Source organism: Streptomyces sp. NPDC001770 (genome assembly GCF_053596135.1).
The window spans coordinates 1-56,787 of record NZ_JBSFFN010000039.1 but is presented as its reverse complement, the minus strand read 5'-3'; the positions used below and the strand labels follow the sequence as shown (position 1 = coordinate 56,787).

Here is a 56,787-nt window from a genome sequence, read left to right as displayed (position 1 = left end):
GTGGAGCAGTTTGGAGTGCTCGCCACCCTGTCAAGGTGGAGGCCGCGGGTTCAAATCCCGTCAGGACCGCAGTGGTCGAAAGCCCGGATCATCCCGATCCGGGCTTTCGCGCGTTCCGGGGCACTCCAGCCCGGGATTCGGCGCCCCGGCCCGGGCCGGCGCTCCCGGCCGGGCGCCACTCCGGCGCGTGGACCGGTTTCCGCGGCGCCGCAGGGACGGAACGAACGGGTCCGGAACGAACGGGGCATGCCGTTCCCTTCTCCGGTCGAAGTCACCCCGCCGCGGCCCGGGGCCCGCGCGGCCTCCCGCCGGCCACCGCACCGGTTCACCCCCGCGCATGCCCCCGACGGACCGACGGCGGCCCCCAGCGGGCCCTCCGGGGCCCCGGGGCGCCGGAGGGCACCCGGAGGCGCTACGGGCGGAGCTCGGGCCCCGATCGGCCGCGCTCCGGCCTCCGGAGGCCGCCGGGCCCGTGAGAGCACCCTCCGGGGGCCGCACGGGCACCCCGCCCGCACCGGCGGGTCCGCGCGGCGGCCTCCGCGGTGCCCTCTGGAGCCCTGGGGGAGGGCGCGGGGGCCACCCCGGCGAGGGACGAAAGTCCCCGAGGCCCGTGACCATCGGCGAAGTTTCCCGGCTCCCCGCAGTGGCACGCTGGACGTTGGCAAGCGGCAGGGAGTGTGACGGGAGTCACCAGACCAGTTTTTGGACAGGGTGGCTTTACCCTCCCCATACAACGACCGAATTTAATATGTGCAATTGCACCTCTCCTGAGGGCTCCTATGGAATCCATCCCTCCGGTTTCTCCCGACCCGTACGGGTAGCTCCCCCGCCTCCGGACAGACTCCTTCACCGGGTCGCACAGAGAACCCCACACCTGCCCACACCCCCCACCCGCACCGACCCGAAGAGCGGCGTGGCAGGCTGTACGGAGAAACCCGGGGAACGACCGGAGGGGTGCCCCGAGAGCGCCCCGACGAGGCGCCCGGCGCCCGCCGGACAGGGACGGCGGACCGTACCGGCCGCACCCGCCGGCTGCACGTTCCGGGCCCACACGCCGGTCGGCGATGCCGGCCGCACATGCCTCCCACCCGTGCCACCAGGGCATTCACCGGGGCCCATCAAGGTGTTCGGGCACAAAAAAAGATCGCGCTGGACCCGGCGGAGTCCAGCGCGATCTTCACGACGCACCTGCATCGCACAGGTATGGCGCCCGTTGGGGCGGGCGCCCGTCGTATGGAGCTATGGGTGAGCGGCTGCGGTTGGGGGGCCGTCAGCTGCCCGGTCGTGCTGCGGCGACAGGGGTTTTTCAGGCCTCGCTGCGCTGCTGCGGAATACCCGCAAGCAGTGCGCGGACCTCTGCCTCGCGGTATCGGCGATGTCCACCGAGCGTGCGGATGGACGTGAGCTTGCCAGCCTTGGCCCAACGGGTGACCGTCTTCGGGTCCACGCGGAACATCGTGGCAACCTCAGCCGGGGTCAGCAGCGGCTCGGCATCAGGGGTGCGAGCGGTCATGAGCGGCCTCCTCGGGAGAACCGAACCATCTCGGTTCTTTCCTCTAAATTCTGCACCTTGGCCCACGTTGCCCGAAATGGCGGACGGGGGCCGAGTCGGTTATAGGACGAACGGCTTGTCCTCGGCACTACAACTACACCATCCGTCCAGCCACGTCGGCCAAACCGATGGAATTGCCCTCCCAGGTGTTCATCAGCGACGGAAGCCGATGGACCATGCCATAGCGGACAGTCACGCGTCAGTAACGATCAGTCACAGGGCGATCAGGAGTCACTAGACCCCCCATAGCGTGCAATGCAGAGCAATCCGCCCATAGTTGGACGGACAGAGCCCTCCCCGGACTCCTTGTCCTATTTTGGCACGAGGGGTGGGGATGGACGCAAGGGCGCCCTTAGTGCCGTCCGTCACGCTTGCGGCCATTGGGCCGGTTCAGGACGTAAGACCTAGGCCCCAGGACGTAGCCCCCTGTCCCACCGGTCACGCGCGCCACAGGGGTCGCATCCCACGGGCCGTCAGCCGGGCTCCGGAGCCCGCCCGGCCCCCGCTGGATCACGTCCCGCCCCGGCGCCCCTCGACCCGCCCCGTGGGTTCGCGTGCGTGCTCGCACATCTCCTCGGCGATCATCGGCTTCCTCAACTCCCTTCCCGGTCACGGCCGCCCATCCGGGCCGGCCTTCCTGGCGAAGGAGGCGGTTGGCGCGCCTTGGCACGATTCCATCCGATTGGCCTGCTTGCGACCGCCTCGGCATGATGTTGCCCCGGTTCGGACCTTTCATGCCACCGTGGTCCGATTCGCATCCATTGGTGGTGTGGTGCGCCGACACATGTTGACGCGGGACAGCCCTTTCCGCGTTCACTTCACGAAGCCGCGAGCCCCCGGAGCCCCTGGACGGCGGCCCCCAGGACGGCGGGCGCCCCCGTCGGCGAGCTACCCCTCGCGGGCCCGCTCGCCGGTCAGTTGGCGGACCGGAGGTCGCGCACCGCCCCCCAGCGTTCCGCGAGCCGCCCGTACGCCACCGAGGCGCGGTCGTTGTCGCCCGCGCGCAGCGCCGCGAGGCCCTCGGCCACGTCCGCCGCCGACCGGTCCTCGGCGAGCCGGGCCGCCGGCACCGCGTGGACGAGTCCCCCGTAGTCCAGTTCGACCAGGGACCGGGGGTGGAACTCCTCCAGCCAGCGGCCCACGTCCACCAGCCCGTCCGCCAACGGGCCGTCGTCCACGGTCTCGCGCAGGGTCCGCAGCCCGCGCGCCAGTCTGCGCCGCGCCTGCACCATGGGCGTCCGGTACCGCAGCGAGGCCGGCCCGCCCGCACCGTCCGGCGCCGCGTACTCCCGCTCCTCGTCGGTGAAGAGCACGAACCAGCGCACCGGTACGTGCCACACCGCCGTTCTGATCCAGGGCCGCGCGTCCGGGTTCCGGCGCTGCCACCGCTCGTGGTCGGCGGTCTGCTGGTCCCGGACCACCGGAGGCAGCACCGCGTCCAGCACATTGGCCGGAAACAGACCCCCGAGCTCCTCCAGGGCCAGCCATCCGCGCAGCCGGGTCCGCCACGGGCAGACGCAGACCACGCCGTCGATCTCCGCGACGAAGGCGTCCGCACTCTCGTGGGGGCTCACCCCGACCGGCGGCGTGGGCACCAAGTCGGCGAGCGAGCGGCGCAGTTCGTCCTGTGCCGTGGGGAACTCGGTACGTTGCGCGTAACGCGTCCAGTGCGCGCGCTCGGCCTCCGGGAAGGCGGCGAGGGGCTCGTACACCCGCAGATAGGACGTGTAAGGGACGAGCACTGAAGACACCACCGACATGAAGCTGATCGTGTCACGCCCGTACTCCCTCAGGGGGTGATCCCCGGGAGAGAGGCGATCCGCGCGGGAGCAGCGCCTACGCTCTGGAACGGACGGGCCGGTCCGCCGGTCCGCCGGGGGCTTCCCACCCGCAGAAGTCCCCTTCCGCCGCTTCGTACTTGGGAGTCACCACCGTGACCGATGTGACCGGCGCACCCGTCGACGTGCTGCGCACCCTGTTCCACTCGGACCAGGGGGGACACGAGCAGCTCGTCGTCTGCCAGGACCGGGCCAGCGGCCTCAAGGCCGTCATCGCCCTCCACTCCACCGCCCTGGGCCCCGCCCTCGGCGGCACCCGCTTCCACCCGTACGCGACCGAGGCGGAGGCCGTCGCCGACGCACTGAACCTCGCGCGCGGGATGTCGTACAAGAACGCCATGGCCGGGCTGGACCACGGGGGCGGCAAGGCCGTCGTCATCGGCGATCCGGACCTTGTGAAGACCGAGGAACTCCTGCTCGCCTATGGCCGGTTCGTGGCCTCGCTCGGCGGACGGTACGTCACGGCCTGCGACGTCGGCACGTACGTCGAGGACATGGACGTCGTCGCCCGCGAGTGCCGCTGGACCACCGGCCGCTCCCCCGAGAACGGCGGCGCCGGGGACTCGTCGGTGCTCACCGCCTTCGGCGTCTTCCAGGGGATGCGGGCCTCGGCCCAGCACCTGTGGGGCGACCCGACCCTGCGGGGCCGGAAGGTCGGCGTGGCGGGCGTCGGGAAGGTCGGCCGGCACCTGGTCCGGCACCTGCTGGAGGACGGGGCCGAGGTCGTCGTCACGGACGTGCGCGAGGAGTCGGTGCGCCGGATCACCGAGGCGCATCCCGAGGTCACCGTCGCCGCGGACACGGACGCGCTGATCCGCACCGAGGGGCTCGACATCTACGCCCCCTGCGCGCTCGGCGGCGCGCTGGACGGCACCACCGTGCCGGCGCTCACCGCGAAGGTGGTGTGCGGCGCGGCCAACAACCAGCTCGCGCACCCCGGGGTGGAGAAGGATCTCGCGGACCGCGCGATCCTCTATGCCCCGGACTACGTGGTGAACGCCGGCGGGGTGATCCAGGTCGCCGAGGAGCTGCACGGCTTCGACTTCGGGCGGGCCAGGGCGAAGACGGCGAAGATCTTCGACACCACCCTGGAGTTGTTCGCACTCGCGAAGGCGGACGGCGTTCCGCCGGCCGCCGCCGCGGACCGGATCGCCGAGCGCAGGATGGCGGAGGCCCGCCGCTCCCTGCGCGCCTGAGCGAGCGGCCGGCCCGGCCCGGACCGGCCGGAGTCCCGCCCCTCACGGGGCCGCTCCGGCCGGCGGGAGCTCGCCCGGAAGCTGCGAGACAAGACTCACGCCGGTCGGCGGGTCGTACGCCGAGAAGAGGTTAAAATCGCAGTTGACCAGCGAGGACGGAGCTCCTCATTGGTCCTGTACCGGGGCGCAAGACGCGGGCGGCGTACCGTATGGCCACGGAAGCAGGTACCGTTGAAGCTCTACGGGCACGGACTCTCATCCGAGAGGCCGTCCCGAAACATGAACGCGTGTCAAGACTCTGGGGCCGTCGAGCCCCGTCACCGAGGGGGTCGAGCCATGGGGCGCGGCCGGGCAAAGGCCAAGCAGACAAAGGTCGCCCGCCAGCTGAAGTACAGCAGCGGCGGAACCGACCTCACACGTCTGGCCAATGAGCTGGGCGCATCACCTTCGAGTCAGCCACCGAACGCCGAGCCGTTCGAGGACGACGACGAGGACGATGACCCGTACGCACAGTACGCGGATCTTTACAACGACGACGAGGACGAGGACGACGAGTCCGGTCCCTCGTCCCAGCGCCGCGGCGCTTGACCTCGCGCTGACACAACAACCCGGTCCGGGCCTGTCCCGGACCGGGTTCTGTGCTGTCCGGTCACGGTCGGGCCTTGGTGTTCGGGGCGGTGGTGTCCGGGGCCATGATGTCCGAGCCTGCGTAAGCGCGGTCCGGTCCGGACCGGCGCGACGGCACCACCAGGCTCCCGCCCGACGGGTGCGTCCGCCGTGCGGACCCCGCCGGCGGGCGGGCGGACGATCCCTGAGTCGCCCCGCCCCGCCCTGTCCCGGCGGTTTCGCGTCTGATCAGCGGGCGTAGTCGCCGGTCAGCCCGGCGCCCGTGGCGTGGTCGCCGCGGTCGGTGATCTCGCCGGCGACCCAGGAGTCGACCCCGCGGTCGGCCAGCGTCGTCAGGGCCACGTCCACGGAGTCCGCCGGGACGATCGCGATCATGCCGACGCCCATGTTCAGCGTCTTCTCCAGCTCCAGCCGCTCGACCTTGCCGGCCTTGCCGACCAGGTCGAACACCGCGCCCGGGGTCCAGGTGGACCGGTCCACGGTGGCGTGCAGCCCGTCCGGAACGACCCGGGCCAGGTTGTTCGCCAGGCCGCCGCCGGTGACGTGGCTGAAGCCGTGCACCTCGGTCGTACGGGTGAGGGCGAGGCAGTCCAGCGAGTAGATCCGGGTGGGCTCGAGGAGCTCCTCGCCGAGGGTCCGGCCGAACTCCTCCACCTGGCGGTCCAGGGTCCAGCCGGCCCGGTCGAACACCACGTGGCGCACGAGCGAGTACCCGTTGGAGTGAAGACCGGACGAGGCCATGGCGATGACCGCGTCACCCTTGCGGATGCGCTCGGGGCCGAGCAGGCGGTCGGCCTCGACCACGCCCGTACCCGCGCCGGCGACGTCGAAGTCGTCCGGGCCGAGGAGGCCCGGGTGCTCGGCCGTCTCGCCGCCGACCAGGGAGCAGCCGGCGAGGACGCAGCCCTCGGCGATGCCCTTCACGATCGCCGCGACACGCTCGGGGTGCACCTTGCCGACGCAGATGTAGTCGGTCATGAAGAGCGGTTCGGCGCCGCAGACCACGAGGTCGTCGACGACCATGCCCACCAGGTCGTGACCGATGGTGTCGTAGACACCCATCTGCCGCGCCAGGTCGACCTTCGTACCGACACCGTCGGTCGCGGAGGCCAGCAGCGGACGCTCGTAGCGCTTGAGGGCGGAGGCGTCGAAGAGTCCGGCGAAACCGCCGAGCCCGCCAAGACCCTCGGTCTCGGGGCGCTTCGTCTTCTTCACCCACTGCTTCATCAGCTCGACCGCGCGGTCGCCGGCCTCGATGTCGACGCCGGCCGCCGCGTAGGAAGCACCTGTTGTCTCAGACATTGCCCGGGATCTTTCGTGTGGGAATACGGGGCTGGAGGAAACGCCGGTCGGTCCGGATCACGGACGACGCAGCGCGTCGGCCGCCGCGGTGGCGGCGGGGCCGGCGGCCAGCTCGGTCTCCAGCAGCTGCTTGCCGAGCAGCTCCGGGTCCGGGAGCTCCATCGGGTATTCACCGTCGAAGCAGGCGCGGCAGAGGTTGGGCTTCTGGATCGTCGTCGCCTCGATCATCGAGTCGAGCGAGATGTACGAGAGCGAGTCGGCGCCCATGGACGTGGCGATCTCGTCGACCGACATGCCGTTGGCGATGAGCTCGGCGCGGGTCGCGAAGTCGATGCCGAAGAAGCAGGGCCACTTGACCGGCGGGGACGAGATCCGGATGTGGATCTCGGCGGCACCGGCCTCGCGGAGCATCCGGACCAGCGCGCGCTGGGTGTTGCCGCGGACGATCGAGTCGTCGACGACCACCAGGCGCTTGCCCTTGATGACTTCCTTGAGCGGGTTCAGCTTCAGCCGGATGCCCAGCTGACGGATGGTCTGCGAGGGCTGGATGAAGGTACGGCCGACGTAGGCGTTCTTGACCAGACCGGCGCCGAACGGGATACCGCTGGCCTCGGCGTAACCGATCGCGGCGGGGGTGCCGGACTCCGGTGTCGCTATGACCAGGTCCGCCTCGACGGGGGACTCGGCGGCGAGGCGCCGGCCCATCTCGACGCGGGAGAGGTAGACGTTCCGCCCGGCGATGTCGGTGTCGGGGCGGGCCAGGTAGACGTACTCGAAGACGCAGCCCTTGGGCTTCGCTTCCGCGAAGCGGGAGGTACGCAGACCGTTCTGGTCGATGGCGACGAGTTCGCCCGGCTCGATCTCGCGGACGAAGCTGGCGCCGCAGATGTCGAGGGCGGCGGACTCCGACGCGACGACCCAGCCACGCTCCAGGCGGCCGAGGACGAGCGGGCGGATGCCCTGCGGGTCCCGGGCGGCGTAGAGGGTGTGTTCGTCCATGAAGACCAGCGAAAACGCACCGCGGACCTTGGGAAGCACCTTGGTGGCGGCTTCCTCGATCGTGAGCGGCTTGCCCTCCTCGTCAGTCTGCCCGGCGAGTAGCGCGGTCACGAGGTCGGTGTCGTTGGTCGCGGCGACCTGGGTGGCGCGGCCGTCCTTGCGCGGCAGGTCGGCGACCATCTCCGCGAGCTGGGCCGTGTTGACCAGGTTGCCGTTGTGGCCGAGGGCGATCGAGCCGTGCGCGGTGGCACGGAACGTCGGCTGCGCGTTCTCCCACACCGAGGCACCGGTGGTGGAGTAGCGGGCATGACCGACCGCGATATGGCCCTGGAGCGACCCCAGAGACGTTTCGTCGAAGACCTGCGAGACCAGTCCCATGTCCTTGAAGACCAGGATCTGGGACCCGTTGCTCACTGCGATGCCCGCGGACTCCTGTCCACGGTGCTGCAGGGCATACAGTCCGAAATAGGTGAGCTTGGCGACCTCTTCGCCGGGAGCCCAGACACCGAAGACGCCGCAAGCGTCCTGGGGGCCCTTCTCGCCGGGGAGCAGGTCGTGGTTGAGTCGTCCATCACCACGAGGCACGCCACCGAGTGTAGGCGAGGTCGACCACTGGTCCGAATTGGGGACGGGCCTCGCACCGGCGGCCGGAGCCGCCCGGACGTGCGCGGACGCGAAGCGGGAAGTCCGTTTCCGGGGGGTCTCGTTGATCACCAGGAGTGATCACCGCTCGGTCCCGGACGACGGCCTCCGGACGGCCGGACGGCCGGAGCCCAGCACTGCGGCCTCTCCCGGCCGGCGGCAGAGCCGGTACGACCGCCGGCGGCCTGCCTCGTCCGTCGCTCTGGGTGAGGCGGGCCCGGTGGCGGCCGGAGGCCCCCGTCGGCGGTCAATTCCGTGGCGAGCCTCACACTGCGCGGGCCGGGAGACGGGCCCCGAGGACCGCACCGGTGCTCCGAGCGGCGCTCCGGGTCCGGATAGCGGTACGCCCGTCCGTACCGCGAGACGATCGTTGACACGGACACGCTCAGACGGCAGGCTCCAGGGCCATGCAGCCCCTCGGTGATCTCTCGGTCACGCTCGTGGAGCGCCGCCACGTCGATCTGGGACGCCTGGCGAGCGCCATCTGTCGCTGTTCCTGAGCGCCCGAGCCGCCGGGCCCCTGAGTCCCCGGACCTCTGAGTCCCCGGATCCAGGAACGCCTGGACCCGTGAATCCCTGAGCGGGCTGCCCGCGCCGCATGTGCGGGCCACCCGTCGCGTACCCCTCGGCAGTGGATCCCTTCCGGACCCCCGCGCGCCGTCCGGTGTCCGTCCCGCCTTCCCCCCCTGCTTCCCGCCCGCTTCCCCAGGGTCCGGGTGCGTCTGCGCGCATCCGGCCGCCCTGCGGGGGCCCGTGCCCGGAGTCGCCATGTCTTCCGCCCCTCGCCAGAACCCTCGCCCGACCCCGGACCCGAGCCGGAACCCGGGCTCCGACGAGCCGTCCGGTTCGCTCTCCCGCCGTGCCTTCGGCACCGCCGTCGGAGCGACCGCGGCCACCGCGGCCGTGGGCCTGCCGGCCGGACCCGCGTCCGCCGCCCCGGCGGGCGCCCCGGCCGCCGCGTCGCAACGGGCCGACGTCCGGGAGCGGCCGTTCCGGGCGGCCCGCGGCAAGCACTCCCGCCGCCCCAACATCCTCTTCATCCTCGGCGACGACCTGGGCTGGGCCGACCTCTCCTCGTACGGCGCCCCGCACATCAGGACGCCGAACCTGGACCGCCTCGGCCGCCAGGGCGTGCGGTTCACCGACGCGTACGCAGGCTCCGCCACCTGCTCGCCGACCCGCTTCAGCCTCTACACCGGCCGCTACCCGGGGCGCACCGCCGGCGGGCTCGCGGAGCCGATCGCGGACCGGTCGGTGGGGCTGGAGCCGACGCACCCGACGCTCGCCTCGCTGTTGCGCTCCACCGGCTACGCCACCGCGCTGATCGGCAAGTGGCACTGCGGTTACCTGCCGGACTACAGCCCCACCAAGTCGGGTTGGGACGAGTTCTTCGGCAACTTCGGCGGGGCGCTGGAGTACTACTCCAAGCTCGGCCTCGGCGGCGAGTACGACCTCTACGAGGGCGACGCCGAGTACAAGGACCTCCGCTACTACACGCGCATCCTGACCGAGCGGGCGAGCGAGTACGTCCAGCGCGACCACGACAAGCCGTGGCTGCTGAACCTCAACTTCACCACCCCGCACTGGCCGTGGATCGCGGACGGCGACACCGAGGAGAGCGCGGAGGTCGTCCGGAAGATCAAGTCGGGCAATGTGGCCGCCCTGTTCCACAACGACGGTGGATCGGTCGAGAAGTACAAGGAGATGGTCGAGGACCTCGACCGTTCGGTCGGAAAGGTGCTCGACGCGCTGAAGAAGTCGGGGCAGGAGGAGGACACCCTGGTCTTCTTCGCCAGCGACAACGGCGGCGAGCGCTTCTCGTACCAGTGGCCGCTCTCCGGCAACAAGAGCTCGCTCCAGGAGGGCGGCATCCGGGTGCCCGCGGTGCTGCGCTGGCCGGCCCGGATCGACGCCGGGCAGGTCAGCGATCTGCCGGTGTTCTCGCCGGACTGGACCGCGACGCTGCTGGAGATCGCGGGCGCCCGACCCGCCCCCGCGTACCCGCTGGACGGCACCAGCCTCGGCGGCTATCTGCTGCGGGGCGAAGAGGTGCCGGAGCGCGACCTGTTCTGGCGGGTGCGCGGCGAGCGCGCGGTGCGCCGGGGCGACTGGAAGTACTACCGGGGCAAGACCGGTGCCGACCAGCTCTTCAACCTGCGCGAGGACCAGCGCGAGCAGGCGAACCGGGCGGCCGAGGAGCCGGAACTGCTGGCGGAGCTGCGGGCGTTCTGGGAGCGGACGAACGCGGAGCTGCTGCCGTACCCGGCGAGCACGGGCACCTCGCCGTTCTGAGCCGGGACACGGCCGTTCCGAGCCGGGACACGGCCGTTCCGAGCCGGGACACGGCCGTTCCGAGCCGGGACACGGCCGTTCCGAGCCGGGACACGGCCGTTCCGAGCCGGGTCACGCCGCACACCGGGAACGTCCCGCCGCACCGCACAGGACCCGTCCCGCCGCCCGGACCTGACACCGGGCGGCGGGACGTTCCCGCCGATCGGCCCCTCACCTGCCGCTGACTCTTCTCCTGCCGCTCAGCTCTTCTCCTGCCGTTCAGCCCATCAGCGGCAGCAGCCCCGCGAGATCGGCCCGTTCGCCACTCGCGGAGATCCGCGCCGCGTCCCGTTCCTCGGCCCAGCCGGCCCGCCCGGTGGCCAGCCGGATCCAGGTGAGCGGGTCGGTCTCCACGACGTTGGGGGGCGTACCGCGGGTGTGCTGGGGCCCGCCGAGGCACTGGACCACGGCGAACGGCGGGACGCGCACCTCCACCGACCCGCCGGGCGCCCGCTCGGCGAGGGCGTCCGCGAGGAGCCGGGTGGCGGCGGCCAGGGCCTGCCGGTCGTACGGGATGTCCAGGCCGGTCGCCGCGTTGAGGTCGTCGGTGTGCGCGATCAGCTCGACAGTACGGGTGACCAGGTGGTCGCCGAGGCGCATCGAGCCGGTGCGGGTCGGCAGCAGCCGGTCGGGATCGGCGGGGCCCACCGCCGCCTCGAAGCGGGCCGCGACCTCTCCGTACAGGGCGGCTACGTCGGGGTGGGCGGCGGCGAGCGCGCGGGTGTCCTCGTCGACCCGGTCCGCCCGCGCCGCCGTCGAGAACGGCCACTGGACCGGGGTCAGTTCCGGCTTGCCGCCGCGCGGCTCCGGCAGCTCCAGGTTCCGGGTGACGGCCGAGAGCGCCTCCGTGAGATGGACGGCCAGCTCCCGCACGGTCCAGTCGCCGAGCCGCGTGGGCAGCGCGAGTCGGTCGTCGGTCAGCCCCGCGACCGCCCGCCCGACCAGGGCGAACTGGGCCAGTACGGCGGTACGGGTGCGGTCGGGGTCGTAGCGGCGGGCGCGCTTGCGGGACGGCGGCATGGCAACGAGCGTACGGCTCCGAGGGGCGTCGGACACCGGAGCCCCCGGGTCCGTCCCGGAACAGCGCGATGCCCCCGCCCGGCGGACCGGACGAGGGCATCGGCGTCACGTACTCCGGGAGGACTCAGGCGAGGAGCGCCGGAATCGTGCCCTCGTGCGCGGTCCGCAGTTCGCTCAGCGGAATGCTGAACTCGCCCTGGACCTCGATCTCGTCACCGTCCACGACACCGATGCGGGTGACGGGAAGACCCCGAGCGCCGCACATGTCGTTGAAGCGGAGCTCCTCGCTGCGCGGCACCGAGACGACCGCGCGCCCCGCCGACTCGGAGAAGAGGAAGGTGAACGCGTCCAGACCGTCCGGGACGACCAGCCGGGCACCCTTCCCGCCGCGCAGGCAGGACTCGGTGACCGCCTGGACGAGACCGCCGTCGGACAGGTCGTGCGCGGCGTCGATCATGCCGTCGCGCGAGGCCGAGATCAGGATCTCGCCGAGCAGCTTCTCGCGGCCCAGGTCGACCTTGGGCGGCATCCCGCCGAGGTGCTGGTGGACGACCTCGGACCAGGCCGAGCCGCCGAACTCCTCGTGCGTGTCGCCGAGCAGGTAGAGCAACTGCCCCTCCTGCGCGAACGCCACCGGGGTGCGCCGGGTGACGTCGTCGATCACACCGAGCACGGCCACGACCGGCGTCGGGTGGATCGCGGTGTCACCGGTCTGGTTGTAGAGCGAGACGTTGCCGCCGGTGACCGGGGTGCCCAGCTCCAGGCAGCCGTCCGCGAGACCGCGGGTGGCCTCGGCGAACTGCCACATGACGTCCGGGTCCTCGGGCGAGCCGAAGTTCAGGCAGTCCGAGATCGCGAGCGGCTTGGCGCCGGAGGCGGCGACGTTGCGGTACGACTCCGCCAGCGCGAGCTGCGCACCGGTGTAGGGGTCGAGCTTCGCGTAGCGGCCGTTGCCGTCGGTCGCCATGGCCACGCCGAGGTTGGTCTCCTCGTCGATGCGGACCATGCCGGCGTCCTCGGGCATCGCGAGCACGGTGTTGCCCTGCACGAACCGGTCGTACTGGTCCGTGATCCACGTCTTCGACGCCTGGTTCGGCGAGGAGACGAGCTGGAGGACCTGCGCGCGCAGCTCGGCGGCGTTCGCCGGACGGGGCAGCTTGCCGGCGTCGTCGGCCTGGAGCGCGTCCTGCCACTCGGGGCGGGCGAACGGGCGGTGGTAGGTCGGGCCCTCGTGGGCGACGGACCGCGGCGGAACGTCCACGATCTGCTCGCCGTGCCAGAAGATCTCCAGCTGGGAGCCCTCGGTCACCTCACCGATGACGGTGGCGATGACGTCCCACTTCTCGCAGATCTCCAGGAAGCGGTCCACGTGCTGCGGCTCGACGATCGCGCACATGCGCTCCTGCGACTCGCTCATGAGGATTTCCTCGGGCGAGAGGGAGGAGTCGCGCAGCGGCACGGTGTCCAGCTCGACGCGCATGCCGCCGGATCCGGCGGAGGCCAGCTCGGACGTGGCGCAGGAGAGCCCGGCGCCGCCGAGGTCCTGGATGCCCGCGACGAGCTTCTCCTTGAAGATCTCCAGGGTGCACTCGATGAGGAGCTTCTCCTGGAACGGGTCGCCGACCTGCACCGCGGGGCGCTTGGCCGGGCCGGTCGACTCGAAGGTCTCGGACGCGAGGACCGAGACGCCGCCGATGCCGTCGCCGCCGGTGCGGGCACCGTAGAGGATGACCTTGTTGCCGGGTCCCGAGGCCTGGGCGAGGTGGATGTCCTCGTGCTTCATCACGCCGATGCAGCCGGCGTTGACGAGCGGGTTGCCCTGGTAGCAGGCGTCGAAGACGACCTCGCCGCCGATGTTCGGCAGGCCGAGGCAGTTGCCGTAGCCGCCGATGCCCGCGACGACGCCCGGCAGGACGCGCTTGGTGTCGGGGTGGTCGGCCGCACCGAAGCGCAGCGGGTCGACGACCGCGACCGGGCGGGCGCCCATGGCGAGGATGTCGCGGACGATGCCGCCGACGCCGGTCGCCGCACCCTGGTAGGGCTCGATGTACGACGGGTGGTTGTGCGACTCGACCTTGAAGGTGACCGCGTAACCCTGGCCGACGTCGACCACACCGGCGTTCTCGCCGATACCGACGAGCATCGCGTCGTTGGCGGGGACCTTCTCGCCGAACTGCTTGAGGTGGACCTTGCTGCTCTTGTAGGAGCAGTGCTCGGACCACATCACGGAGTACATGGCGAGCTCGGCGCCGGTGGGACGGCGGCCCAGGATCTCGCGGATGCGGGCGTACTCGTCCTCCTTGAGGCCGAGTTCCTTCCAGGGCTGTCCGGCGTCCGGGGTCTCGGCCGCGTGCTTGACCGTATCCAGGCTCATGCGTTGACCAGCTTCTTGATGATCGAGGTGAAGAAACCGAGGCCGTCCGTGCCGCCGGTGCCGATCAGCGGCTCCACCGCGTGCTCGGGGTGCGGCATGAGGCCGACGACGTTGCCGGCGGCGTTGCTGATGCCGGCGATGTCACGGAGCGAGCCGTTGGGGTTCACGTCGACGTAGCGGAACGCGACGCGGCCCTCGGCCTCCAGCTCGTCGAGCGTGCGCTCGTCGGCGGTGTACCGGCCGTCCATGTTCTTCAGCGGTACGGAGATCTCCTGGCCGTCCGCGTAGTCCGCGGTCCAGGCCGTACCGGCGTTCTCCACCCGCAGCTTCTGGTCGCGGCAGATGAAGTGGAGGTGGTTGTTGCGCAGCATGGCGCCGGGCAGCAGGTGCGCCTCGGTCAGGATCTGGAAGCCGTTGCAGATGCCGAGGACCGGCATGCCCGCCCTCGCCTGCTCGATGATGGTCTCCATCACCGGCGAGAAGCGGGAGATGGCTCCGGCCCGCAGGTAGTCGCCGTAGGAGAAGCCGCCCGCGAGGACGACCGCGTCGACCTGGTGCAGGTCCTTGTCGCGGTGCCAGAGCGATACGGGTTCGGCCCCCGCGACCCGGACCGCGCGCAGCGCGTCCTTGTCGTCGAGGGTGCCGGGGAAAGTGACGACGCCGATACGAGCGGTCACTTCGCGGCCTCCTCGGACTCCACCTTCACGACGAAGTCCTCGATGACGGTGTTCGCGAGGAACGTCTCGGCGAGTTCGTTGATCCGGGCCAGGGCGGCGTCGTCGACCGGCCCTTCGACCTGAAGCTCGAAACGCTTCCCCTGGCGAACGTCGGCGATTCCCTCGAAGCCGAGACGGGGCAGTGCGCGCTGCACCGCCTGTCCCTGCGGGTCGAGGATCTCCGGCTTGAGCATGACGTCGACTACGACGCGTGCCACTGGCACTCCCAATGGTGTGGTGCGGCTGGGTCTCCGGGGGGTTCCCCAGACCCCGGCGGGTCCAGTCAGCGTACCTGCCGGAAATTTCTACGCGGGTAGACAAGGATCTGCGGATCGCGTACGGATATCGATCACCACCGGTCCGGGGAAAAGTCCGCGGAAAAAATCAGTACCGATTGCGGACGGACACGCGAAACAATTGAACGGGCTTCACAATGCCGTACCACCGCTGTACAAATGATTACCAAGGAAAGCATCACGGCTCGAAGAACACCGGAACACCGACGCCTCCGGATCGGGCCGGAGCCCGCGAGCCCGGCCCGATCCGACGACACAAACCCCAGGCAGCCGGAAGGCCGGCGGCCGCGCACGTCAGACGCGCGGGCGCCGCAGGAAAGGACCGATATCCGTGGCGCAACGCGTAGTGGTCACGCTCTCCGACGACATCGACGGAGGACAGGCGGCGGAAACGGTTGCTTTCGCCATCGACGGGAAGTCCTACGAGATCGACCTCAATCCCGTCAACGCGAAAAAGCTGCGGAAGACGCTGGCTCCGTACGTGGCGGCCGGTCGAAAGCAGACAAAAGCCGGAAAGCACGGCAAGACCCCCGTTTCCTACCGCCACACCTCCCTCGCCCCCGATCCGGCGGCCGTCCGCGCATGGGCGCGGTCGCACCAGATGGACGTGCCGGCCCGGGGACGCATCCCGAAGAAGGTCTACGAGGCTTTCGAACAAGCGAGTTGAGCACCGGACGGAACCGGGCGGCGGCGCCCGGAGGTCCGCAGGGACCTCCGGGACGGCCCACGCGGGGCCTCGCGGCGACATCCGCGGGGGAGCCGACTTGCGCTTCACCCCCGCAGTTCGGATAGAGTCTGGATCACGCCAAGGGGCAAGGCCGAAAGGCCCCAACCACAGCAGCGTGCGGGTGTAGTTCAGTAGTAGAACACCCCCCTTCCAGGGGGGAGGCGCAGTGTGCGATTCCTGTCACCCGCTCTGCATCGCTTTCCGACCACTCCGGTGGATCGGGTAGAGTGGTGCTCGCGCCGCCCGGTGAAAGCCGAGCGGAGGCAATGCGGACGTAGCTCAGTTGGTAGAGCGCAACCTTGCCAAGGTTGAGGTCGCCAGTTCGAACCTGGTCGTCCGCTCCAAAAGAAAGGCCCCGGTCGTTCAGACCGGGGCCTTTCTCGTGTGCGCGGGATGCAGGTACGGGGCCGGCGCCGGTCTTTTTCCTATTCCGGGGTCCGGATCCGCGGCGCCGGAAGCCGTGTCCGTCATGACGGATGTCATGCGGGGTGGTGACGGCTCGCACTGCCGCCGGGCTCCGGCCCCGGCCAGCCTGGACACATGACCAGAGACGACGGCCACGGCGGCATGCCGACTCCAGCCGGTACGGCGGTGATCGAGGCCCATCAGGTGCGACGGCGGTACGCGGGCGGCTTCGAGGCCGTCTCCGGGATCTCCTTCTCCGTGCCTCGCGGTGAGCTCTTCGCCCTGCTCGGCACCAACGGTGCCGGGAAGACCTCCACGGTGGAGCTGCTGGAAGGGCTCGCGGTGCCGGACGCCGGGACCGTACGCGTCCTCGGCCACGACCCGTACCGCGAGCGGGGCGCCGTCCGGGCCCGGACCGGGGTGATGCTCCAGGAGGGCGGCTTCCCGTCCGAGCTGACGGTGACCGGGACCGTGCGGATGTGGGCCGCGTGCACCAGTGGTGCCCGGCCCGTCGGGGAGGTGCTGGAGCTGGTGGGGCTGACCGGCCGCGCCCGGGTCCGCGTCAAGCAGCTCTCCGGCGGTGAGCGGCGCCGCCTCGACCTGGGGCTGGCCCTCGTCGGCCGCCCGGAGGTCCTCTTCCTGGACGAGCCGACGACCGGGCTCGACGCGGAGGGCCGGCGCGACACCTGGGAGCTCGTCAGGAGCCTGCGGGACGGCGGCACGACCGTGCTGCTGACCACGCATCACCTGGAGGAGGCCGAGGCGCTCGCGGACCGGCTGGCGATCATGCACGGGGGCCGGATCGTGGCCACCGGGACGACCGCCGAGGTCACGGCCGGCCGGCCGGCCCGCATCAGGTTCCGGCTGCCCGGGGGTGTCCCGGCCGACCGGCTGCCGACGGGTCTGCGCGGCCCGGAAGCGGCGTCGGTGGGCGGGTGGATCGAGATCCGTACTCGCGCCCTCCAGGAGTCGCTGGCCGCCCTGCTCGGCTGGGCGGCCCGGGAGGGTGTCGTCCTCGACGGGCTCGACGCCCGGTCCGGGTCGCTGGAGGAGGCGTTCCTGGAGATCGCCCGTACCGGGAGCGGGGAGGTTCCCGGGGACGGGATCACCGGGGGCGGGGAGCGGACCGGGGCGCGACGGACGCAGGGGGCGGCGGCATGAGCACCACCACGACGGCGGACGGCTCCACGGGTCGCACCGCGGCGGGCGTCTCCACCACGCGTACCGCGGCGGGGCGGCGGCTGATCGCCCTCGCCCGTGCCGAGATCACGCTGCTCGCCCGGAACAGGACGGCGGTCTTCGTCGCGCTGCTCATGCCCCTGGCGATGACGGTCGCCCTCAAGTCCTCACTGGACCGGGTCGATCTCGGACCCGCCGGGATCTCCGTCGCCGGGGCCGCGCTGACCGGTGGGATCGGGGTGGCGCTGATCCAGGTCGTCCACATGAACCTCGTCTCCACGTACGTCGCCCGGCGCGAGGAGCTGGTGCTGAAGCGGCTGCGGACCGGGGAGATCCGGGACCTGGAGATCCTCGGCGGGACGGCGCTGCCCGCAGCCCTCCTGCTGCTCGCGCAGAGCGCGCTGATCGTGGCGGTGGGCGGTGCCGCGCTGGGGCTGGGGGCGCCGCAGCGGCCCGCCCTGCTGGTGGCGGGGCTGCTGCTCGGCTGCGTCCTGCTGGCCGGGCTCGCGGCGCTCACCTCGGCCGGTACGCGCACGGTGCAGACGGCGCAGCTCACCACCCTGCCGTTCTTCCTCGTCTCCGGGATGGGCTCGGGGCTCTTCGTCCCGCTCGCCGTCCTCCCCGACCGCCTCGCCGCCTCCTGCGAACTGCTGCCGCTGACCGGGGTGATGACTCTCGTCCGCGCCGGATGGCTGGGCGGCGAGTCCGGCGGTGCGCTGGTGCGTGCTGCGGTCGCGGCTCTGGCCTGGACCGGGTTCGCCGTGTTTGCTGGGCGGCGGTGGTTCCGATGGGACCCGCGGCGCTGAACCACGGCGGCGACGGCACGGGGGACGGAGAAACGGTGATCCGGCGTACGAGGGAGTGGCGGCGCCGCTGGCAGGGGCGCGGGCGGCTCCAGCGCATCGACCTCTACCAGCGGGCGACGCTGGAGACGATGCCCTGGTTCTTCCTCCTCTCCTGGGGCCTCGCCCCGCTCGCCGCGGACCTGCGCCACGATCCGCTGCCCTGGGCGCTGGGCGGCCTGTTCACCCTGGTCTGCGCCGCCCAGTGCGCGTACCTGCACCGGACCCTGCTCCCGGCGCACCGGTCCTACCTGGGCCGGGGCACCTTCCCCGCGCGCGGTCTGGCCGTGCCGGTGGCGCTGCTCGCGGCCGGGCTGGGGCTGCTCGTGGTGCTGGCCGCCGTGCACGGGATCGAAGGCGACGGGCTGACGATGTTCGCCCTCGACCTGCCGGTCGCCTTCGTCACCCCGTACGTCCTCCTCGTGCCGGTCCGCCGCTTCCTGCTCCACTGCCTGGGGTACGCGGCGGTGAGCACCGGGCTCTTCGCGGCGGTCGGGGTGCGCGGCGGGGCGCTGGCCGGGGTGGCGTGCGCGGGACTGCTCAGCGGGCTCCTGATGCTGCTGGCGGTACGGCCCTCCGCGTGGAGCCTGAGCGTGATGTGGCAGGCGGAGGAGGCCCGCGACCTCCAGGCGCGGCTGGCGGTGGCGGAGGAACGGCTCCGGTTCGGCCGGGACATGCACGACGTGCTGGGCCGCAATCTCGCGGTGATCGCGCTGAAGAGCGAACTCGCCGTCGAACTCGCCAGGCGCGGAAAGTCCTCGGCCGTGGACCAGATGGTCGAGGTGCAGCGGATCGCCCGCGCCTCCCAGCAGGAGGTCCGCGAGGTCGTACGCGGTTACCGGGAGGCGGACCTGCCCGCCGAACTCCATGGGGCGCAGGCGGTGTTGCGGTCGGCCGGCATCGACTGCACGGTCGAGGAGGACCGGGCGGCGGCGGACCGGCTGCCCGCCGCCGCCGGATCGGTGCTCGGCTGGGTGGTGCGCGAGGCGACCACCAACGTGCTGCGCCACGGCGACCCCCGCCACTGCCTGATCCGGCTCGCGGCGCACGAGGGGTCCGTGCGGCTGGTCGTGGAGAACGACGGAGCGCCCGGCCCTGCGCCCGGCCCCGCCCCCGGGGGCTCGGGCCTGCCGGGGCTGCGCGAGCGGCTCGCCGCGCTCGACGGCTCACTGGAGGCGGGGCCGGCCGGGGGCGGGCTCTTCCGGCTCACCGCCACGGTGCCGGTGAATGTGCCGGTGCCGGTGGATGTGCCCGTGCCGGTGGATGTGCAGGTGCCGGTGGATGTGTCCCTGCCGATACCGGTGGGTGTGCCGGTGCCCGAACTCCTGGAGGAACGTTGACCGCCGTACCCACGCCCTCGCCCCTGCCCGCTGCCGCCGAGGGGCCCCCGCCGGTGCGCCTGCTGCTCGCCGACGACGAGCATCTGATCCGGGGCGCTCTCGCCGCGCTGCTCGCGCTGGAGGACGACTTCGTGGTGGTCGCGGAGGCGGCGACCGGGCCCGAGGCGCTCGCCATGGCACTGGCCCACCGGCCCGATGTCGCGGTCCTCGATCTCCAGATGCCGGGGGCCGACGGTGTGAGCGTGGCCACATCCCTCAGGGCCGAACTGCCCGGCTGCCGCACCATGATCGTGACGAGCCACGGCCGCCCCGGGCATCTGAAACGCGCCCTGACCGCAGGGGTGCGCGCGTTCGTGCCCAAGACGCTCAGCGCTCGCCGGCTGGCCGAGATCATCCGGATCGTGCACGGCGGGAACCGTTACGTGGACCCGGAGTTGGCCGCCGACGCGATCTCCGCCGGGGACTCGCCGCTGACCGCCCGGGAGGCCGAGGTGCTGGAACTGGCGGCGGACGGCGCTCCCGTCGCGGAGATCGCCGCGCGGGCTTCGCTCTCCCCCGGAACGGTCCGCAACTACCTCTCCTCGGCGGTCTCCAAACTGGGCGTGGAGAACCGTCATGCGGCAGTGCGTTTCGCCCGGGCTCAGGGATGGGTATAGTTGTCATCGCGCTCAGGCGCAGATGCGAACGTAGCTCAGCTGGTAGAGCGCAACCTTGCCAAGGTTGAGGTCGCGAGTTCGAACCTCGTCGTTCGCTCCACGTGAGAAAGGCCCCGGTCCTCAGGACCGGGGCCTTCTTCGTGTCCGGACGCCCCTCGGAGCCGTACCTCTTCTCAAGGGAGACGCGCCGCCTCGGGGGGTACGCGGGGGATACGCGCCGCCTCGTGGGACACGCCGCCCCATGGCAGACGCGCTTCCCGCCGTCCCCTCGTGGCGGGGGCGGCGGGAAGCGCGGGGCGGGCTACTTCCAGCTGAGGCCGGTCAGCCGCTCGTACGCCTCGATGTACTTGGCGCGGGTCGCGTCGACGACCTGCTGCGGCAGTGCGGGCGGCGGGGTCTCGCTCCTGCGGTCCCAGCCGGAGGCCGGCGAGGTCAGCCAGTCGCGGACGAACTGCTTGTCGTACGAGGGCTGGGCGTGGCCCGGCTCCCACTCGGCGAGCGGCCAGAAGCGCGAGGAGTCCGGGGTCAGCACCTCGTCGCCGAGGATCAGTTCCTCGACGCCGTCCGCGCCGGCCGCGTAGCCGAACTCGAACTTGGTGTCGGCCAGGATGAGCCCGCGCCCGTGCGCGATGTCCCGGGCGCGCCGGTACACGTCGAGCGTCGTCTGCCGCAGCAGCGTCGCCGTCTCCACGCCGACGGTGTGCGCGACCGCCTCGTAGCTGACGTTCTCGTCGTGGTCGCCCACGGCGGCCTTCGTCGCCGGGGTGAAGATCGGGCCCGGGAGTTCGGAGCCGTCGACGAGACCCTCGGGGAGGCCGATGCCGCAGACCGTGCGGGAGGCGTCGTACTCGATGAGCCCGGAGCCGGTCAGGTAGCCGCGGGCCACGCACTCGACCGGGACCATCCGCAGCGAACGGCAGATCGTCGTGCGGCCCTCCCAGTCGGCGGGGGCGCCGGCCGGCACCTCGGTGGAGATGACGTGGTTCGGCACCAGGTCGCCGAGCTGGTCGAACCACCAGAGCGACAGCGCGGTGAGCACCCTGCCCTTGTCCGGGATCTCGGTGGGCAGCACCCAGTCGTACGCGGAGATGCGGTCGCTGGCGACCATCACGAGGTCACCCGCCTCGTTCCGGTACAGCTCACGCACCTTGCCGGTGTGCAGGTGGGTGAGGCCCGGAACCTGTACGGGCTCGGGCTTTTCTACGAAACCGGACACGCTGCCTCCGCGTAGGTTGATCCAAGGGTCGCGGGTCCGATTGTCCCGTATGCCGGTGCGGGCCCGCCGCGTGGGGCGGGCCGGAGGTGTACCCGCGGCGGGCACGAGGGGCCCGCCCGCCCGCACCGACGGGTCAGTCGCGCTTGCAGATCCGGTTCAGCAGGTTGGCGGTGGCCTGCTGGATGCGTTCGTCGGTGTGCCCGGGCCGGTCCAGCGCCGGCGACCAGGCGAATGTCCCGGAAGCGAAGACGAGAGCCCCGGAGGGCGCCTGGTAGAGCGAGGTCTCCTGGTGACGCCGGGCGCCCTCGGAGTCCTCGTACGGCGAATGCGCGAGCAGGATGCGGCTCTCGTGCTCCGGCAGCGCGGTGCGCGGGTAGTACCGGTCGGCCTCACCCGCCACCAGACCGGCGATCTCCTCGCCCTCCCCGGCCCCGGTGCCCCGCCAGAGCCAGTGGTCGGCGTTGCGCACGATCAGCGGTGAGGGCTCGGGCACCCGGCCCGCGTACTGGATGCCGAGCAGCAGCTGCTCCGGCCTGTCGATCTCCCGCCAGAGCGCGGCCTTCCCCGGCCCCTGCCGTTTGCGGCAGGTGAGGAGGCGGTCGGGCACCCCGGACGGGGATGCCGAGAGCGACACCTGCCAGTACATGGTGTTGGCCGAGAGGAAGACCAGCGAGGTCCCGGTGTCCCGCGCCAGCTCCGCAGTGCGCCGCATCGGGACCGACCAGTACTCGTCGTGGCCCGGGAAGACCAGGCCCCGGTACCGCCCCGGGTCGACGCGCCCCGCGTGCAGGTCGCGGGCGTCCGCGTAGGCGAGGCTGTAGTCGTACCGCTCGGCCCAGCGGATGAAGTCGTAGGCGTGGCCGACGTGCAGCGGCAGCCCGGCGCCCGCGTACGGGCGGTCGAAGGAGACCGTCACCGCCGCCTCCTCCTCGCCCAGCAGCCCGCCCTTCTCGTCCCACGCGTGGTAGAGGCTGGCGCCCGTCACACCGTCTTCGGGATAGAGGTTGTACGCCTGCCACGTGATGTCCGGGAGCAGCAGCAGCAGATCGGCCGGATGGTCGTCCCGGACCGTGAACGGCACGTGCGAACGGTGCCCGTCGACGGTCGTCAGCACGGCGACATAAGCCCCCACCGCCCACTCCGCCGGGATCTGGAGCCGCCAGGAGAGCCACCAATGGTGGCAGGAAACAGTCTTGTCGGCGGCGAGCGGAGGAGGCTGCACGATGCCCGACTGGCGCGGAACGGTGGTGATCTTCCGGGCGCCGTCGCCGCCGTAGTGACCGATGCGGTAGATGTCGACGTAGAACGGCTGGGGCGGATCGACCGTGATGTGGAAGTCGATGGCCTCACCGGGCGCCGCCGCCCCGGGAGACGCGAAACCCTTCACCTGTCGGTGCACGTCGTCGGCGGTGCGCGGGCCGCCGCCGCTCCGCCCCAGCTCGGGATCGGCGTACCAGGGGACCACTTGTCCCGTGTCGTTGAGGTAGTTCTCGCTGTTGCGCAGCCAGGGCAGCGGCCCCTGGCCGAACGGATCGCTCACGGCGTGCGCGAGGGCACCCGACTCCCATCGGCGACTGTGCTCCGCCCCCATGACCGGCCCCTCCCTCACGTCCCCCGTACCACTCCGGTGCGCCCTGTGTCAGGGCTGATCCCAGCACATCACATAACGCATGCGGCTCGTCACCGTTCGTCGTGAATTGACGTGAACGGAACCTACCCTTCCGGGTATTGGGCCCGTACCGAGGTCCCCACGAGCGCGCGGAAGGCGGCGTGCGCCGGACGAGGGCGCGTGCGCGGGGCGCGAAACAGCGCCCCGTCGGCCCCGCTTGCGCGGACCGATTGCGTACACGGTGCCATATTTCCGTATACGGAGGGCCCGTTGCGGCGGACCGGGACACATTTCCGTATCCGGGGGGCGTGTTGGCTCCGCACGGGGCGCACGTACGAGCCCGAGCGCCGGGTCGCGCGGTGGTGAGCGGGTGCGGTGTTCTCCGCGGTGCCGTCGTACGGGAGTGCGCCGCCAGTCGTACGCGGGTACGCCACCGGTCGCGGTCGTCCCTGCGCCTCTGGTCGCGGTCGCCCCTGCGCCTCTGGTCGCGGTCGTCCCTGCGCCTCTGGTCGCGGTCGCCCCTGCGCCTCTGGTCGCGGTCAGACCAGGCGGACCGGCTTGTCCTCCCGGATGCCCAGTTCGGACAGCCAGGAGCGCAACGGCTCCGCGTCGCCGTCCTCCACCAGGCTGAGCACCGGAGTACCCAGATCCGTCCGGCGCAACCCGTCGACCAGCAGTGCGGGGCCGTCCAGCCAGTCGAGGCCGGGCGCCGCCCCGGCCGTGTCCACGGCGGCGCAGCAGACCATGGCCGTGACGTGGTCGGCGAGCAGCTCCGTGCCCGTACGGGGCGGCTGGAGCGGGAAGAGCGGGAGGGGGCCGGGGCCCCAGAGGTCGAGCGGGTCCACGGCCTGGCCGCTCCCGCCGGCCGCCCCGCGCCCCGCCGTGCTGCCGGCCGCCGCGGCGTTGGCCGTCGTGCTGCTCGCCGTCGAGCTGCTCGCCGTCGTGCTGTTCGCCGTCGAGCTGCTCGCCGTCGTGCTGTTCGCCGTGGGGGGCGCCGTGTTCTTCGCCGTACCGGTGACGGGTGATTCGGCCTCGGCCCGGGCCGCCGCGTCCGCGGCCTCCTCGCGCGCGACGGCCGCTCCGACGGCGGCCGCGAGCTCCTCGCCGCCGCCCCGGCCCGCGAGGTGGTCGATGACCCGGGCCAGCGTCGGGGCTCCGGCCTCGGTGGTCCGTACGGCTCCCTGCGCCGAGTGGCGCGGGGCGGCGGACCCCGCGGGAGCGGGTGCGACCGGGCCGGGGGCCGCGGTGCCGAGGGCGTCCATGACGCCGTGCAGCCGGGCCGCCTCCGTACGCCACTTCCGGTCGACGACCTCTTCCGGGTACCGCTGCCAGTCGACCGGCGACCACTCGCCGCCTCGGGCCGGGCCGCCGTGGAAGAGCCGCGCGGCGAGCAGGGACGCCGCCTCGTCGGCCAGGCCGGGCTCTTCGAGGAGATCACAGGCGGGGCGCTCGCCCAGGCGTGCGGCGAACCCCTCCGCGAGCCGGTCGCGCCGGGACAGCTCGGTGAGCGCGGAGACCACCCCCGCGTCCAGCCGCGCCGGCCACCGGCCCATCCGCCAGGCGGGCAGCGCGACGCGGGTCAGCAGCCGGTCCCAGCCCGCGTAGACGAGTCCGACCTGCTCCTGGGCGACGGCGCGTACCCCGTAGTCGACGCCCTGGGCGCGCAGCGAGGCGGAGAGCGCGACGCACCGCTCCATCTCGGCGGCGTGCCCGCGGCAGCTGCGGAGCAGCAGCCGGGCGGCCCAGCCGGTGAAGGCCCGGGACATCCGGCCGAACACGCCGACCAGCGAAACGTTTGACCTCGCGGGCCCGGGGCGGGGTCCTCCGGCGTCCGCGACGACTCCGTCGAGGCCTCGGACGAACCGCCGGGCGGCCGCTATGTCGGGGTGCGCCGCGAGACCCGTACCGGCGACGACGGGGGCGAGTACCGCGCGCAGCTCGCCGACGCGCATCCACCACAGGAACGGCGACCCGATGACCAGCACCGGCGCCGCCCGTTCCCGGTCGCGCCGGTCACCGGACGGCTCCTTGGCGCCGGCGGCGGGGCCGGTCCGCGCGGAAGGGTGGGTGCGGTCCTCCAGCCAGCTGTCGCAGTCGGGGGTGAGCGCTATCGCCGAGGGCGCGGGCACGTCCATGCGGTCGGCGAGCTCGCGCACGAGCCGGTAGAGGTCGGGGGCGGACTTCTCGTCCACGGCGACGGTCGGACTGAGCGCCGGCCGGGCCCGCGCGACGGTGACGGCCACCCCGGCGGCCAGCACCAGGAAGACCACGGCCGTCGCGCCCACCACCCAGCGGGCGGTGTTCCAGCCGACGCCGGCCAGACGTCCCTGCGCGGTGGCGGCGATCATGACCACGGCCACCGCCGCGGGCAGGATCGCCAGCGCCACCGCACGGCTGCGGATGCGCAGCAGCGCGAGGGCCCGCGCCCGGGCGGCCCGCATGCCCAGGTCCTCACCAGTCTCCGTACCGGACACGACCGGAAGTCACCCCCTCTGCCCCCGCGACGGTGTTGTTCACTCCCCCACTGTGGCACCGCCCTCGGACATCGCAATGTCAGTGGGCCAAGTGCCGGAATCCTTGCGCCGCACCCTAGTTGGGGGTTTCGCGGCCGTCATCCGGATGGCCCAGCCGTCACCCGATGGAATGGCTTTGGGTAAAGCTGCTGACTTATCGCCGCAGATGGGCAACGCCCTCCCCCGCGCACGCAGCGCATACGCGGGGGCGTGCTCCGGCGCACGGAGCGGCTCGCGATGCGACGGCGGAGATGAGGCGGGCGGGGCGAATGGGGCGGATGGGGCGGCGGCGTTACGGCGGCGGTGAGTCGGGCGCGGAGGCGGAGGGCCGGGTTCGGAGGCGGAGGGGCGGGCGCGGAGGCGGAGGGACGGGCTCGGAGGCGGAAGGCCGGGCTCGGAGGCGGAAGGCCGGGCTCGGAGGCGGAAGGCCCGGCTCGGAGGCGGAAGGCCCGGCTCGGAGGCGGAAGGCCCGGCTCGGAGGCGGAGGGCAGCTGTCCGGCCTGCGGATACGCCAGTGGCGGCCGAGGTGTCGCGCTCGGCCGCCACTGGGGGTCGTACAGAGGGTGGGACTCGTAGGCAGGAACGGACTCGCACGCAGAGGGCGGACTCGTACGCAGAGGGCGGAGCGGGGGATCAGACCCCGGCAGCGGCGTCCTCGGCTGCCTTCAGCGCGATGTCCGTACGGTGCTGGGAACCGTCGAGCCGGATGCGGCCGAGGGCCGTGTACGCGCGCTCGCGGGCCTTGCCGAGGTCCGGCCCGGTCGCGGTCACCGAGAGGACCCGGCCGCCCGCGCTCAGGACCGTACGCCCGTCCGCCTTCGTACCGGCGTGCAGGACGTACGCGTGCGGGGCATCCTGGGCCGCCACGTCGGCGAGACCCTCGATCGGGTCGCCCGTACGCGGGGTGTCCGGGTAGTTGTGCGAGGCGATGACCACGGTGACGGCGGCGTCGTCGAGCCAGTTCAGCGGCGGCACCTCGTCCAGCGTGCCGTTCGCGGAGGCGAGCAGCAGACCGGCGAGCGGGGTCCGCAGACGGGCCAGGACCACCTGGGTCTCCGGATCGCCGAAGCGCGCGTTGAACTCGATGACGCGCACGCCGCGCGAGGTCAGCGCGAGGCCCGCGTAGAGGAGGCCGGAGAACGGCGTACCGCGTCGGCGCAGCTCGTCGACGGTCGGCTGGAGAACCGTGTCGAGGACCTCGTCGACCAGCTTCGGGTCCGCCCACGGCAGCGGGGAGTAGGCACCCATGCCGCCGGTGTTCGGGCCCTCGTCGCCGTCGAGGGCGCGCTTGAAGTCCTGGGCGGGCTGGAGCGGCACCACGGTGGCGCCGTCGGTGATCGCGAAGAGGCTCACCTCGGGGCCGTCGAGGAACTCCTCGATGACCACCCGGTCGCAGGCGAGCGCGTGGGCGCGGGCCGCCTCGATGTCGTCGGTGACGACGACACCCTTGCCGGCGGCCAGTCCGTCGTCCTTGACGACGTACGGGGCACCGAAAGCGTCGAGCGCGGTGTCGATCTCCTCGGCGGTGGTGCAGACGTAGCTCCGGGCGGTCGGGACGCCGGCCCCGGCCATGACGTCCTTGGCGAACGCCTTGGAGCCTTCGAGCTGCGCGGCCTCACCGGACGGACCGAAGCAGGGGATCCCGGCCGCGCGCACGGCGTCGGCGACCCCGGCGACAAGCGGCGCCTCCGGGCCGACGACCACCAGCCCGGCACCCAGTTCGGTGGCGAGGCGGGCGACGGCGTCACCGTCGAGCGCGTCCACCGGGCGCAGTTCGGCCACCTCCGCGATACCGGCGTTGCCGGGAGCGCAGTACAGAGCGGTGACCTCGGGGTCGAGGGAAAGAGAGCGGCACAGGGCGTGTTCGCGGGCGCCGCCGCCGATGACGAGGACCTTCACGGGGTGCAGCCTAACCGCCGGTGGCCGGACGCCTCGACGGCCTCCGGTCCGTGGACTGTCCGTGAGCTGTCCGTGGACTGTCCGTGGGCGACGGGGCCCGGGGCCCCGGGTTCCTTCCGGGGCCGGATCCCCACGGCCCCGGCTACTCGTTGGTGAACTCCTCCACCACCGTGGCACCGAGCTCGCGGACGATCAGCTCGTGCCCGGAGAGCGCCGAGTCGACGAGGTCCGGGTCGTCGGCCTCAGGGGTGTCGTCCTCCGGCGCGACCGTGTGCACCGGCTCGGGCGCGGACCGCTCGTACGCCGCGGGCCCCGGTCCGGAGCCCCCCGGCCCCTGCCCGCCCTGCCCGCCCTGGGACTGCTGGGGCGGCGGGGACTGTGGGGACGACTGGGGCTGGTACGACTGCTGGGGCGGTGCGGCGGGCGCGGGACGCTGCTCGTACGACTGCTGCGGCGGCGCCTGGTACGCGGGTCCACCGCCACCGGGGCGTCCACCGCCGCCCTGCACCGGCTGGCCGCCACCGGAGGGATCGACGATCGCCTCGACGCGCCACTGGGCGTTGAACCGCTCGGCCAGCGCCTGCCGCAGCACTGCCTCGCTGCCGCTGCTCGCGAACGTGTCGCGGGCACCCGCGTTGGCGAAACCGATCTGGAGCGTGGTCCCGTCGAACCCGGTGACCTGGGCGTTCTGGCTGAGCAGAATCCAGGTGAAGCGTCGATGGTTCTTCACCGCCTCCAGGATCTCCGGCCAGATGCTCCGCACCTGACCGGCGCCCTGCGCCATGTCCTGGCCCCCGGCCGGTGCGGCAGCGGGCGCCTGAGCGGCGGGAGCGGGCGGTGCGGCCTGTACGGGAGCGGGCGCGGCGGGGCGGGGCGCCCCGGCACCCGGGGCCGACGCGGTGGGCCAGCCGCCCGGACGACGGGCCTGCTCCCCGCCACCGGCAGCGGCCGGGGTGGGCCAGGCGCCGGGCCGCTGAGCGGCGGGCGCCGCCTCGGCCGCGGGCTGCTGCCCGTACTCGGGGGCCGGGGCGGGAGCCTGGGGCGCGGGGGTCTGGGCGGGAGTCTGCGGTGCGGCGCCCTGGGGCGCGGGTGCCTGCTGCGGCGCGGCGTACGGTGCCGCGGCCGGCGGAGCGGCTGCAGGCGGGTCGTACGGGGCGGCGGGGGCGGCCGGCATCGGCGGGTGCGCCTCGGGCCCGGGCACGTACCCCAGGGCGGGCGGCGCGGCCTGGAACGCCTGCGCGCCTCCCGCCGCCGCCACTCCCCCCGCTGCCGCCGCGAAGGCGCCGCCGCGTTCCAAACGGTCCAGCCGCGCCTGGAACGACCGCTCGTCGTCGAAGGCGGCCGGCAGCAGCACCCGGGCGCAGATCAGCTCGACCTGGAGGCGCGGCGAGGTCGCGCCACGCATCTCCGTAAGCCCCTGGTTGACGAGGTCGGCGGCACGGCTCAGCTCGGCGGCGCCGAAGACGGACGCCTGGTCCGACATCCGCTCCACGACGTCGGCGGGGGCGTCGATGAGCCCCTTCTCCCCGGCGTCCGGCACGGCCGCCAGGATCACCAGGTCGCGCAGGCGTTCCAGCAGGTCGGCGACGAACCGGCGCGGGTCGTTGCCGCCCTCGATCACCCGGTCCACGACCTCGAAGGCCGCGGCACCGTCACCGGCAGCGAAGGCGTCCACCATCGAGTCGAGCAGCGACCCGTCCGTGTAACCGAGCAGCGAGGTCGCCATGGCGTACGTCACGCCGTCGTCTCCGGCACCGGCCAGCAGCTGGTCCATGACGGACATCGAGTCACGGACGGATCCGGCCCCGGCCCGTACGACGAGCGGCAGCACACCGTCCTCGACCGCGCTGTTCTCCTTGCCGCAGACCTCCGCGAGGTACGAACGCAGCGTGCCGGGCGGGACGAGCCGGAACGGGTAGTGGTGCGTGCGCGACCGGATCGTGCCGATGACCTTCTCGGGCTCGGTCGTCGCGAAGATGAACTTGAGGTGCTCCGGCGGCTCCTCGACCACCTTCAGCAGGGCGTTGAACCCTGCCGGGGTGACCATGTGCGCCTCGTCGATGATGTAGATCTTGTATCGGCTGGAAGCCGGCCCGAAGAACGCCTTCTCGCGCAGGTCGCGGGCGTCGTCCACGCCACCGTGCGAAGCCGCGTCGATCTCGATGACGTCGATCGAACCCGGGCCGTTGCGCGCGAGATCCTGGCAGGACTGGCACGTCCCGCACGGCGTCGGCGTCGGCCCCTGCTCGCAGTTCAGGCAGCGGGCGAGGATGCGCGCGCTGGTCGTCTTTCCACAACCACGCGGCCCGCTGAACAGGTACGCGTGATTGACCCGGTTGTTCCGCAGGGCCTGCTGGAGCGGGTCAGTGACATGCTCCTGACCGATGACCTCGGCGAACGACTCGGGGCGGTAGCGGCGGTACAGCGCAAGGGACGACACAGTTACGAGGTTATCGGGACGCACCGACAACCGACTCCGCATCGGGCCCCGGCGGCCGGGGACCCTGGTCACACCGGGGCGTGGCCCGGGCGACGAGATGTAGATCACATGCGATCGCACGCGCGGCAGAGCGGCCGGAGGCGACTTTCGCGCGCCCGAGCGAGCCTCCGGGGAACCCCACCCGAAGCGGGTCGCCCCGACGGCGACCGAGCGGGCCACCGAGACGGCCCGGAAAACACAAGGGCCCCCCACGCACCCGCCAGAGCCAACCTACCCTTGCTGCCTTCCGGCCCTGGGGGAGTTCAGTCAGATAGCGCCACGTGAGGGGCTGACGCCCACCTTAGCCGATCCCCACCCCTCCAGGTCCACCCGCCCGGGTCCGGGGTCCCTCCGATCCGCCCGGGATCCGTCCGCGCGACCTCGCTCCGACGATCTTCCGGGGAACGTGTTCGCGAGCACCCCTCAACGTCTTGTATTGTTTGCGGCGGAGGATTCGCCTAGTGGCCTAGGGCGCACGCTTGGAAAGCGTGTTGGGGGCAACCCCTCACGAGTTCGAATCTCGTATCCTCCGCCATTGCTCTCACCGGGCAATACGTCGAAGGGCCCCGCAGCTTGCTGCGGGGCCCTTCTTCGTTCCCAGTCTCATCCGCAGTCTCAACGAGACCCTTCGGGGCCCTTCCCGTCGCTGTCGACGGGGTCGCCGGCCACTTCCCAGATGAGCCCCCCGACCCGCTGCGCGACGTCGGCGAGGATGCCGCCCGTCACATGCTGGTACCGGGCCGCCATCGCCGTGGACGACCAGCCCATGATCTGCATCACGACCCGTTCGGGTACGCCGAGGATGAGCAGAACCGTCGCCGCGGTGTGCCGGGCATCGTGCAGACGCCCGTCCCGAACCTTCGCGTCGGCGAGGAGTCGCTTCCAGGTGTCGTAGTCCGTGCTCGGCACCAGCGGCTCCCCCACGGGCGAGGTGAAGACGAAGCCGGTGTCGCGCCAGTCCTCCCCCGCTATCGCCCGTTCCCGCCCCTGCTCTCTGCGGTGCAGTTCCAGCAGCCGGACCAACTCGGCGGGGACGCCGATCACACGACGGCCGGCGCGGGACTTCGTGTTGGCGGTGTCCTCGTTCTTCCTGACCCGCTTCTTGCAGTACCCGGGCTTGGCGCCGCATCCGCCACCGCACCCGTGCAGGTACTTCGGGCGAAGGCGGTTCTTCCTGACGCGCAGAACGCCAGCGCCGGTATCAAGATCCGTCCAGCGGAGCCCGAGAGCTTCACCCTGCCGCAGTCCCAGCGCGAGCGCGATGGACCAACGCGCGCTGTTCCGGAGCTTGGCCGCCTCGGAGAGCAGCCGCTGCACTTCCTCGATGTCGTACGGCTCCACCTCCTCTTCCTCGATCCTCGGAGGGACAGCGAGTGTGGCAACGTTCCGCGTGACGTGACCGCGGCGCATTGCGTGGTTGAGCGCGGTCCGGATCGTGCGGTGCGCCTGGTGAGCCGTGGCGGGCTGGCTGCCATTCGCCAGCATCCGGCCATAGAAGCGCTCCAGGTGCTCCGGCTCCAGCTTTTCCAGCCGATGGGCGCCAACGCCCGGAACGAGGTGCACTCGCACGGCCACCTCGTAGCCCGCATACGTGTTCTCGCGGACCGACGGCTTGGCGATCTCCTCCACCCAATGCAGCAGCCACGCCTTGACCGTCCAGGGGCGCCCCGCCTTGCGCACCTTCCCCTCGTCGCGTTGCTTCTCCAGGGCCCGAACCTTTTTGATCACCTCCCCTTCGTTGACCTTGCTCATGACGTGGCGCCGGTCCGGCTTGCCGTCATCACGGATACCGACGGTGACTCGGCCGTGCCAGTAGCCGTCACTGCCGAAGTAGATGGACGACGCCCCATCCGGGCGCTTGGGCCGCTTGGTCATAGCTTCTCCCTACGCCGCGGCGTGGTGGTCGGAGACCTGCGTGTGCTGGTTCAGGTAGTCGCTGAGCACCTGGACGGGGACGCGTCGGCTGCGGCCGAACGGAACGGTTCCGACCGCTCCGTCACGGATGAGGCCGTACATCGTGGTCCGGCCGATGCTCAGTCGGCGGGCGGCTTCCTCGACGGTCACAGCGAGGAGCGTGAGATCGGTGTCCTGCGGGTTCTCGTTGTTCTTCAGCGATTCGAGCCGAGACATGGCACTCCTCGGTGCGGTCGTGGGCACTGGTACGTGGTGAGTCCGCATTGCGCTGTGTCGCGACTCAAGCGACTCAGCGGCCGTCCGTAGACGGCTTGAGTCGCTTGAGTCGCGACACGGGCTATCGCGGATCGAACGGCGAGAGTGTGATCCCGGTGTACGTGGGCACCTGCCGGCCGTAGGCATCGCGGGGACGGGCCCGGTGCAGTTGCGGGACGACGGAGAGCAGGTTGCGGCCGAACATCTGCTTCGTCCCGACGGCCCGCACGCCGTTGTCCTCGGCCCACTCGCGCCAGACGGCCCACAGGGTGTCCACCGGTACTTCGCGGTCCGGTCCGACGGTGCAGCGCTCACGGATGAAGGCGCTTGTGGGGGATGCGGTGTCCTGCATGGTGATCACCGCTTCCCTGCTGGAAGGCGGCTCCGTGATCCGGCCGGCGCGCTCCAGACGGGCGAGCCCGTCAAGCGCCCAGTTGATGATCCCGGGCATCTCTGAGGCGAGTTTGTCCGTGAGGGAGGTGTCTTCCTTTCCGAGCCAGGACACCGTCATGTTGAGCACCACGAACCGGCGCGCGATTACGCCCGAGGAGTCACCGAAGTGCGGCAGCTCGTTGGTCAGGATCATGAGCCGGGTGGGGAGCTTGCCGGTCCACGGGTCGCGGTACTTGCGATCGATGTCGATGGTGTCCTCACCTGAGATGGTGAGCAGGCGCTCCACGACCTGGCCGCCGTCGTGGCCGGAGAGGCGCGCGTCCGAGATGACCGCGAGCGGCTTGCCGAGCAAGGACGAAAGCCCGAAGTTCGTGCCGAGCCCGGCGAGAGTGGGACCGGCGAGGTTCTCGCGGCCGACGAGTTCCTTGAGGACCCGGGCGATCGTGCCCTTCCCGGACCGGGAGGGCCCCTTGATCAGCAAGATCTTCTGCTGATCGGTGCGGCCGGACAGGACGTACCCGAACCACTCCTGCAGAGCCCGGATGGCCGGTTCATCATCGGGCCAGATCTGCCGCAGGAACCGTTCCCAACTCGGCGCGGTGGCCTGCGGGTCGTAGTCGTAGGGAACGGACACGAGGTTGAAGAAGCCCGGTGAGTGCGGCAGCAGGGCCCGGTCCCGGATGCGGAGCAACCCGTTCTGGCACGCGACGATGGGACTCGTGTCCTCGGTCGCGTCGTCCTCGATCCAGTTGGGAGCGTCCACGTCGGTGGGCAAGAGCGTGATGGCACCCAACGCGTCCAGCAGATTGCCGATCTTCTGCTTGGTGGGCGCCCAGTCCCGGATCTCCGGCTGACCGTCTTTTCCGGGGGTCGTGTAGGTCGCGTACTCCAGCCGCTTGTAGAGACCGGCCCGCATCTGCTGCTCGTCCATCTCGCGCCAGCACGTACCGGTCCAGCGCATCCATGAACCGCGCCAGCGTCGGCACAGCAACCGCCCGTTGGGCGTCTGCCAGTCCGGGATGACCCGTCGCGCCACCGCCATTGGGTTGGTGGGAGCAGGGAGTTCTTCAAGGTCACTCATGCGGCCTTGCTCCCCTCGCGGCTGAGCAGCGGGCAGGCGTCGGGGTGGCGGGCATGGGCAGCGATCAGCGCGAGGACGTCGTACCGGCCGCGGGCCGTCCGCTCGTAACCGCATCGGCACCACGACCGGGCCGCCGCGAGAGCGGCGGACGAAGCCGGGGCAACGATGTGGAGCCAGCGCACCGCCTCCCGGGGCCCGTCCGGGGCGGCGTCCCGCGAGCCGGAGGGGACAAGGCGAAGCGGACGGCCTACGGCCGGCGACTTCCGCTCAACTACCGCCCGCACCGTGCGGGGCCGGGGATCAGGGGCGTCCGGCAGACCGGAGAATCCAAGCTGCTCACTCATGCGACGGCCCTCCCCGGAGGAGACGAAAGCCCGTTGGCGACGGCCCGGACCGCGTACGCCTCCGGAACGCCCACGCCCACCGCGGCGGCCACCACCTCGTAGCCGAGGGCTTCCAGCCCACACGGTCCGGGGCACTGGGTGTGCTGCGCAGCGAGGAACTGCGCGACGCCGAACGCCTGCGACCCTGCGCCGGACTCGGTACGGGCCCGTACGAGTGTCAGGCCGCGTTCGAGACCGGTACGGACGTACCGCTCGGTGTGACGGCAGCCGGTGGCAACGCTGCGATCCCACACGGCCCGGCCGGAGGGCGAAGAGACCACCTCCCCCGGCGGAGGAGTGGTCTCTTCCTTCTCCACCAGGGCGCGGACGACATCCGGCAGACGGGTCATGTTGCCCGTCCCCGGTCCGAGCCACCGGGCGTACTGCATCGCAGACTTGACGTCGACGCCGGACCGGACAGCGTTCGCGGACCGCATCACACCCTGGTAGATCCAGTGTTCCCCGCGCGTCGTCGGGACGGTACGGGTGGCGGGCAGGTTCTGGCGGGCCCAGGTGACGGCATCGACGGTGTCGAGGTCCACAACGGTGAGCCCGGCTCCGCCGGGGTGGTAGGCCACGGCCTGCGCCTGTGCCCATGCCCGGACCCACGTGGGGGAAGCGAGGGTGTGGGGGTCGGTGGTGGCGGCAGCCCAGCCGTGGCAGACGTCGGGGCACGCGCACGGTCCCGGCGTCTTCATGACCGGACGACCGCCGCACGCGTTGGCCTTGCAGGAGCGGCAGTTTCCGAACGGAACCTTCCCGGCCCGTAAGGGCAGCGTGGGGACAGCTCGGGCCGCCAGGTCAAGTGCGCTGCCGAGGAGAGGCGGCAGGTGGACGGCCTCTCGCCGGAAGGGGGTGGGTTGGGTCATGCTGGGGGTTCTCCTGTTTCTGTCGAAGGGACGGAGAGCCGGGGCGGTCGCGGTCTTGTGGTGAGAGGCGACCGCCCCGGGCGTATCTACTGGTGGGCCCAGAGGGCGTACTGCTGGCGGACGTAGTGGCGCGGGTCGCAGATCAAGTCCGCGCGGTCGATGTCCACGAGGCGGCGGGCGGCTTCGGTAGCCAGCTCGCTCGCATCGGCGGTTGCGTTGACCCGCTCGTCCTTGAGGGCAATGCGGTCGAGGAGCGCGGCCTTGCGAAGCCAGAACTCCCGGGCGTCGTCCCCGGGGGCCCGGGACGAGATGCTGCGGGCGGTCTCGGCGATCCATCCGATCTCGCGGATGATGCTGGGAGCAAGCGCGTACGCGGTCTGCGGGTTGGGCCACGACGGCGGGTCGCCGCCGGGGTTCCCGGTCTCGACGCTGTTCGTGCCGACGTCCATGGGTCAGGTCTCCTTCGTGTCCGTGAGCGGGAGTTCGGGGAGCCCGGCCGCTTCGAGTGCGCCGGGGTCGAAGCCGGGCAGGGCGGCACGGGAGATGAGCGCGGTGGCGAGCTGCTCGGCGTAGGCCGCGCCGGAGCGAGCTACCTCGATCTGCGCTCCGGCGCGCAGTGCTTCGACGCGCTCGATGTGTCCGTGTTCCTCGCGCCGCACTGTGGTCTGCCGCTCGTGAGCGGTGGTGGTGCGGCGGTCGGTGCGCCAGTAGCGGGCGGCGATCCCGTAGGCGACCGCGGTAGTGACGGCCCACAGCAGGACGGGGAGGGACCATCCGTCGGCGTATCCGGCGACCCCGGCGAGAGCGAGGCTGCCGGAGGTGGCGAAGGCGGTCCCGGCGAGGACTCCGTCACCACCTCCGCGACCGGCCGCGGCGAATGCGCCGGCCGTCGCGGAACCGGCCGCGAGGACGACCATCAACGCAGCGTTGCCGATGCTGTGTTCTGCGCCGTTGGCGTTCCAGATCCTTCCGAGGATGAGCACGGTGGACGTGGCGATGGCCGGGGTGACCTTGGGGGCAGCGAGGGCGGCCCAGTGGTGTTGGGTGAGGGGTTCGTTCATGGCGGCCTCTCTCACAGGTTGGGGATGGCGTCGATGACGGCGGTGGTGAGGTCGTTGATGGGACCCGACGCGCCGGTGGAGGCGAGGAAGAACCCGAACATCACGGCGATGAACGCCGCGCCCCAGCCGAGGGACTTGGACCGGAGCAGGAAGAACAGGACGAGTCCGAAGAGGAAGACGAGCGAGACAGTGACGGCCACGACGGGAACTCCTTTGAGGCGGCTTGGGAGTGCTGGGTAAGGTGCGTGGGCCCCGGGTGCTCGCAAGCACGGGGCTTGGACCGGCGGTCACGCTGGCGAGCGCCTGACATGGTCGGGATCGCCTCAGGGCGGGTGACCGCTGGTCCCCTGCTGCGGAGGGTCAGCGGGTGCCGTCGCGGTGGAGACGGGCCGCGACGTTGTAGAGGTGGCGCCCGATTCGGATGCGTTTGCCGGTGGCCTTGCAGCGGCGGCAGTCCTTGCCCCGCTTGGTGCGGCCCTTGCGGTCGGTCTTCATAGCGAAGCCGAAGCCGCGGCACTTGCGGCAGTTCCCGAACGGCGAAGCCGCACACAGGCCGCTGTAACTCAGGGTGATGAGCAGGAGAAGTGCGCTAGCGAGCAGGAGGAGAGTCATCCAGGGCCTCCCGGCCTGTTTCGTGGGTTTCCGCAGGTGGGGTGCTAGTGACTAGCGTGCTGATCACACGGCAGATGGGGTGCTAGCGGTGCCGCTAGACCTAGCGGGGTTGGCTGCTAGGTCTAGCGGCGATCATGGCTAGCTCGCGTCCCGCTTTCCGTCACGCTCTGCAATGGCGGTGAGGATGCGTGCGCGTTCGATGCCACGCCGGTTGGCGCCCTTCCCGGTGTCGGTCTTGCCCCAGACCTGGCCGGTGGGGACACCGTGCGGCTTGAGCGCGGTGGCCAGTTGCTCCGGCTCCCACCCCGCGTACACGTCGGGGCGGAGGTCGGTGAGACGGGCTACGACGGTCTCGGACCACAGCTTCGGTTCCTCGGCCGGCACGATGGCGAGGATGTCGGCGAGCAGGTCGAACCCGCTCGTCTCGTGGTCCTCGAACGATTCGCCCGTGGCGTGGCCGGTGAGGGTTCCGGCTGCTTCGCGCAGGCGACGGGCGCGCAGCCCGATCACTTCGGCCGTGGGCGCGTCCACGTAGACGGACGAGACGATCCGGGCATCGGAGCCTTCACCGACGAAGTAGTGGATGCCCTTGTCCTTCCAGCTGAACATCGTGGCCCGGATGCCCCGCTTGTAGCTGCTGGTGCCGAGAACCATGTCGTTCTCCAGCTGGCCCATGACCTTGAGGCACCACCGGGCCGACGCGTTCGCGCTGATCCCGGTGGGCAGGGCCTTCGCGTCGGGACGCTGGGTGGCCAACAGCAGGACGATGCCTGTGGCCGGGCCGCGCTTGACCAGGTCGGTGCAGATCTCCTCGAACTCGGCCCCGTGCTTGGGGTGCTCGAACCACACCTGGCACTCGTCCACCCCGATCACGATGGGGTGCAGTCCGAGTTCCTTCTTGTTCGCCAGCTCGGAGGTGACCTTGGACTCCGGGCAGATGTCCCGGGGCAGGGACCGGATCATCTTCGCCCGCCGGCGCAGCTCGGTACGCAGTTCCCGCAGGTCGGCCAGGGCGTATTCGATGTCCTCATCGTCGTCTCCGGCCCGATGCCGGTGGGAGACGCGTTCGCCGACGGGGTCGAGGTCGCCGGTGCCCTTGAGGTCGTAGGTGTGCAGCTCGGCGCGGTTGTCGAGGGCGGCGATGAGCAGGAGCAGGCGGAGAAGGAACGTCTTGCCCATGCGGGGGATCGCCCCAATGACACCGGCGATGTACATGAGGGTGATGTCCACCCACCGGCCCCGCTGGTCCGTTCCGAAGCTGACGGGCTTGAACAGGTCGACGGAACCGCCCTTGAGCAGCGGCCACGCGGGCTTCGCCGCAGTCGACATGTCCTGATCGCCGACCCAGAGCACGAGACGACCGGTGTGTTCGTCCGGTACGGCTTCGGGCCAGACGCAGCCGAGCGGGCGCCGCAGCCCGGAGGCGAGCTTGTCGCGGCGCTCGATCACGTCCGTCACGGTCACCCCGTAGGGGAGGTCACCCTCCGCCCGCCAGCCGGGGCCGTCGCGGGTGATCGGGGCGGTGAACGTGAAGCCGTCCCGGCCTTTGCTCTGTACCTGGTTGATCGCGGTGATGCCGAGCGCGCCGAGGGCTCGCAGCACGATGTCCGAGGTGAGCTTGGGCGCCTTCGCCATCTCGACCGCGCGGGTGATGACCGGGGCATCGGCCTGCGTGCCAGCCGCTCCGAGTGCCAGCAGGACCGCGCCGACCGACAGGGCTTGCAGCCAGCCGGGGGCGAGGACGTAGATGGCGAGCGCGGCCCCGAGCCCGATGAACAGGCCCAGCACCGTCACGAGCGTGCGCAGCCTGACCCGGCCGTCGCGCTGGCGCGACAGCTTCAGGTACTCGGCCGCGTCCTCGCGCCGGACGGACGCGAGTCGGACCGGCTCGCCCTCGCGGTCGGCGACCCATCGCATCGTCCCGCCCATGAACTTCGCTGCCCCGCGCGGGGACTGGAAGGTGAGGCGTGCGGCGTAATACGGAGAGCGGAGCGCGTGGTACCCGGCGAGATGACCGTAGTACCCGGCCGCCCACTTGGTGGCGGTGGTGAACTCGGTGCCCGACCGGAGCCAGCCGGGGACGATCGCCCGCCGCTTGGCTCCGACGATCCGGCCCATGAATCCGGGACCGGCCGGGGCCGGGGAGTCGACCATCACGGTGGCCGTCGGGTCGCCCGACCCGTCATCCGACCGGGAACGCTCGGGGTCGGCCGACCGGTCGGCGGTCGAGTCGGCCGACTCGGTACGGGCGGAGCGCGCCTTGTCGAGGTCGACTACGTCCCCGCCCGGGTCGGGCTGCGTGGGGGCATTCATATCGGCTTCGAGTCGGTGGAACAGTTCGCTTTCGTCGTCGTGATGCACTGACTGTCCTTCCCGGACAACAGAGGTGGGAGAGGGGTCCGGGCGACACTGCGGACGGTCTGCCGTCCGGACCCCTCGGGAGTCGCGCTGTACGTGGGGAGCGCCGCTAAAGTCGCGGCATGGGTGTGTCGTTCAAGCTGGTGAGGGAGCCGCCGGTCTGCCGTTGGTGCAGGCGGCCCGTCGCGCCGCGCAGGTGGTGGCTGCCGCGTCGGTTCTGCAATCGCTGGCACCAGGTGAAGTTCCGGACGGTGTCGTTCGTCGCCCGGGTGCTGGACCTCTTCTAGGGCTTCAGCGGGTCGGGATAGGCGCAGGCCGGGCACATGCCGAGCGAGGTCGGGATGCAGTACCCGGCGTCTACGCGGCACTTCGGGCAGGTACGGCGGGCGCGCATCGCCTTGGCGAGCGCGGCCGTGCGGCCCGGGGTCATGGGTCGGACGGGCTTGGCCAGGTCGAGGCGGTACAGGTAGGCGACGCTCACGCCTGCCGTGCGGCGGCGGGAGCTGCGCATAACCTGCGCGGCGACTTGCTGGCCACCGGGCCGCAGACCACGGGCGCGGAGCTGGCGGCGGGTGGCGTACCCGTCGGGGGCGTACTTCCACGGGAAGGTCGGTATCCCGTGCATGGCGCCGGTCGGGTCGTAGCACTTGCCGAACCTCGGGGACATCAGGCGGCGTCCCGTGGGCTGGCAAGGGCGGTTCCGCGTCGGCCGGCGCGACGACCGGACCACGTGGCGAACAGCCTGCCGAGACCAGCCCGCCGGACCCCGGCCCGGCCCTGCTTGGCCGCGTACATCGCTTCGTCCGCCCGCCGGAGCAGAGCGGATAGGTCCTCACCGGGGTGGTCGGCTGCACGGACCCAGCCGAGGGACACCGTGGTGTGCACCGTGGGGTCCATGCCGTCGGCCGGGCGGGCGAGCACGCCGTGCAGGACCGCGAGCAGGTCCCCGACGGTGCCGTGGTCGTCGATGACGACCGCGGCGAACTCGTCACCGCCGAGCCGTCCCGCGACCCCGGCCCGGCCGACGTAGTGCGCCAGCCGGTCCGCGGTCGCCTTCAACAACGCGTCCCCGGCCGCGTGGCCGTGGCGGTCGTTGATCTGCTTGAACCGGTCGACGTCCGCGAGGACGACCACCGCGCGGGGATCCCTGAGCAGGGTGGTCGCGCGGTGGGTGAAGCCGTCACGGGTACGGAGCCCGGTGAGCGGGTCACGGCGGGCGCTGCGCAAGGAGCGGCGCAGCCACACCGTGTGCACCGACCACCCGGCCGCGAGGGGCCCGGCTGCGGCGAAGGTGGATAACAGGGCGCTCATGCCGCCACCGCCCCAGCGTCCACGCTTTCGGTGTCCTGCTCGGTGGCCACGGAGTGCAGAGGCTGAGCGGCGGTGCGTTCGGCCTTGAGGGTGTCGCGCAGCATCCGGGCGGTGGCCTGCGAGACATGGAGCGCGGTGCGGATGCCGTCGGCGGTCAGTGCCGCGTCCGGCCAGGCCGCAGTGACCTCCCGCGCCTCCGCAACAATCTCGGCCGGAGACCGCTTCGGCTTCGCCTTGGCGGCGGGGCGGGAAGTGCGCTTGGCCGGCGGCTTCGGGGCGGGCGCGGGAGTGATCGGTTCGGGCGCGGCTGGGGTGGGTGTGGGCGGTGCCTGCTCGCTCGCGGGACTGTGCTCCCCGAGCTTGAGCAGGACCCGTGCGGGTCGTGGTGTCTTCGAGCGCCAGCGGCGTCCGTGTTGCTCGCGCAGTTCGGCACGGGCCAGCAGCCGTTCCCGCTCCCGGGCGAGCGCGTCGGCGTAGGAGGTGACTTCCCACAGCGTCATCCGGCGCCACAGGGCGAACGTGGACGGGAAGGCCAGCAGCCACCGGGAGGCACGGATCTTGTCCATGCGCCGGCCGGTCACCGCGCCGATCCGGGAGGCGTAGATGTGCGCGCCGATCTCGGAAAACACCACCCACAGCAGCGGCATCGTCCCGTGTGCCACCTTCGCCCACATGCCCTGCCCTGCCGAGACGTTCAGTCCGCAGGTCACCAGCGTCAGGACCCAGGGCACGAACCGCACCCAGGCCAACGCCATGTCCATCCGGACCAGCAGCAGGTTCGCCACGGAGAACACCGGGATGGACACGTCCATCCCGACCGGCACCATCCACGCCTCGCTGAACCCCCACCGCTCAGCCGCGGCGGAGACCGCGTCGAACGAGGAGATCAGCCCCAGCGCGCCGACGCCGGCCGCAGCCAGGGCACCGACTCCGGCCAATCCCATCTCCGGCCGGGTCAGCGGCGGAACCGTCGGGCGGTCGCTCACCGGGATGGTCGTCATGCCGCCACCCCGTTCCGGTACCCGCGGCGGCGGCGCCGGGCCGGGGCCAGCGGGATCACGTTGAACAGCTCCGGCGCGAACGCCTCGATCGCCTCCACGGCGACCCGGCTCACACGGTCGGGGAAGTCGGGGTTGTCGGCGAGGATGTCGCGAGCCGCGTCCATCCGGGCCGCCCGCTCCATCTCGCTCTCGCCCTCAACACCCAGCCACAGATCGACCGGGCTACCCAGGGCCAGTTCCACGAACTCGGTGTCGCTGACGGCCTCATGGCCGCCGATGAACATACGCATGGAGCACTCCAGAGGAGTCGAAGGGACGGAAGGAACGGCGCGGCCGTGGCCTGGTGGTGAGAGGCGGCCGACACCGGGAAACGCGCCAGCCCAGAGAACTGGGGGCGCCGCGCCCCGGCCGGGTATCGAGCCCGGCCGGGGTCATGGAGATGGGGCCACGTCCGAGACGCGGCCGACAACGAGCAGGAATTGCGCGGACAGGCCGTCGCCACGGCACGCCCACCCCGAACCTGAGATCGGGCACGTCATCGTCACTGCTCTGACGCCAGCAGAGCGGCACGTACCGGGTGGCACCCCATGAGGGTGTTCTCCAGGGCCGGTACGGAGAAGGGGCCGCCGACGACATCACCCGGCCGCCGCGGGGACGGGGACTTCCACCCCGCCGTTCGTACTTCGCACTCTGTTCAGTTCTCAAAGAGCCAGCGCTTCCTTTGGACCCGTTTCGCGGGGCCCTCCGGGCGCAGGTGGTGCCGACTGCTGCGACGACCTTGAGGCCGATGCAGTACCTCTATTACAGGTACTGCACCGGGAAGCGTCAAGCCCGCCGTCGGGGCTTTCGGGTTTCACGCCGGGGACTTGCTGGCGTGCCTCAAGCATCGTTGCTGGTCAGGGGAGTTGGTCACCCTCTACATGGACAGCTCAGGTTGATCTGGCTACCTTCAAGAGGTCCCAAGACGTCCCATCGGGGGTGAAGATGTCGAACGAGCGCTTACGGTCGGCCCTGCTCGCTCAGGGCATGACCGTGCACGACCTCGCGGAAGCCATCGAGGTCAACGCCAAGACGGTGGAGCGCTGGATAACCCAGGAAAAGGTGCCGTACCGGCGGCATCAGTACGCCACGGCCACGGTGCTCAAGGTGGACGTGACGACACTGTGGGACGACGGACGGGCCGTCGACACCGCTACTGACCTGAGCAAGGCGGAGATCGTCACGGTGTACCCGCACCGCCACATGGTCCCGACCGGCCTATGGAGAGAGCTGTACGCGCGGGCGGAGAACCATCTCGACGTGTTGGTCTACTCCGGCCTCTGGCTCTCCGAGGACCCGCTCTTCCACGAACTCCTCAAAGCCAAGGTCGAGGGCAATGCTCAGGTGCGCATCATGCTCGGAGACCCCGGCTGCGACGCGGTGCGGCAACGGGGCATAGACGAGGGTCACCGCATCATGGACGGCAAGATCCGGAACGCGTTGCCGAACTACCGGCCGCTCTTCGCGAGCCACCCGGACATCGGCTTCCGGCTCCACGACGCGACCCTGTACAACTCGCTCTTCCGTTCGGACGACGAGATCCTTGTGAACACCCACGTCTACGGAATCGGCGCCTACATGGCTCCGGTTCTGCACCTGCGCCGTATGCCGGGTGGTGGCCTCTTCGACACCTACGCCCGCAGCATCGACCAGACGTGGAATGGCGCACGCCCCATCACGGACAACGACTTGGCAGGTGCCTGAACATGGGACGCATTGACTATCTCCACGACCCGGACGCCCCGCAGGCAAACTCGGTGGTGCCGTCGGTCGTGGCGTTCGTTCGGAATGAGGCAGGTGAAGTACTGCTGATCCAGCGGTCGGACAACGGGCGGTGGGCCCTGCCCGGTGGCGGCCACGATGCCGGCGAGACCATCAGCGAAACGGTGGTGCGCGAGGTCTGGGAAGAGACCGGCATCAAGGCGGAAGTCATCGACATGTCCGGGATCTACACCGACCCCGGGCACGTGATGCTCTACGACGACGGTGAGGCTCGCCAGCAGTTCAGCATCTGCTTCCGCGCTCGCCCCGTCGGCGGTGAGGTCCGCACGAGCGACGAGACGACACAGGTCCGCTGGGTTGCCCCAGCGGACCTGGCTTCGTACGACATCCACTCGACCATGCGGCTCCGAATCGAGCACGCCATGGACAACGCCCGGCCAGCGCCCTACATCGGCTGACGCTTGACCTCTGCGAGACGCAGGACGACCCGGGCGGTACAAGCCAGGATCTCCGGCTCCGCGCGACGGATGAACGTACCGATGAGGCTGTCGGGCCCATACCGGCCGGCAATCTCGTTCACCCGGTCCACGGGGTTCGTCGAGGTGCCGTCTGGGGTCGTGTTCATGTCGCAGTAGCAGAGCGCGTCGGCAAGGTCAGGGTGCTCGCGGGGGAACTCGGCCTCCAGCTCGTCCCGCATCCCGCGGGCTTCTGCTTCCATCCACGCGCAGGAGTGGTGAGCGACCAGGCGCACGATGCGCTCGTCCGCGTGCGCGACGTCCCGGAGGTATCGCGCACCGTCCAGCGGGTGGAAGCCGGTCTTTGCCAGGTCTGGGGCGTAGCCGATGTCGTGCAGCAAAGCTGCGGCCTCTAGCAGCTCGGCGTCCCCTCCGAGGATCGGGGCAAGCGTGCGGGCCCGCTCGGCTACGCCCTGGCAGTGCGCCCATCGGCGCGGCAGCGGTTCGGCGAGCAGCTTCTCCGCGAGGGGATAGGCCCAGGCGATCCAACCCTTGGTCGTCACGATTCCGGCGACTCCGTTCGCTTCGGGAGCGCCCGTACGGTGCGCTGCTTCCCCTGCCGACCTTCGGACAGCAAGCCCGTGGCTTCTAGCTTGTCGAGAGCCCTGCTCACGGTAGGACGCGAGACGCCAAACCGAGCGCAAAGCTCAGTAGTACTGGGGAATCTTTCCCCCACCGCCAGCCCGTCATCCACGATGACGTTCGTCAAGCGATCGGCCAGTGTCCTGCGATCCACGTCCTGCCCTGGCCGGACCACCCTCCAGCGCCCTCCGGGAACAGGCTCTGCGAGACCATCACGTCGAAGGGTCGCAAAGACTCGGAGAGCAACGCCGCGCGATACGCCAAAGTCACGCATGAGGTCAGCGGCCGACGGCAGCTCAAGCATCTCGCTGTCCGAACTGATCTGAACCCGGACCGCATCAGCGATCCTCAGGAATGTCCCTCGCGGACTGTCCTGCTGAGTCACCCGTTCCCCTCTCTCATGGTCCCGGTCAAGCCTGCCACGCCCTTCCCACTGGGTGAAGGTTCAGGTTGCAGGCTGGAGAGCCCGCCACTCGTAGGTCGAGCACTACTCCGGACCAACTTGTGATCATCTCAAGCAGATCACCTCCGCAGCGCCACCCGAACCGAAATGCCGGTTTCCCTTCCCTGAGATCGTTCTGTCACTAGCATCGCCTCATGGAAACCCGACACCTACTGGGCGACGACCCGGTAAACGCTTCAGGCGACGGACTCGATCGCCATCGATTCAGCAACCATGTGATTCAGGTGGTGAATCGCGTGCGCCAGCAATCCGAATCCAGCGTAATTGCCCTAATCGGGCCGTGGGGATCCGGTAAATCTTCTCTCCTTGAGATGGTTACCGATTCCATTGACGACATAACACGTACAGACGATCCGGACAGTCCACAATGGCTGGTCGCAGACTTCAACCCATGGATTCACAGCGACCCTGTTTCGATGTACGTAGGGTTCTATTCAGAAATCCGCTCCTGCCTGCCCGGCCGAAGGCAATGGAGTGAGGCCAGAGAGTCAATTGGCAAATGGATACAGAACGCCGCACCCATCGGGAAACTCGGAGGAATAGCAAAAATTGACGCAAGTTCCATGCTCGAAAAGCTAGCAGAGAAAATATCCGGGGACACAAGTGCGGCCAAGAAAAAGGAGCGAGTTGAAGCAGCACTAAAGGATTGCGGTGTTTCCATCCTGGTTGTAATGGATGACCTTGACAGACTTACGCCTGAAGAGCTCCTTGAGGTATTCAAGCTAATTAGGCTCGTAGGGCGACTCCCCAACGTGTACTACCTTCTTTCCTATGACGAAAAAACTCTTATGGATGTACTATGCCGCACCGACCTAGCTTTTGGGCAAAAAATCGCGCAAATGACTACCTCGAAAAAATAATCCAGGTCCGCCTGGACCTGCCCCAACTCACCGATAAACAGAAGGTGGATCTCGTCGACGCATCGCTGGAAGTGGTACGCACCAACAATGACATCATCATGAGCGAAAAGGCTTTGCAGTCCATTGCTGCCCTGTGGACTGAAACCCTTTCACTTAGATTGAGCACTCCTCGGACCATCCGCCGGTTCTTTGCACAGGTGGATGCAAGCTATGTAACCGTGGCACAGGAGGTAAGCTTTGAGGATTTCCTCGCTCTGACTTTCCTGCGTACGCACGAACACCGCGTCTACTCTGAAATACAGAACCGGGCAGATGAGTTGACGATGCAAGGTTTCCGCCCGTACCGGCATGAAAGCCCCAAGGAGCAACTAGAGCGTTGGAAAGAACGCCTCCGCGACTGGGAGGTCTCTGAGGACAACCTGCAAGGCGTACTACAACTACTCAGCAGGTTGTTCTTGCCCATAAGGTCGGCTCTCTCCGGAATGGAATACAGTACAGAGTGGCTCGGTGACATCGCCCGCAAGAAAGGAGTTGGACACGCCGACTACTTCACTCGGTACTTCTTCTTCGGTGTTCCAGACGGGGACATCCCTGACTCCGCAATTGCTTGGGCCATGAATAAACTCAGCGATCCTTCAGGGGCGGCATCTGCCGCTGAAACACTGAGTCAAGCCCTTAAGTCCGACTCCGATCGAATAATCAGAAAGATTCGCAATTTCGGCACCCTTAACGAGTGTGCCACCAAACGGCTGCTCCAAGTACTGGCCGACATCTATCTAGACGTGCCAAACAACATTGGATTCCTCAGTTCACATTCAAGGGCTTCGCTGGAAGCGCTCGCAGAAGATCTACTTAAGAGCAGCACCATTCCGTCATTGCCTGATATGGCGGATCAGTTGAGCCAATCCGATGGCGGATACTGCCTCACGGTGCGAGGACTCAGGCGCGCGATCGTGCGAGCCAGAAGGGGGGATCGGGTCGAGGAATCCAACGGTTTCAACCTCATGTTGATCGAAGTTATTTCCAATAAGTTCCGCGAGCTCCACGATGCACCCATCGAGGGAATTGAGCAGACAGTATTTGGCACCGTTCATCAATGGATGGAAGCCGACAAAGAATCTGCGCAGGCTTTTCTACGGAATCAGGTCGAAACTGGCAAATGGCAGCTACTCCAGATACTGGAAAAGCTTGTGAATCGTGGCACCTCTACCGCACATACAGGAATCTTACTGATGGGCCTCGAAGGCGAAACTGTAGAAGCTGCTCTCGGCCTGAATTACGTTTTCGATCGACTTTCCCGGGAAATTGATACCGCATCGACAGATGTCCTCATGGAAGGCATGCCGGACACTCCGGAAAACCGTCGCTCAGTAGCGCTCGCAGCGTTGAGTTTTGCTAGGCAGCGAATGCAGGGAGACTCCAACTAGCCTTGTTTGGCGACCTTGCCGTGCTTCCGTGCATCTAGAGTGCGCCTCCCTCTTGTGACAGTGAAGTGGAAGCCTTGCTGGCATCCGAAGTTTCCTTGCCTCAACGAAGGGTTTCAGAGTGGCATCTCAGTCCAGGTGTGGCGCACGCACCCAAGCAGGTACGGCTTGTCGGAACCTCGCAGTGATCAACACCTCTCGTTGTGCGAAGCATCAAGGTTCGTGGTCGGAGTACGGGGTCGCTCAGCGCAAGGAGAAGGAAGCCAAGGAGAAGAAGCGCAAGATCCGCAAGAAGCGGTAGGCGCCGGGGGGGCGCCGCGGCGGCGCAGTCTCATCCGCAGTCTCGTTCCCCGTCGTACGCGGTTGTTCACCCCCCTGGCGCCTCTGCCTGTGACCTGGCGAATGAACGCGTGCGAACCAAAGCACACGCCCCCGTGCAGAGTTGGAAAGCGTGTTGGGGGCAACCCCTCACGAGTTCGAATCTCGTATCCTCCGCCATTGCTCTCACCGGGCAATACGTCGAAGGGCCCCGCAGCTTGCTGCGGGGCCCTTCGACGTTCCCAACAAGACCCTTCGATGTTGGTGGTGGACGCCGCTCGAACCAGCGTCAACGAGCGGCTGGGGGCGGCGTGTGGTCCGGACGCCTCTCTGCCCCTGAAGAACGAGAGGAGCGAGCCCTTTCCATCGTGACCCGGAGTCGAGTTGGACCGCGCTCGTCTCTCACGCCAGCCGAGCGGGGTCGTGGTGGGGAACGAACCACGCACGCGCCGAGCTCATGTAGCTGTCGGTCCGCGACGTAGGTCTGTCCAGCTGCGCCACGAGCGCAGCCCGATGGGAGAGCAGCGCGGCGCGCAGATCCGGATCCCGCTCAGCCGTCATCTGGAGAGCCGCAAGAGCACGGGCACTGCACCCAACGAGTTCGGGCCACGATCCGTCCGGGGCCCGCAGCTCGCTGGTACGCCCTTCCGCCGATGCGTAGGCGAAGGCGGCGAAGACCGAATGGGAGCCGGAGATCGACGGCCGGATGATGTGGTCGGCCACATCACCGAGGATCTCCTGAGCCCATTCCTGGTGGGGAAACCACATCGCACCCCAAGCAGCGGCATGTCGGTAGGACAGGTTGGGCCTGCGCTTCGGCGCCTGGCGGGAGAGCAGCTCCGCCTTGTTCATCATGTGCAAGGAGCGCGCCATCCAACCGATCTCGTTCCAGTGCTTCGCCTCGTCGAGAACTACCTCACGCTGCATCTGCCTGCTGATTGCTTCGGCGACGGCAGGTACCAGGCGATGGGCGAAGTCCGGTCGCACCCTGAGCGCGACGTCCAGCAGCACATCGATGGAATGCGGGTTGAGGCGCTTCACCAGTGATGCGGGCTGCAGACGCTCCAACGTGTCAAACGTGCAGTGGACAGCCTCGTCGGCTTCGGCTGTCACCAGCAGCGACAGCAGTGAGGGCGTGTGCATCAGGTCCTTCACCCGCGCATAGTCGAGCCTTCTGACCAGCCGCTGTACAGGGATGTCGGCGGCCAGACGGCAAGCCCAGTCCATATCCCAGATCAAGGCCATCCGCAGGACGTCGCTGAGTGCGGCCGGGCTGGTCACCTGCATCACCGTCACCTGATGCCGGGTACGGAGCTTGTCCACCCACTTCGAGTACACGCCTCCCGGCCGCAATCCGAGCGCCACCAGTTGACGGACGACCTGGTACTGCTGGGTGGGGTGCTGGATGTGGGCGAGTTCGCTCGTGAAGGCGTTCCAGGCTCCCGCTTCACCCTGCAGGTCGCGCATCAGACCGGCACCGGCACCCGTGGACACCCGCTCCACCGCCGTCAGCAGCCGGGCTGCCTCGACGGGGTCGTTGTACACGGCCTGGCGCACCTTGTCCCGCAGCAGACCGTCATTGCGCCGGGAGAACGAGACCTTCTTGTTGTTCAGGTAGTCGAGGGTCGCCAGGGCGCTGTCGCCGTTCAGCCCGGCCAGCACGTTGATCACTTCGGTCACCTGGCTCGTACTGGCTCCCCGACCGATCTGCGCGCCCCAGCGGCGGCCTATCGAATCCGCGGTCTCGGTTCCGTCCTTCCGCAGCACCCACAGTCCGGCGTCCCTCGCCGGCACGCCCCCGTCGACGAGGGTCCGCGCTGTCTCACGCGCGCACAGCGCCGCCGACGAGGGTGAGGCGGCGGCGATCTTTTCGATGAAGCCGGCCGCGTCGTGCTCGTTGACGTACTGGCTCGGCAGTCCTTGGTACATGGCACGGCCGAGCTGGTGGAAGTAGCGCCGGGCGTCCGCAACGGGCGCGTCCTTCATCCCGTCGAAGAGCTTCCTGTCCGGCACGTGTCGGCCCAGTTTCTCAAGGAAGGCCGCTCCGAACTCTTCGTCCTGTCCGAGGAACAGGGCGGCCTGCGGGCCCCAAGGTCGCATCGAGCGGTTCAGCGCCCTGGCGACGACATCCACGAACAGGTCGAGGCATTCCTCCCGGAAGGAAGCGTTGGCCTCCCAGATCCCCTTGATCAGGTGGTACTGGACGGAGATCCGCGGGTCTTCCTCCAGCCGGGCGCTCACCCAGTCCCTGCCGAGTTCCTCGGCGAGGTACTGGCCGAAGCCCTTCCTTTCGGTCAGGAACAGTTCGTCGACGCGTGCCGTTGCTGACAGGAGCAGACCGGCGCCCTTGGCGTCCTGGTGGCCTCTCACCTGCTGGGCGAGGGTGCGCGCCAGACCCGCGTCGGGACGCTCCGCACGGTCGCCGTACAGCGCATGGCGGGCGGTATTGTCGTGGATCTCGCTGGTCGTCCGGAGCAGCAGGGCCGCGTCCGTCGGGGTCGCGGTGCGCAGGGCCCTGTGGATGGCGGCGCCGAAGCCCTCACCCTGGTTGAGCTCCCTGTCGTTGAGCATCTTGGTGACGAAGGCGAGTTGGTAGTCCCGGGCCTCCTCCAGCGCGAACCGCAGGTCCACCGCGTCCGTGTGCCGCAGCGCCTGCCGGACCCCGACGCGCACGTCGTGCCGGCCAAGGATCGTGTCCCAGTCCTCGTAGTCGCGGTCGTAGCGCAGCCGCAGGACGAGGTTCGAGAGGTACAGGGCGATCCCGCGAGTCGGATCCGGGTCGTGGTCGAGGAGCTTGCGCACCTGGGCCTCGTTCTGGACCCAGGAGGCGTAATCCGGTTGGCCGATGTCGTTGCTGGCGCGGCGCACCAGGCGTTCGACCCGGCTGATCGTGCGGTAGTCAAGGGCCTTGTCGGGATTGAGACGGATCAGGGTCGCCGATCCGTGCTCCGCCACGACCCGGTTGAGGCGCTCGTGGTGGAAGCGGCTGAGCTGCTCCAGCACGCTGTACAGGCCGTCGTCGGGCCTCGGTCTGTCCTCCAGGATCTCTCTGAACCGCTCCACCATCCACTCGGCGAGGGAGTCGAACTGGGGGTCGCCGAAGCGGTGCCGGTGCCGGTGGATCGCGCGGACCACGGCCAGTAGGGAGCGCGCGGACCAGGAAGTGGTCCGCGGCAGCACCTTCACGAGGGTCTCAAGGAGCTTGCCGATCATCTTCTCCCCGAGGGAGGAGTCCATCGCGAGCAGCACCAGCGCGATGCCGACCGGTGACGCGTTCCGCCGCCACGTGGCGAAGTCGTCCTCGTGGTCGGGGTGCAGCAGGCGCTCCGCGAGGCTCCGGCAGACCCTCTCGTCGTATATGCGCGCGCCTCGGAGCATGGGAAGCAGTCCGCTGCGGTTGTCGCCCAGGTCGCGGAAGAACTCCTTGGCGACGAGGTCGGCGACGATGTCGTGGCGGCGCGGCCGGGTGGCCTCGTCCGGATAGACAACCTCGGCGTAGGCGCCCAGGATCGTGCGGCAGTCGGTGGTGCTGGGGAAGCGGAGCCGGTCCGGGGCTCCGTCGGGAGCCGCGCCGATCCTGTAGAGGTCGGGGTGTTCGTGGTCGGGGACGCTCACGTTCCCGCCGAGCAGGGAGACGGCCGCGACGACGGCGGCCAGGTCCTGCGTGTCGGCCCCCACCTCATCGGTGAACCTCTGACGCAGCTCTTCCTCAAGGCGCTCGGGCCTGTCGTTCGGGCCGCGACAGTCGCACAGGCCCTTGACGAATCCGGCGAGGTCGTGGGGGAAGCGGCGCACCAGGGCGTCGACGAAGCGGGGATTGGTGGCGATCTTGTCCCCGTGAATCTCCCGGGCGCGCCCGGCCAGGTCGAGGAGGGCGGCGGGGCGGACGATGGACGGGACGACGGTGAGGTTCGCCGCCTGCCAGTCGTGGAACGAGTTGAGGTCGTACCCCAGACAGGCGAGCACGCTGACGCCGAGCTCCGCCGACACGGCGGGCAGCATGCGGTCGACATCAGTCTCGCCCATCGGCCGGATGCCGTCGAGGATGACGACGGGGCAGCCGGTCTCCAGCCTGTCCAGGGGGGCGAGACTGCCGAGGGCGTGCCGTACGACTGCGGCGAGGACGTCGCCCCTCGGGAGCGACCGGTCGTTGGGGGTGAGCATGATCACTTGGCGGCCAGCCTCGGCGAGCGACCGCGCCGTGCACCGGGCGATGCAGCTCTTCCCGGAGCCGGAGGGGCCTCCCAGCACTGCCACCTTGCGCTCCGGTTCCTGGAAGATCGCCACGAGGCTGTCGACCTGGTCCGTGCGGATGTCGGGAAGCGGCTGGTCGTCGGGCTTCGTCAGCAACCAGTCGGAGAGGCTCCATTCGAGGGCCTTCAGGGCGCTCTTGTGCCAGTTCCGCGTCCACGCGTCCCAGGCCGCGCCCCAGTACGCGCGGGCCGCGCCCTCCAGGGTGAGGCCGGGGTCCGCGACCGCGAGCGTCGGGGTGCCCCCGGGGGAGGTACGGAACCAGCCACCGCGGCCGGGATGGACGAGCGTACCGTCGCAGGCGTCGGCGCGCAGGGACGCCTCGGCGGGCTCCATGGGCTGGAACTGCATCGTCGCGCCGAGGTGGGACGACGCGTACGCGCCGGCGGCCGACATGCCGGGTGCGGGGTGGGGCAGTTCGGGGGCGGCGAGAGTCCGCGAAAGGAGTCGCAGGGCAGAGGGCAGGGTCACCGTGGTGTCGTTGACGCGGCTGGGCGGCAGCAGGCCCTGGACCGCCAGTCTCGGCTTCGGGTCCCCCGCGAGTTCCTCCTCGCGCCCCAGCCGGAGGAGCAGGTTCCGTACGGGCCCGGCGCCTCCGTCGGAGGCCCTGTTGGTGGCCGGGGTGACGGACCGCCATTTCCTGGTGATACCGACCAGTTCCCGGACCGTGTCGTCGTGGCCGGGGGCGTCACCGGCCTTGCTCTCCAGGGCGAGGCGGGCCGCCCACGCCGTTGGCGGCAGGTCCGGGTCGGCTTCCGGGCGGAGGACGGTGACGTCCAGGAACTCGGCGGGTGGGCCCTTGGGAGCGGCCGTCTCCTCGGACGCGCCGTCCTCGGGCGGGTCGTCCTCGGGTCGGCGCTGCTCGGGGACGTATGGGCCGCTGCCGGGTGCACTGGCCCGCTCGTAGAGGGCGACGAGGTCGTCCTCCATGCCCTCGATACCCTTGATGTGCGCGACCACTTCGGCGTACGGGCCTTCGCACGCCTCCGGGTCCAGGAGCATGAAGACCAGCCGCTCGAGGCTGGTGCGGACGGGGCCGGCCACGAACCGGTCCGGGATGCCCACCGCCGCGCCGTTCAGTCCCCTCCGCTCCGCTTCCGCCAACAGGGGCCGGACCCCAAGGGCGTGGAGCCGTTCGAGCAGAACGCCGAAGGACGTGCTCGGGACTGATTCCTCCCGCTTCGTCAGGATGTCGTCGAGGGCGAGCAGTGCGCCGACGACACCTTCACGTGCCGAGACGGAGTTCAGGGCCGTCATCTTGCCTCCTCACTGCGGTCGGTCGGGGACGGGCAGGGTGGATCGGGGTCGACCGTGTCCGGTCGGGACGGATCAGGGCGGATGTCGAGGCAGAACACTCCTCGCAGATCGGTCACCACCAGGTAGGAACCGTCCGCGTCGAGGGCGAGCGCCACGGGCTGGTCCGGCAGCGGAAACCGGGAGACCGGCCGCTCGTCACCGGATGCGGTCGGGAGGAGGCACAGCCAGGGCCTCCTCGTACCGCCGGCCGCGGCTACCACGCTGTCGCCGACAGCGAACGCGAGCGTTCCGTCGCGCACAGCGGGGATGTCGAGACTCCTCGTCCCGTGGTTCTCGTCCCAGACGAACAGCCCTCCGCCGCGCTCGAGCATGCCCACCGTGCGACCGGTCGACGACACGACGGCGTGCTGCGTGGAGGGCATGAGCAGCGGTTGGCGCCGTATCGCCGGCGTGCCCGTGTCTCCCAGGCGCGCGGTCACGGTGCCGAACTCGGTGGTGGCGACGAGCCGTCTGTCGCCGGCCTGGCCCCCCAAGTGGACCTGGGTGACCCGGCTCGACCCCGGCACGACGAAGGACCTGGCCCGCCCGGTGGCGCCCAGTTCGACGACCTCGATCCGCGTGCCCGCGGCTACGGCCAGCAGGTCACCGTGGAGCGAGAACACCGTCGCCCCGTCCAAGGCGGCCAGGGGCTCGGGGGCCCGATCCGTCAGCGGCCGCCACAGCAGTCCTGCGCCGTCCGCGACGAACGCGACGAGGGGCTCGCCGTCGACGACGGCGAGCGCCAGATGCGAGGCGATGCCGTCGTCCTCGGACCGCACCGCCTCGACGAGCAACCTGCCGTCCGCCAGGCTCCACAGCCGTATCGAAGCGTCGCCGTGGGTGGTCACCACGTAGCCGGCGCCGGACGCGTCGGATGCGACCGCCAGGAGGTCGGGTACGGACACGTGGTCCCGGGTAGCCCACAGGATGTCGACTCCGGCGCCGGCTCCGCGCAGGTCCAGACCGCGCCCGTCGCCCCCGGACCTGAGAAAGGCGAGCTTCATCTGGAACGCCCGCTCCGCCGGGTGGAGCTCGGGCGTCTGGGCCCGCACGCCCTTGACGACCCACTCCGGAAAGAGCCTGGTTCCTCCGGCGACCAGTTGTCGGGCGAGGGCACTGCCGGGCAGCGCCGCCCAGAAGCCCATCGAGGACAACTCGGTGGCGAACTTCTGCTCGAAGGGGCGGGCGGCGGCCGCGAACAGCGCGGTCAGGGCCGTGTCCGCCGCCCAGTCGATCCCGGGCACGCCGGACGCTCCGGCCGGCTCGGCTCCGGACCCGTGGACGGGCAGGCAGTCCCGTACCGCCGCGGCGAACTCCTGCCCATGCGGATCCCGCGTGACGGGGCTGGCGAGGCGCCACGCCGGGGGCGTCGCGGTGCCCCCGCCCGCAGCGGTGCCCCTCACCGCGGTGTCCGTCACCGAGGTCCCCAACAGCTCCGCCGCCTCCCTCGCCTCATCGGGGCTGTACGTCCGGCCAGAGCGGTCCGCGGCCGTGGCGAGGGCCGCCCAGTGCTCGGCCGTCAGGCCGGCGTCGTACCCGCACGCCGCCGCGGCCCGCACCGGCTCCAGCATCGCCCGGCACCAGTCCTCCGGGCGCTCGCGGGAGGCGAGCAGGCTGCGGTGGAAGACCGTCAGCCGCTTGCCCGCCGCCTTCCGCGCCTCCGCCCCGGCGTTGCCGTTGCGCGAGGTGCCGAGGAAGGCGTCGACCGCGTCGACCGCCGCCCCGAAGTGTCCGTGGCAGGCGGCGGCGACCTCGCCGGCACCGCGTGCGCGGGCATAGGCGCGGACGCCCTCGTCGTCGGTGCCGAGCTGGAGCACGCGCAGTTGGAGTTCCTGCCACACCCCGTCGGCGACGTGGTCGTGGCCGGCCGAGGCGATGACGGTGGTGCGCGCGTACTCGGTCAGGAGGTCCAGCAGCTCCGTGACCACGGCCGCGATGCCGTCGTCCACCAGATGGAGGTCGTCCACCAGAACGGTCCGGGGAGGCAAATCCTCCAGGGCCTCGCACAGCTCGTCCGGAGTCGGGGCGCTGCCCAGGTCGATGCCGAGTGCCCGGGCGATCCGCTGGGTCATGCCCGAGACAGTGGCGTGCTCCGCAGACACCAGCGCGTGCACCGAGTCGTCAGGGAGGATCAGACCGCGCCGCGCTACGGGCGGCAGCAGTCGCCGCCACTCGGACTTCCCGCACACGGCCAAGTGTCCGAAGAGCGCGCTCTTGCCGACTCCGGCCGCGCCCCGGAGGATGAGCGTCCCCGACGGTCCATCGCCGGCGATGAACTCATTGAGGCGCTGCTGTTCCTCACGCCGGCCGGAGAAGTACCAGCCCGCCTCGTATCGGGCCCTCCGGCCGCGGGCGAGGTGGGACCACTCGTCGAGATCCCGGTCGAGCCATGCGGGCGACGTCTGCGGCATGTATGCCGGATCGGGCAGCGCGCGGCAGCTCCGGCGGTCGACGGAGGACACCCAGACCTCCTGGCTGTCCGTCGGCAGGTAGCCGTTGAGCCGCTCCACGAGGGCAGAGGGCTCGATGAACTCCTGCATGCCGCCGCTCTGGGAGAGCGCTTTGGCGAACGCACGGGCGAAGGCGAGCTGTTGGGCCTGCTGCGCCTTCCGGGCGGTGGCGATCACCCACGCGTCGTACTTGGCGCTCCCGACGGCGGCCTGACGCCGACGGGCCCCCATGGCTTCGTCCGCGCCGGGCTCGGAGTAGCAGGCGTCGAGGACGACGACTGCCTGCTCGAAGAGCTCCTTCGTGCGATGCCGACCGTCCCCGTAGAGGGTATCAATGATGGCTTGCGGATAAAGGAGACCCTCGCTCTTCACCCACGGGTCGTACGTCGGCAGAGCCAGGCCCCACGTGGCGTCGTTCGCCCGCTCGCCGTGCCCCGTGCAGTAGACGAACAGCGACAGCGGCGGCTCCTGCTCGCCGCAGCCCACCCCTTTCAACCATGTACCGAGCTCCTTGCACACCTCGTGCAGGCCCCGCTCCCCGACGGACCCCTCGGGCCTGGGGATCTCCCGCATCCCGAGGCCAGTGAGCGTGCGACGCATCAACTTCAGTTCGTCCGGGACGTTTTCGAGTCGCGCCAAGCCGGTCTTCTCACCGTATGCGCCCTCCCCCGCCAGGAAGAACCACCGCTCACCCAAGAGCTGACTTGACTGCTTGTGCGGTCCGCAGGTTGGCCAAGTAGAGGGTGCAGTCGTGCATGTGGCGCAGGGGGTTGGTGACGACGAAGTCCTCGACTTCTCCGGCGTAGAGGGTCTTGATGCGCTTGCGCAGGGCGACGACGTCCTGCTCGGCGGCGACGTTCACCCAGCGGCGCACGGACGGCGGGCGGCCCGGTTCCGCGTGTGCCGTGCGGGCCAGGCGGCGCCGGATGGACTTCAGCCCGAGCGGCGAACCCATGGTGACCAGGGTGTCGATCCGTACGTCTTGGAGGTTCCACAGAACCTCGTAGGCGGCCACGCTCCCCAGCGAGTGGGCGAGGACCACCCGCGTGTCCCCCTGGATCGCCGTCTCCAGCTCGCGCCGGATCTCCTGGCCCAGGGCCGGGTCCTCGAAGTACCGGTGCACTTGCTTGATCTGGCGAATGATGATCGAGGCCGTCATCCCGCCGAGGTACGGCGTCCTCTCCAGGATGTCGAGGCACGCCTGCGCGCCGCGGACGGCGAGCCCCTTGGAGGCGGGCTCGGCGCTGTTCTCGTCGAAAGCCGCCGGGTCTGCCTCCCGGGCCATCGCCTCAAGGAGCTCGTACTCGAAGCCTTCGGCCACGTCGGCGGCGGTGTAGAGCACGTCACCGCCGGACTTGCCCGGTCCGCCGTTGTACAGGTGCCCGTAGAAGGCCGCCTCGAACGTCACCGCTCCGGCGTCGGGATACCTGACGTTCCGCAGCCCGGTGCTCAACGCACCGTGCCACGTCTCGTGCATCTCCTCGCGTGACTTCCAGGACCAACCGATGCCGTGTATGCCGACGATACGGGCCACGCTCGCCTCCCCTGTTAACAGACCAGCACCTCAAAAGGGTAGCGCCTGAGCGTCTGGTGGCCGGTGCGCAAGCAGACGTCTCCTGCACCCGCACCGGATGTACGCGGAGGCTGCCTCTCAACCCGGGTTCTGGGCAACCCGTCACTGAAACGACGCACCGTCATATAAGGTCGACACGAAGGGTTTTGTTTTCTCGGCGGCGCCAGGCTTGCGGCCTCTGCCCTCGCCTCCCTCACCCCCGGTACGGGGGGGGGGGGCCCCCCCGCCCGTGGGGTGGGGCCCCCTCCAGGCGCGCCCAGAAAAAAAGAGCGCTCGTCACACCACCAGCCAGAAATCC

Annotated in this window: 46 protein-coding genes, 5 tRNA genes and 1 other RNA gene (1 of these 52 only partly in view); 19 read left to right on the top strand and 33 right to left on the bottom strand. The window is 70.3% G+C overall.

Annotated features, from left to right (window positions below; genetic code table 11):
• A tRNA-Asp gene (locus tag ACWCSV_RS28915) sits at positions 1-69 on the top strand (it extends 6 nt beyond the left edge of the window).
• 1,237 nt (positions 70-1,306) lie between these two features.
• On the opposite strand, the gene bldC is transcribed toward ACWCSV_RS28915, so the two are convergent.
• Positions 1,307-1,513: a developmental transcriptional regulator BldC gene (gene bldC, locus ACWCSV_RS28910; RefSeq protein WP_003949541.1), complete on the bottom strand. Its 207-nt coding sequence runs from the start codon at positions 1,511-1,513 to the stop codon at positions 1,307-1,309.
• A 953-nt stretch (positions 1,514-2,466) separates the two neighbouring features.
• A complete protein-coding gene (locus tag ACWCSV_RS28905; RefSeq protein WP_451147168.1) occupies positions 2,467-3,312 on the bottom strand; it encodes a hypothetical protein in 846 nt (281 codons plus the stop codon).
• A 173-nt stretch (positions 3,313-3,485) separates the two neighbouring features.
• Between ACWCSV_RS28905 and ACWCSV_RS28900 the strand changes: the two genes are divergently transcribed.
• Positions 3,486-4,586 carry a Leu/Phe/Val dehydrogenase gene (locus ACWCSV_RS28900; protein WP_451147166.1) on the top strand — a complete coding sequence of 367 codons (1,101 nt, stop codon included), beginning with the start codon at positions 3,486-3,488 and terminating at the stop codon, positions 4,584-4,586.
• 336 nt (positions 4,587-4,922) lie between these two features.
• Entirely contained in the window at positions 4,923-5,174 is a 252-nt protein-coding gene (locus tag ACWCSV_RS28895) for a DUF3073 domain-containing protein (protein ID WP_327176660.1), read from the top strand.
• A gap of 267 nt (positions 5,175-5,441) precedes the next feature.
• On the opposite strand, the gene purM is transcribed toward ACWCSV_RS28895, so the two are convergent.
• Together purM and purF are read right to left on the bottom strand one after the other, a co-directional pair.
• The gene (purM, locus tag ACWCSV_RS28890) at positions 5,442-6,515 is read right to left on the bottom strand and encodes a phosphoribosylformylglycinamidine cyclo-ligase (RefSeq protein ID WP_451147164.1); all 1,074 of its coding nucleotides are present in this window, start codon (positions 6,513-6,515) and stop codon (positions 5,442-5,444) included.
• A 57-nt stretch (positions 6,516-6,572) separates the two neighbouring features.
• Positions 6,573-8,099, bottom strand: a complete 1,527-nt coding sequence (gene purF, locus ACWCSV_RS28885; protein WP_451147162.1) for an amidophosphoribosyltransferase — start codon at positions 8,097-8,099, stop codon at positions 6,573-6,575.
• Between the two features lie 464 nt (positions 8,100-8,563).
• Between purF and ACWCSV_RS28880 the strand changes: the two genes are divergently transcribed.
• Together ACWCSV_RS28880 and ACWCSV_RS28875 are read left to right on the top strand one after the other, a co-directional pair.
• Positions 8,564-8,656 (top strand): putative leader peptide, encoded by a 93-nt coding sequence (locus ACWCSV_RS28880; RefSeq protein WP_327269069.1) that lies wholly within the window; start codon positions 8,564-8,566, stop codon positions 8,654-8,656.
• A 268-nt stretch (positions 8,657-8,924) separates the two neighbouring features.
• Positions 8,925-10,448 (top strand): sulfatase family protein, encoded by a 1,524-nt coding sequence (locus tag ACWCSV_RS28875; RefSeq protein ID WP_451147160.1) that lies wholly within the window; start codon positions 8,925-8,927, stop codon positions 10,446-10,448.
• A gap of 258 nt (positions 10,449-10,706) precedes the next feature.
• Here ACWCSV_RS28875 and ACWCSV_RS28870 read toward each other — a convergent pair whose 3' ends face one another.
• The 4 genes from ACWCSV_RS28870 to purS all read right to left on the bottom strand — a co-directional run bounded on the left by ACWCSV_RS28870 (position 10,707) and on the right by purS (position 14,815).
• On the bottom strand, positions 10,707-11,507 hold the full coding sequence (locus ACWCSV_RS28870; protein ID WP_451147158.1) for a sterol carrier family protein: 801 nt from the start codon (positions 11,505-11,507) through the stop codon (positions 10,707-10,709).
• A 124-nt stretch (positions 11,508-11,631) separates the two neighbouring features.
• On the bottom strand, positions 11,632-13,881 hold the full coding sequence (purL, locus tag ACWCSV_RS28865; RefSeq protein ID WP_451147156.1) for a phosphoribosylformylglycinamidine synthase subunit PurL: 2,250 nt from the start codon (positions 13,879-13,881) through the stop codon (positions 11,632-11,634).
• Positions 13,878-14,558 carry a phosphoribosylformylglycinamidine synthase subunit PurQ gene (gene purQ / locus ACWCSV_RS28860; RefSeq protein ID WP_451147154.1) on the bottom strand — a complete coding sequence of 227 codons (681 nt, stop codon included), beginning with the start codon at positions 14,556-14,558 and terminating at the stop codon, positions 13,878-13,880. Before purQ ends, purL begins: the two co-directional genes overlap by 4 nt.
• A complete protein-coding gene (gene purS / locus ACWCSV_RS28855; RefSeq protein WP_266706271.1) occupies positions 14,555-14,815 on the bottom strand; it encodes a phosphoribosylformylglycinamidine synthase subunit PurS in 261 nt (86 codons plus the stop codon). The genes purQ and purS overlap by 4 nt, the downstream gene beginning before the upstream one ends.
• 409 nt (positions 14,816-15,224) lie before the next feature.
• Here purS and ACWCSV_RS28850 point away from each other — a divergent pair, with 409 nt between their 5' ends.
• The 8 genes from ACWCSV_RS28850 (at position 15,225) to ACWCSV_RS28815 (ending at position 20,142) form a co-directional block, all read left to right on the top strand.
• Complete coding sequence (locus ACWCSV_RS28850) at positions 15,225-15,560, top strand: histone-like nucleoid-structuring protein Lsr2 (protein ID WP_451147152.1); 336 nt, start codon at positions 15,225-15,227, stop codon at positions 15,558-15,560.
• A gap of 177 nt (positions 15,561-15,737) precedes the next feature.
• A tRNA-Gly gene (locus ACWCSV_RS28845) sits at positions 15,738-15,809 on the top strand.
• A 79-nt stretch (positions 15,810-15,888) separates the two neighbouring features.
• Positions 15,889-15,964: transfer RNA gene (locus ACWCSV_RS28840), tRNA-Gly, on the top strand.
• Between the two features lie 196 nt (positions 15,965-16,160).
• Positions 16,161-17,186, top strand: a complete 1,026-nt coding sequence (locus ACWCSV_RS28835; protein ID WP_451147150.1) for an ABC transporter ATP-binding protein — start codon at positions 16,161-16,163, stop codon at positions 17,184-17,186.
• Positions 17,183-18,010 carry an ABC transporter permease gene (locus ACWCSV_RS28830; protein WP_451147148.1) on the top strand — a complete coding sequence of 276 codons (828 nt, stop codon included), beginning with the start codon at positions 17,183-17,185 and terminating at the stop codon, positions 18,008-18,010. The genes ACWCSV_RS28835 and ACWCSV_RS28830 overlap by 4 nt, the downstream gene beginning before the upstream one ends.
• On the top strand, positions 17,992-19,386 hold the full coding sequence (locus ACWCSV_RS28825; protein ID WP_451147146.1) for a sensor histidine kinase: 1,395 nt from the start codon (positions 17,992-17,994) through the stop codon (positions 19,384-19,386). Before ACWCSV_RS28830 ends, ACWCSV_RS28825 begins: the two co-directional genes overlap by 19 nt.
• On the top strand, positions 19,383-20,042 hold the full coding sequence (locus tag ACWCSV_RS28820; RefSeq protein ID WP_451147144.1) for a response regulator: 660 nt from the start codon (positions 19,383-19,385) through the stop codon (positions 20,040-20,042). Before ACWCSV_RS28825 ends, ACWCSV_RS28820 begins: the two co-directional genes overlap by 4 nt.
• A 24-nt stretch (positions 20,043-20,066) precedes the next feature.
• Positions 20,067-20,142, top strand: a tRNA-Gly gene (locus ACWCSV_RS28815).
• A gap of 201 nt (positions 20,143-20,343) precedes the next feature.
• Here the strand turns inward: ACWCSV_RS28815 and ACWCSV_RS28810 are convergent.
• The 6 genes from ACWCSV_RS28810 to ffs all read right to left on the bottom strand — a co-directional run bounded on the left by ACWCSV_RS28810 (position 20,344) and on the right by ffs (position 30,051).
• A complete protein-coding gene (locus ACWCSV_RS28810) occupies positions 20,344-21,258 on the bottom strand; it encodes a phosphoribosylaminoimidazolesuccinocarboxamide synthase (RefSeq protein WP_451147142.1) in 915 nt (304 codons plus the stop codon).
• Positions 21,259-21,391: 133 nt separating this feature from the next.
• On the bottom strand, positions 21,392-22,849 hold the full coding sequence (locus ACWCSV_RS28805) for a N,N-dimethylformamidase beta subunit family domain-containing protein (protein ID WP_451147140.1): 1,458 nt from the start codon (positions 22,847-22,849) through the stop codon (positions 21,392-21,394).
• Between the two features lie 557 nt (positions 22,850-23,406).
• Positions 23,407-25,341, bottom strand: coding sequence for a hypothetical protein (locus ACWCSV_RS28800; RefSeq protein ID WP_451147138.1), 1,935 nt, complete (start codon positions 25,339-25,341; stop codon positions 23,407-23,409).
• 672 nt (positions 25,342-26,013) lie between these two features.
• Positions 26,014-27,279, bottom strand: a complete 1,266-nt coding sequence (purD, locus tag ACWCSV_RS28795; RefSeq protein WP_451147136.1) for a phosphoribosylamine--glycine ligase — start codon at positions 27,277-27,279, stop codon at positions 26,014-26,016.
• A 142-nt stretch (positions 27,280-27,421) separates the two neighbouring features.
• Positions 27,422-29,719 (bottom strand): DNA polymerase III subunit gamma and tau, encoded by a 2,298-nt coding sequence (locus tag ACWCSV_RS28790; RefSeq protein WP_451147134.1) that lies wholly within the window; start codon positions 29,717-29,719, stop codon positions 27,422-27,424.
• Positions 29,720-29,956: 237 nt separating this feature from the next.
• An RNA gene (ffs, locus tag ACWCSV_RS28785) (signal recognition particle sRNA small type) lies at positions 29,957-30,051 on the bottom strand.
• Between the two features lie 154 nt (positions 30,052-30,205).
• Here ffs and ACWCSV_RS28780 point away from each other — a divergent pair.
• Positions 30,206-30,293, top strand: a tRNA-Ser gene (locus tag ACWCSV_RS28780).
• 80 nt (positions 30,294-30,373) lie between these two features.
• Here ACWCSV_RS28780 and ACWCSV_RS28775 read toward each other — a convergent pair.
• From ACWCSV_RS28775 to ACWCSV_RS28730, 10 genes are all read right to left on the bottom strand, one after another.
• Positions 30,374-31,633, bottom strand: coding sequence for a tyrosine-type recombinase/integrase (locus tag ACWCSV_RS28775; protein WP_451147132.1), 1,260 nt, complete (start codon positions 31,631-31,633; stop codon positions 30,374-30,376).
• A 9-nt stretch (positions 31,634-31,642) separates the two neighbouring features.
• The gene (locus ACWCSV_RS28770; RefSeq protein WP_451147130.1) at positions 31,643-31,888 is read right to left on the bottom strand and encodes a helix-turn-helix domain-containing protein; all 246 of its coding nucleotides are present in this window, start codon (positions 31,886-31,888) and stop codon (positions 31,643-31,645) included.
• A gap of 121 nt (positions 31,889-32,009) precedes the next feature.
• Entirely contained in the window at positions 32,010-33,401 is a 1,392-nt protein-coding gene (locus ACWCSV_RS28765) for a DNA primase family protein (RefSeq protein ID WP_451147128.1), read from the bottom strand.
• On the bottom strand, positions 33,398-33,745 hold the full coding sequence (locus ACWCSV_RS28760; protein WP_451147126.1) for a hypothetical protein: 348 nt from the start codon (positions 33,743-33,745) through the stop codon (positions 33,398-33,400). Before ACWCSV_RS28760 ends, ACWCSV_RS28765 begins: the two co-directional genes overlap by 4 nt.
• Positions 33,742-34,653 (bottom strand): DNA primase, encoded by a 912-nt coding sequence (locus ACWCSV_RS28755; protein ID WP_451147124.1) that lies wholly within the window; start codon positions 34,651-34,653, stop codon positions 33,742-33,744. Before ACWCSV_RS28755 ends, ACWCSV_RS28760 begins: the two co-directional genes overlap by 4 nt.
• An 86-nt stretch (positions 34,654-34,739) precedes the next feature.
• On the bottom strand, positions 34,740-35,102 hold the full coding sequence (locus ACWCSV_RS28750) for a hypothetical protein (RefSeq protein WP_451147122.1): 363 nt from the start codon (positions 35,100-35,102) through the stop codon (positions 34,740-34,742).
• A gap of 3 nt (positions 35,103-35,105) precedes the next feature.
• On the bottom strand, positions 35,106-35,714 hold the full coding sequence (locus ACWCSV_RS28745) for a hypothetical protein (RefSeq protein ID WP_451147120.1): 609 nt from the start codon (positions 35,712-35,714) through the stop codon (positions 35,106-35,108).
• 11 nt (positions 35,715-35,725) lie between these two features.
• Entirely contained in the window at positions 35,726-35,914 is a 189-nt protein-coding gene (locus ACWCSV_RS28740; protein ID WP_451147118.1) for a hypothetical protein, read from the bottom strand.
• A gap of 160 nt (positions 35,915-36,074) precedes the next feature.
• Positions 36,075-36,326 (bottom strand): hypothetical protein, encoded by a 252-nt coding sequence (locus ACWCSV_RS28735; protein ID WP_451147116.1) that lies wholly within the window; start codon positions 36,324-36,326, stop codon positions 36,075-36,077.
• Positions 36,327-36,464: 138 nt separating this feature from the next.
• The gene (locus tag ACWCSV_RS28730) at positions 36,465-38,639 is read right to left on the bottom strand and encodes a cell division protein FtsK (RefSeq protein WP_451147114.1); all 2,175 of its coding nucleotides are present in this window, start codon (positions 38,637-38,639) and stop codon (positions 36,465-36,467) included.
• Between the two features lie 167 nt (positions 38,640-38,806).
• On the opposite strand from ACWCSV_RS28730, the gene ACWCSV_RS28725 reads away from it, so the two are divergent.
• Entirely contained in the window at positions 38,807-38,971 is a 165-nt protein-coding gene (locus ACWCSV_RS28725; protein ID WP_451147112.1) for a hypothetical protein, read from the top strand.
• On the opposite strand, the gene ACWCSV_RS28720 is transcribed toward ACWCSV_RS28725, so the two are convergent.
• Genes ACWCSV_RS28720 through ACWCSV_RS28705 form a run of 4 tightly spaced genes read right to left on the bottom strand, consistent with a single transcriptional unit; the run spans position 38,968 to position 41,286 of the window.
• Positions 38,968-39,351 carry an RRQRL motif-containing zinc-binding protein gene (locus ACWCSV_RS28720; RefSeq protein ID WP_451147110.1) on the bottom strand — a complete coding sequence of 128 codons (384 nt, stop codon included), beginning with the start codon at positions 39,349-39,351 and terminating at the stop codon, positions 38,968-38,970. The genes ACWCSV_RS28725 and ACWCSV_RS28720 overlap by 4 nt on opposite strands.
• The gene (locus tag ACWCSV_RS28715; RefSeq protein WP_451147108.1) at positions 39,351-39,995 is read right to left on the bottom strand and encodes a GGDEF domain-containing protein; all 645 of its coding nucleotides are present in this window, start codon (positions 39,993-39,995) and stop codon (positions 39,351-39,353) included. The genes ACWCSV_RS28720 and ACWCSV_RS28715 overlap by 1 nt, the downstream gene beginning before the upstream one ends.
• The gene (locus ACWCSV_RS28710) at positions 39,992-40,996 is read right to left on the bottom strand and encodes a DUF2637 domain-containing protein (RefSeq protein WP_451147106.1); all 1,005 of its coding nucleotides are present in this window, start codon (positions 40,994-40,996) and stop codon (positions 39,992-39,994) included. Before ACWCSV_RS28710 ends, ACWCSV_RS28715 begins: the two co-directional genes overlap by 4 nt.
• A complete protein-coding gene (locus ACWCSV_RS28705) occupies positions 40,993-41,286 on the bottom strand; it encodes a hypothetical protein (RefSeq protein ID WP_451147104.1) in 294 nt (97 codons plus the stop codon). The genes ACWCSV_RS28710 and ACWCSV_RS28705 overlap by 4 nt, the downstream gene beginning before the upstream one ends.
• Positions 41,287-42,022: 736 nt before the next feature.
• On the opposite strand from ACWCSV_RS28705, the gene ACWCSV_RS28700 reads away from it, so the two are divergent.
• Both ACWCSV_RS28700 and ACWCSV_RS28695 read left to right on the top strand, forming a co-directional pair.
• Positions 42,023-42,739 carry an XRE family transcriptional regulator gene (locus ACWCSV_RS28700; RefSeq protein WP_451147102.1) on the top strand — a complete coding sequence of 239 codons (717 nt, stop codon included), beginning with the start codon at positions 42,023-42,025 and terminating at the stop codon, positions 42,737-42,739.
• A gap of 2 nt (positions 42,740-42,741) precedes the next feature.
• Complete coding sequence (locus tag ACWCSV_RS28695) at positions 42,742-43,215, top strand: NUDIX domain-containing protein (protein ID WP_451147100.1); 474 nt, start codon at positions 42,742-42,744, stop codon at positions 43,213-43,215.
• Here the strand turns inward: ACWCSV_RS28695 and ACWCSV_RS28690 are convergent.
• Both ACWCSV_RS28690 and ACWCSV_RS28685 read right to left on the bottom strand, forming a co-directional pair.
• Entirely contained in the window at positions 43,203-43,775 is a 573-nt protein-coding gene (locus ACWCSV_RS28690) for an HD domain-containing protein (protein ID WP_451147098.1), read from the bottom strand. The two genes, ACWCSV_RS28695 and ACWCSV_RS28690, sit on opposite strands and share 13 nt — an antisense overlap.
• Entirely contained in the window at positions 43,772-44,128 is a 357-nt protein-coding gene (locus tag ACWCSV_RS28685; protein ID WP_451147194.1) for a winged helix-turn-helix domain-containing protein, read from the bottom strand. The genes ACWCSV_RS28690 and ACWCSV_RS28685 overlap by 4 nt, the downstream gene beginning before the upstream one ends.
• Positions 44,129-44,451: 323 nt before the next feature.
• On the opposite strand from ACWCSV_RS28685, the gene ACWCSV_RS28680 reads away from it, so the two are divergent.
• On the top strand, positions 44,452-45,177 hold the full coding sequence (locus ACWCSV_RS28680) for a KAP family P-loop NTPase fold protein (protein ID WP_451147096.1): 726 nt from the start codon (positions 44,452-44,454) through the stop codon (positions 45,175-45,177).
• The gene (locus ACWCSV_RS28675) at positions 45,117-46,604 is read left to right on the top strand and encodes a P-loop NTPase fold protein (protein ID WP_451147094.1); all 1,488 of its coding nucleotides are present in this window, start codon (positions 45,117-45,119) and stop codon (positions 46,602-46,604) included. Before ACWCSV_RS28680 ends, ACWCSV_RS28675 begins: the two co-directional genes overlap by 61 nt.
• A gap of 717 nt (positions 46,605-47,321) precedes the next feature.
• On the opposite strand, the gene ACWCSV_RS28670 is transcribed toward ACWCSV_RS28675, so the two are convergent.
• Genes ACWCSV_RS28670 through ACWCSV_RS28660 form a run of 3 tightly spaced genes read right to left on the bottom strand, consistent with a single transcriptional unit; the run spans position 47,322 to position 56,450 of the window.
• Entirely contained in the window at positions 47,322-52,427 is a 5,106-nt protein-coding gene (locus ACWCSV_RS28670) for a hypothetical protein (protein ID WP_451147093.1), read from the bottom strand.
• A complete protein-coding gene (locus ACWCSV_RS28665) occupies positions 52,424-55,555 on the bottom strand; it encodes a hypothetical protein (protein WP_451147091.1) in 3,132 nt (1,043 codons plus the stop codon). Before ACWCSV_RS28665 ends, ACWCSV_RS28670 begins: the two co-directional genes overlap by 4 nt.
• A gap of 49 nt (positions 55,556-55,604) precedes the next feature.
• The gene (locus ACWCSV_RS28660) at positions 55,605-56,450 is read right to left on the bottom strand and encodes a hypothetical protein (RefSeq protein ID WP_451147089.1); all 846 of its coding nucleotides are present in this window, start codon (positions 56,448-56,450) and stop codon (positions 55,605-55,607) included.
• Positions 56,451-56,787: the final 337 nt, after the last annotated feature.

Excerpts from the sequence above, each read along its gene's own strand:
- ACWCSV_RS28760 (WP_451147126.1), bottom strand. The coding sequence starts at position 33,745 with ATGAGTGAGCAGCTTGGATTCTCCGGTCTGCCGGACGCCCCTGATCCC.
- ACWCSV_RS28775 (WP_451147132.1), bottom strand. The coding sequence starts at position 31,633 with ATGACCAAGCGGCCCAAGCGCCCGGATGGGGCGTCGTCCATCTACTTC.
- ACWCSV_RS28880 (WP_327269069.1), top strand. The coding sequence starts at position 8,564 with ATGCAGCCCCTCGGTGATCTCTCGGTCACGCTCGTGGAGCGCCGCCAC.
- ACWCSV_RS28685 (WP_451147194.1), bottom strand. The coding sequence starts at position 44,128 with ATGCGTGACTTTGGCGTATCGCGCGGCGTTGCTCTCCGAGTCTTTGCG.
- bldC (WP_003949541.1), bottom strand. The coding sequence starts at position 1,513 with ATGACCGCTCGCACCCCTGATGCCGAGCCGCTGCTGACCCCGGCTGAG.
- ACWCSV_RS28725 (WP_451147112.1), top strand. The coding sequence starts at position 38,807 with ATGGGTGTGTCGTTCAAGCTGGTGAGGGAGCCGCCGGTCTGCCGTTGG.
- ACWCSV_RS28765 (WP_451147128.1), bottom strand. The coding sequence starts at position 33,401 with ATGAGTGACCTTGAAGAACTCCCTGCTCCCACCAACCCAATGGCGGTG.
- ACWCSV_RS28755 (WP_451147124.1), bottom strand. The coding sequence starts at position 34,653 with ATGACCCAACCCACCCCCTTCCGGCGAGAGGCCGTCCACCTGCCGCCT.
- ACWCSV_RS28670 (WP_451147093.1), bottom strand. The coding sequence starts at position 52,427 with ATGACGGCCCTGAACTCCGTCTCGGCACGTGAAGGTGTCGTCGGCGCA.
- ACWCSV_RS28705 (WP_451147104.1), bottom strand. The coding sequence starts at position 41,286 with ATGCGTATGTTCATCGGCGGCCATGAGGCCGTCAGCGACACCGAGTTC.
- purL (WP_451147156.1), bottom strand. The coding sequence starts at position 13,881 with ATGAGCCTGGATACGGTCAAGCACGCGGCCGAGACCCCGGACGCCGGA.
- ACWCSV_RS28905 (WP_451147168.1), bottom strand. The coding sequence starts at position 3,312 with ATGTCGGTGGTGTCTTCAGTGCTCGTCCCTTACACGTCCTATCTGCGG.
- ACWCSV_RS28735 (WP_451147116.1), bottom strand. The coding sequence starts at position 36,326 with ATGACTCTCCTCCTGCTCGCTAGCGCACTTCTCCTGCTCATCACCCTG.
- ACWCSV_RS28675 (WP_451147094.1), top strand. The coding sequence starts at position 45,117 with ATGCCGCACCGACCTAGCTTTTGGGCAAAAAATCGCGCAAATGACTAC.
- ACWCSV_RS28715 (WP_451147108.1), bottom strand. The coding sequence starts at position 39,995 with ATGAGCGCCCTGTTATCCACCTTCGCCGCAGCCGGGCCCCTCGCGGCC.
- ACWCSV_RS28720 (WP_451147110.1), bottom strand. The coding sequence starts at position 39,351 with ATGTCCCCGAGGTTCGGCAAGTGCTACGACCCGACCGGCGCCATGCAC.
- ACWCSV_RS28805 (WP_451147140.1), bottom strand. The coding sequence starts at position 22,849 with ATGGGGGCGGAGCACAGTCGCCGATGGGAGTCGGGTGCCCTCGCGCAC.
- ACWCSV_RS28700 (WP_451147102.1), top strand. The coding sequence starts at position 42,023 with ATGACCGTGCACGACCTCGCGGAAGCCATCGAGGTCAACGCCAAGACG.
- ACWCSV_RS28680 (WP_451147096.1), top strand. The coding sequence starts at position 44,452 with ATGGAAACCCGACACCTACTGGGCGACGACCCGGTAAACGCTTCAGGC.
- ACWCSV_RS28895 (WP_327176660.1), top strand. The coding sequence starts at position 4,923 with ATGGGGCGCGGCCGGGCAAAGGCCAAGCAGACAAAGGTCGCCCGCCAG.
- ACWCSV_RS28770 (WP_451147130.1), bottom strand. The coding sequence starts at position 31,888 with ATGTCTCGGCTCGAATCGCTGAAGAACAACGAGAACCCGCAGGACACC.
- purM (WP_451147164.1), bottom strand. The coding sequence starts at position 6,515 with ATGTCTGAGACAACAGGTGCTTCCTACGCGGCGGCCGGCGTCGACATC.
- ACWCSV_RS28710 (WP_451147106.1), bottom strand. The coding sequence starts at position 40,996 with ATGACGACCATCCCGGTGAGCGACCGCCCGACGGTTCCGCCGCTGACC.
- ACWCSV_RS28695 (WP_451147100.1), top strand. The coding sequence starts at position 42,742 with ATGGGACGCATTGACTATCTCCACGACCCGGACGCCCCGCAGGCAAAC.
- ACWCSV_RS28875 (WP_451147160.1), top strand. The coding sequence starts at position 8,925 with ATGTCTTCCGCCCCTCGCCAGAACCCTCGCCCGACCCCGGACCCGAGC.
- ACWCSV_RS28825 (WP_451147146.1), top strand. The coding sequence starts at position 17,992 with ATGGGACCCGCGGCGCTGAACCACGGCGGCGACGGCACGGGGGACGGA.
- ACWCSV_RS28830 (WP_451147148.1), top strand. The coding sequence starts at position 17,183 with ATGAGCACCACCACGACGGCGGACGGCTCCACGGGTCGCACCGCGGCG.
- ACWCSV_RS28835 (WP_451147150.1), top strand. The coding sequence starts at position 16,161 with ATGACCAGAGACGACGGCCACGGCGGCATGCCGACTCCAGCCGGTACG.
- ACWCSV_RS28730 (WP_451147114.1), bottom strand. The coding sequence starts at position 38,639 with ATGAATGCCCCCACGCAGCCCGACCCGGGCGGGGACGTAGTCGACCTC.
- ACWCSV_RS28750 (WP_451147122.1), bottom strand. The coding sequence starts at position 35,102 with ATGGACGTCGGCACGAACAGCGTCGAGACCGGGAACCCCGGCGGCGAC.
- ACWCSV_RS28870 (WP_451147158.1), bottom strand. The coding sequence starts at position 11,507 with ATGCCGCCGTCCCGCAAGCGCGCCCGCCGCTACGACCCCGACCGCACC.
- ACWCSV_RS28745 (WP_451147120.1), bottom strand. The coding sequence starts at position 35,714 with ATGAACGAACCCCTCACCCAACACCACTGGGCCGCCCTCGCTGCCCCC.